The organism is Nostoc sp. (assembly GCF_036916655.1).
In the GTDB taxonomy this organism is placed as follows: Bacteria; Cyanobacteriota; Cyanobacteriia; order Cyanobacteriales; family Nostocaceae; genus Nostoc.
Genome location: NZ_JBALFY010000040.1, coordinates 1 through 49,558, shown reverse-complemented (window position 1 = coordinate 49,558; position 49,558 = coordinate 1). Strand labels below are relative to the sequence as shown.

Annotated in this window: 43 protein-coding genes and 1 other RNA gene; 19 read left to right on the top strand and 25 right to left on the bottom strand. The window is 41.7% G+C overall.

Annotation, left to right across the window (positions count from 1 at the left end; genetic code table 11):
* Window positions 1–36: 36 nt before the first annotated feature.
* The 8 genes from V7L31_RS11340 to V7L31_RS11305 all read right to left on the bottom strand — a co-directional run bounded on the left by V7L31_RS11340 (window position 37) and on the right by V7L31_RS11305 (window position 7,281).
* On the bottom strand, window positions 37–171 hold the full coding sequence (locus V7L31_RS11340; protein ID WP_334696307.1) for a hypothetical protein: 135 nt from the start codon (window positions 169–171) through the stop codon (window positions 37–39).
* 460 nt (window positions 172–631) lie between these two features.
* Window positions 632–1,636, bottom strand: a complete 1,005-nt coding sequence (locus V7L31_RS11335; protein ID WP_334696310.1) for a FecCD family ABC transporter permease — start codon at window positions 1,634–1,636, stop codon at window positions 632–634.
* 351 nt (window positions 1,637–1,987) lie between these two features.
* Window positions 1,988–2,611 (bottom strand): 4Fe-4S single cluster domain-containing protein, encoded by a 624-nt coding sequence (locus V7L31_RS11330; protein WP_334696306.1) that lies wholly within the window; start codon window positions 2,609–2,611, stop codon window positions 1,988–1,990.
* Between the two features lie 208 nt (window positions 2,612–2,819).
* A complete protein-coding gene (locus tag V7L31_RS11325) occupies window positions 2,820–3,176 on the bottom strand; it encodes a hypothetical protein (RefSeq protein ID WP_334696305.1) in 357 nt (118 codons plus the stop codon).
* Window positions 3,166–4,356, bottom strand: a complete 1,191-nt coding sequence (locus V7L31_RS11320; protein ID WP_334696304.1) for a hypothetical protein — start codon at window positions 4,354–4,356, stop codon at window positions 3,166–3,168. The genes V7L31_RS11325 and V7L31_RS11320 overlap by 11 nt, the downstream gene beginning before the upstream one ends.
* On the bottom strand, window positions 4,357–4,611 hold the full coding sequence (locus V7L31_RS11315; protein WP_334696303.1) for a DUF262 domain-containing protein: 255 nt from the start codon (window positions 4,609–4,611) through the stop codon (window positions 4,357–4,359).
* Window positions 4,612–4,734: 123 nt separating this feature from the next.
* Window positions 4,735–5,352, bottom strand: coding sequence for a Uma2 family endonuclease (locus V7L31_RS11310; protein WP_334696302.1), 618 nt, complete (start codon window positions 5,350–5,352; stop codon window positions 4,735–4,737).
* Between the two features lie 171 nt (window positions 5,353–5,523).
* Entirely contained in the window at window positions 5,524–7,281 is a 1,758-nt protein-coding gene (locus V7L31_RS11305; protein WP_334696301.1) for an ABC transporter ATP-binding protein, read from the bottom strand.
* 632 nt (window positions 7,282–7,913) lie between these two features.
* Here V7L31_RS11305 and V7L31_RS11300 point away from each other — a divergent pair.
* The gene (locus V7L31_RS11300) at window positions 7,914–8,801 is read left to right on the top strand and encodes a hypothetical protein (RefSeq protein WP_334696300.1); all 888 of its coding nucleotides are present in this window, start codon (window positions 7,914–7,916) and stop codon (window positions 8,799–8,801) included.
* Between the two features lie 14 nt (window positions 8,802–8,815).
* Here the strand turns inward: V7L31_RS11300 and V7L31_RS11295 are convergent, their stop codons facing one another.
* The 3 genes from V7L31_RS11295 to V7L31_RS11285 all read right to left on the bottom strand — a co-directional run bounded on the left by V7L31_RS11295 (window position 8,816) and on the right by V7L31_RS11285 (window position 10,957).
* The gene (locus V7L31_RS11295) at window positions 8,816–9,130 is read right to left on the bottom strand and encodes a hypothetical protein (RefSeq protein WP_334696299.1); all 315 of its coding nucleotides are present in this window, start codon (window positions 9,128–9,130) and stop codon (window positions 8,816–8,818) included.
* Between the two features lie 107 nt (window positions 9,131–9,237).
* Window positions 9,238–10,368, bottom strand: a complete 1,131-nt coding sequence (locus tag V7L31_RS11290) for an aldo/keto reductase (protein WP_334696298.1) — start codon at window positions 10,366–10,368, stop codon at window positions 9,238–9,240.
* Between the two features lie 91 nt (window positions 10,369–10,459).
* Window positions 10,460–10,957 (bottom strand): bifunctional nuclease family protein, encoded by a 498-nt coding sequence (locus V7L31_RS11285; RefSeq protein WP_012406891.1) that lies wholly within the window; start codon window positions 10,955–10,957, stop codon window positions 10,460–10,462.
* A 340-nt stretch (window positions 10,958–11,297) separates the two neighbouring features.
* On the opposite strand from V7L31_RS11285, the gene V7L31_RS11280 reads away from it, so the two are divergent.
* Window positions 11,298–11,978, top strand: coding sequence for a riboflavin synthase (locus tag V7L31_RS11280; RefSeq protein ID WP_334696297.1), 681 nt, complete (start codon window positions 11,298–11,300; stop codon window positions 11,976–11,978).
* Between the two features lie 63 nt (window positions 11,979–12,041).
* On the opposite strand, the gene V7L31_RS11275 is transcribed toward V7L31_RS11280, so the two are convergent.
* Together V7L31_RS11275 and V7L31_RS11270 are read right to left on the bottom strand one after the other, a co-directional pair.
* Window positions 12,042–13,595, bottom strand: coding sequence for a M23 family metallopeptidase (locus tag V7L31_RS11275; protein WP_334696296.1), 1,554 nt, complete (start codon window positions 13,593–13,595; stop codon window positions 12,042–12,044).
* 90 nt (window positions 13,596–13,685) lie between these two features.
* Window positions 13,686–14,504, bottom strand: a complete 819-nt coding sequence (locus V7L31_RS11270) for a biotin--[acetyl-CoA-carboxylase] ligase (RefSeq protein WP_334696295.1) — start codon at window positions 14,502–14,504, stop codon at window positions 13,686–13,688.
* 60 nt (window positions 14,505–14,564) lie between these two features.
* Between V7L31_RS11270 and pgeF the strand changes: the two genes are divergently transcribed.
* On the top strand, window positions 14,565–15,350 hold the full coding sequence (pgeF, locus tag V7L31_RS11265; RefSeq protein WP_334696294.1) for a peptidoglycan editing factor PgeF: 786 nt from the start codon (window positions 14,565–14,567) through the stop codon (window positions 15,348–15,350).
* 142 nt (window positions 15,351–15,492) lie between these two features.
* On the opposite strand, the gene V7L31_RS11260 is transcribed toward pgeF, so the two are convergent.
* The gene (locus tag V7L31_RS11260) at window positions 15,493–15,882 is read right to left on the bottom strand and encodes a DUF120 domain-containing protein (RefSeq protein WP_334696293.1); all 390 of its coding nucleotides are present in this window, start codon (window positions 15,880–15,882) and stop codon (window positions 15,493–15,495) included.
* 390 nt (window positions 15,883–16,272) lie between these two features.
* Between V7L31_RS11260 and V7L31_RS11255 the strand changes: the two genes are divergently transcribed.
* Window positions 16,273–17,277, top strand: coding sequence for an ABC transporter substrate-binding protein (locus tag V7L31_RS11255; RefSeq protein ID WP_334696292.1), 1,005 nt, complete (start codon window positions 16,273–16,275; stop codon window positions 17,275–17,277).
* A gap of 116 nt (window positions 17,278–17,393) precedes the next feature.
* On the opposite strand, the gene V7L31_RS11250 is transcribed toward V7L31_RS11255, so the two are convergent.
* From V7L31_RS11250 to V7L31_RS11240, 3 genes are all read right to left on the bottom strand, one after another.
* A complete protein-coding gene (locus V7L31_RS11250; RefSeq protein ID WP_334696309.1) occupies window positions 17,394–17,882 on the bottom strand; it encodes an MFS transporter in 489 nt (162 codons plus the stop codon).
* 368 nt (window positions 17,883–18,250) lie between these two features.
* A complete protein-coding gene (locus tag V7L31_RS11245; protein WP_334696291.1) occupies window positions 18,251–18,928 on the bottom strand; it encodes a DUF4142 domain-containing protein in 678 nt (225 codons plus the stop codon).
* A 134-nt stretch (window positions 18,929–19,062) separates the two neighbouring features.
* Window positions 19,063–19,227 (bottom strand): twin-arginine translocation signal domain-containing protein, encoded by a 165-nt coding sequence (locus tag V7L31_RS11240; RefSeq protein WP_334696290.1) that lies wholly within the window; start codon window positions 19,225–19,227, stop codon window positions 19,063–19,065.
* A gap of 83 nt (window positions 19,228–19,310) precedes the next feature.
* Between V7L31_RS11240 and V7L31_RS11235 the strand changes: the two genes are divergently transcribed.
* Both V7L31_RS11235 and V7L31_RS11230 read left to right on the top strand, forming a co-directional pair.
* A complete protein-coding gene (locus tag V7L31_RS11235) occupies window positions 19,311–19,526 on the top strand; it encodes a hypothetical protein (protein WP_334696289.1) in 216 nt (71 codons plus the stop codon).
* 88 nt (window positions 19,527–19,614) lie between these two features.
* Entirely contained in the window at window positions 19,615–19,986 is a 372-nt protein-coding gene (locus V7L31_RS11230; RefSeq protein WP_334696288.1) for a hypothetical protein, read from the top strand.
* A 397-nt stretch (window positions 19,987–20,383) separates the two neighbouring features.
* On the opposite strand, the gene V7L31_RS11225 is transcribed toward V7L31_RS11230, so the two are convergent.
* From V7L31_RS11225 to V7L31_RS11210, 4 genes are all read right to left on the bottom strand, one after another.
* A complete protein-coding gene (locus V7L31_RS11225; RefSeq protein WP_334696287.1) occupies window positions 20,384–21,313 on the bottom strand; it encodes a cation diffusion facilitator family transporter in 930 nt (309 codons plus the stop codon).
* 127 nt (window positions 21,314–21,440) lie between these two features.
* The gene (locus V7L31_RS11220) at window positions 21,441–22,085 is read right to left on the bottom strand and encodes a TetR/AcrR family transcriptional regulator (protein WP_334696286.1); all 645 of its coding nucleotides are present in this window, start codon (window positions 22,083–22,085) and stop codon (window positions 21,441–21,443) included.
* A 114-nt stretch (window positions 22,086–22,199) separates the two neighbouring features.
* Window positions 22,200–22,703 (bottom strand): GNAT family N-acetyltransferase, encoded by a 504-nt coding sequence (locus V7L31_RS11215; protein ID WP_334696285.1) that lies wholly within the window; start codon window positions 22,701–22,703, stop codon window positions 22,200–22,202.
* Window positions 22,704–22,742: 39 nt separating this feature from the next.
* A complete protein-coding gene (locus V7L31_RS11210) occupies window positions 22,743–23,453 on the bottom strand; it encodes a DJ-1/PfpI family protein (RefSeq protein ID WP_334696284.1) in 711 nt (236 codons plus the stop codon).
* Between the two features lie 323 nt (window positions 23,454–23,776).
* Between V7L31_RS11210 and V7L31_RS11205 the strand changes: the two genes are divergently transcribed.
* On the top strand, window positions 23,777–24,256 hold the full coding sequence (locus tag V7L31_RS11205; protein WP_334696283.1) for a beta-lactamase hydrolase domain-containing protein: 480 nt from the start codon (window positions 23,777–23,779) through the stop codon (window positions 24,254–24,256).
* Window positions 24,257–24,519: 263 nt separating this feature from the next.
* Here V7L31_RS11205 and V7L31_RS11200 read toward each other — a convergent pair whose 3' ends face one another.
* On the bottom strand, window positions 24,520–24,843 hold the full coding sequence (locus V7L31_RS11200) for a hypothetical protein (RefSeq protein ID WP_334696282.1): 324 nt from the start codon (window positions 24,841–24,843) through the stop codon (window positions 24,520–24,522).
* A gap of 572 nt (window positions 24,844–25,415) precedes the next feature.
* On the opposite strand from V7L31_RS11200, the gene V7L31_RS11195 reads away from it, so the two are divergent.
* The 9 genes from V7L31_RS11195 to V7L31_RS11155 all read left to right on the top strand — a co-directional run bounded on the left by V7L31_RS11195 (window position 25,416) and on the right by V7L31_RS11155 (window position 39,416).
* Complete coding sequence (locus V7L31_RS11195; RefSeq protein WP_334696281.1) at window positions 25,416–25,568, top strand: lmo0937 family membrane protein; 153 nt, start codon at window positions 25,416–25,418, stop codon at window positions 25,566–25,568.
* 655 nt (window positions 25,569–26,223) lie between these two features.
* The gene (locus V7L31_RS11190; RefSeq protein ID WP_334696280.1) at window positions 26,224–26,745 is read left to right on the top strand and encodes a pentapeptide repeat-containing protein; all 522 of its coding nucleotides are present in this window, start codon (window positions 26,224–26,226) and stop codon (window positions 26,743–26,745) included.
* Window positions 26,742–27,908: a 5-(carboxyamino)imidazole ribonucleotide synthase gene (locus V7L31_RS11185; RefSeq protein ID WP_334696308.1), complete on the top strand. Its 1,167-nt coding sequence runs from the start codon at window positions 26,742–26,744 to the stop codon at window positions 27,906–27,908. The genes V7L31_RS11190 and V7L31_RS11185 overlap by 4 nt, the downstream gene beginning before the upstream one ends.
* Before the next feature lie 60 nt (window positions 27,909–27,968).
* Window positions 27,969–28,152, top strand: a non-coding RNA gene (gene ssrS / locus V7L31_RS11180) — 6S RNA.
* Between the two features lie 576 nt (window positions 28,153–28,728).
* Window positions 28,729–34,125 (top strand): trifunctional serine/threonine-protein kinase/ATP-binding protein/sensor histidine kinase, encoded by a 5,397-nt coding sequence (locus V7L31_RS11175; RefSeq protein ID WP_334696279.1) that lies wholly within the window; start codon window positions 28,729–28,731, stop codon window positions 34,123–34,125.
* A gap of 166 nt (window positions 34,126–34,291) precedes the next feature.
* A complete protein-coding gene (locus V7L31_RS11170) occupies window positions 34,292–35,557 on the top strand; it encodes a M16 family metallopeptidase (RefSeq protein ID WP_334696278.1) in 1,266 nt (421 codons plus the stop codon).
* A 94-nt stretch (window positions 35,558–35,651) separates the two neighbouring features.
* Window positions 35,652–36,920 (top strand): M16 family metallopeptidase, encoded by a 1,269-nt coding sequence (locus V7L31_RS11165; RefSeq protein WP_334696277.1) that lies wholly within the window; start codon window positions 35,652–35,654, stop codon window positions 36,918–36,920.
* Window positions 36,921–37,371: 451 nt separating this feature from the next.
* On the top strand, window positions 37,372–38,361 hold the full coding sequence (locus tag V7L31_RS11160) for a peptidoglycan-binding domain-containing protein (protein WP_334696276.1): 990 nt from the start codon (window positions 37,372–37,374) through the stop codon (window positions 38,359–38,361).
* Between the two features lie 701 nt (window positions 38,362–39,062).
* Window positions 39,063–39,416: a phage holin family protein gene (locus tag V7L31_RS11155; RefSeq protein ID WP_179067811.1), complete on the top strand. Its 354-nt coding sequence runs from the start codon at window positions 39,063–39,065 to the stop codon at window positions 39,414–39,416.
* A 5-nt stretch (window positions 39,417–39,421) separates the two neighbouring features.
* On the opposite strand, the gene V7L31_RS11150 is transcribed toward V7L31_RS11155, so the two are convergent.
* The 3 genes from V7L31_RS11150 to argS all read right to left on the bottom strand — a co-directional run bounded on the left by V7L31_RS11150 (window position 39,422) and on the right by argS (window position 42,367).
* On the bottom strand, window positions 39,422–39,892 hold the full coding sequence (locus V7L31_RS11150; protein ID WP_334696275.1) for a cobalamin biosynthesis protein: 471 nt from the start codon (window positions 39,890–39,892) through the stop codon (window positions 39,422–39,424).
* Between the two features lie 37 nt (window positions 39,893–39,929).
* A complete protein-coding gene (locus V7L31_RS11145) occupies window positions 39,930–40,493 on the bottom strand; it encodes a Uma2 family endonuclease (protein ID WP_334696274.1) in 564 nt (187 codons plus the stop codon).
* A 119-nt stretch (window positions 40,494–40,612) separates the two neighbouring features.
* Entirely contained in the window at window positions 40,613–42,367 is a 1,755-nt protein-coding gene (argS, locus tag V7L31_RS11140) for an arginine--tRNA ligase (RefSeq protein WP_334696273.1), read from the bottom strand.
* Window positions 42,368–43,572: 1,205 nt separating this feature from the next.
* Here argS and V7L31_RS11135 point away from each other — a divergent pair.
* The 3 genes from V7L31_RS11135 (at window position 43,573) to V7L31_RS11125 (ending at window position 48,931) form a co-directional block, all read left to right on the top strand.
* On the top strand, window positions 43,573–44,403 hold the full coding sequence (locus V7L31_RS11135; RefSeq protein WP_334696272.1) for a phytoene/squalene synthase family protein: 831 nt from the start codon (window positions 43,573–43,575) through the stop codon (window positions 44,401–44,403).
* A 973-nt stretch (window positions 44,404–45,376) separates the two neighbouring features.
* Complete coding sequence (locus V7L31_RS11130; protein ID WP_334696271.1) at window positions 45,377–46,972, top strand: serine/threonine-protein kinase; 1,596 nt, start codon at window positions 45,377–45,379, stop codon at window positions 46,970–46,972.
* 1,224 nt (window positions 46,973–48,196) lie between these two features.
* A complete protein-coding gene (locus V7L31_RS11125; RefSeq protein WP_334696270.1) occupies window positions 48,197–48,931 on the top strand; it encodes an FHA domain-containing protein in 735 nt (244 codons plus the stop codon).
* Window positions 48,932–49,558: the final 627 nt, after the last annotated feature.

Sequence of the window (49,558 nt, the reverse complement as noted above, 5' to 3'; positions counted from 1 at the left end):
TTTGCGGGTTAAAGAAAATAAGTATCGCTAAAATGCTTATGTAATATAGGTTTCAGCCTTAGCGTACAATTTTCCCGTTTTGGCACGGTGATGCCCGTCTCGCAGATATTTTGCTAAAAAGGGTCTTTCGAGAATATAACTGGTTGCCTGATTTTGAGGTACAATTTCCAATACTTTTTTAACGAAATTCGGGAAGTCTTCGATAAATACACTGCATGTTATAGAAGCTGACAATAGAAATCATATTCCAATTATTGTGACTTCAACCTCTAGCACAGGTACTCACGAGCAAATTCCAGATGTAGAGTTTGAAGAATATTTACTTAAACCTTTCGATCTCGATCAAATTGTTTCCCTCATTCAGAATAAAGAGAGAGGTGAAAGAAAATTTTTCTCACGATGTACTAGTTTGACAGTAGTACAGAGCAATACGCTTGGGTTAAGGGCGAATGGCAAAAATTTTGGGTTTTCAAAACGCGATAAATCGCCCTCTCTATAAGTTTTGATCGCTAAGTTCAGTAATAATTGTAATGCAATTACGATCGAGAAATTGAGTCGTACCGGGAGTGATGACAGCACCGACTTTATAAATTTTCTCACCGACTTACTTATACCAGCAATTTTTATTAGCTCAAAATTTATTAAAGTCAGCAGAACGACGATAAAGTAACCAGATAAACAGCGGTGAACCCAACAAGGCAGTGACGGAACCTACTGGTAGTTCTACTGCTCCTAGCCTAGAAAGTAAATCTGCAAAAGTCAGTAACCATGCACCTGCAAGGGCAGAAAGTGGTAAAACAAAGCGATGATCTGTACCAACGATGAGGCGGACACCGTGAGGAACAACAAGACCAACAAATCCAATCAAGCCACTGATGCTGACTGCACCTGCGGCTAATAGAGTGGCGACACCACCAATTAACAAGCGCGATCGCGTTAACGAAACCCCCAAACCGACAGCCAAATCATCTCCTAAAGCCAGCACATTTACCGATCGCGCCAGCAGACATCCCCCGATCAATGCAACGATGATGTAAGGGCCAGCCGTAGCAATTTCTTGCCAACCACGCCCATTCAGGCTACCAACTAGCCAACTGAGTGCAATTTGAATTTGACCGTCTTCAGCTAAAAGCAACAATGTACTTTGTACAGCACCAAATAAAGAACTGATCGCCACTCCGCCTAAAATCAACCGCTCAACAGAAATACCCGACCCCGCACGACCGAGCAAAATAACGATCGCAGAAGTCAAAATTGCTCCCATCCACGCTGCTAGAGGAATTGCGATCGGGAATATGTGCCACACAATCATCAGAATCACAATTAATCCTGCACCCGCTGAAATGCCCAAAATAAATGGATCGGCAAGACTGTTGCGTAGCATTCCTTGTAGCAATGCTCCTGACATTCCCAAAGCTGCACCAACAATCAGAGCAACAGTAATGCGCGGGAGACGTAAATCCCAGAGAATAGTCTGTTTAACCGGATCGCCTTTGCGGAGAATGGCTTGCCAAAGTTCTGACATATTTAAGGGTACTGCCCCTTGAGAAAGCGATAGCCCTAGCGTTACCACCAGTGCTATGCCAAGGAGTAAAACAGCCCAAAATACGCGATGTTTAGTAAAAATTGTCTCAATTAGTCTAGTCAAATTTAGATGTGTATTTTTTTTAATATAATTCGTCTCAGACATAGATGCATTTGGAATGAGAGATTGGACAAGGAGAGAAGGGAGTTAAAATTTGAACTTTGACCCTCAGAAGGTCAAAGTCGAGCCTCAGAAGGTCAAATTTGAACCTCAGAGGCTCAATTTTTAAGTTTTAACTTTTTGCCCCACACCACAATACAGTTCAGTTAAGCCTCTCTTTCTTCTCTTGCCCTGCATCCAACTCTTACGAGACGCTGCGCGTAGCTTGCTTCTCCGTAGGAGTATGCGGTTCGTTAAAAAAAGGATTTTAGCCTTAACTTAATAGTATTGCCCCATGCCCAACTACGTCAGTCCCAGCCCACCTTGATAACCAGTGACAATGCGGCCACCATCCTTGAGGATGTGGATTTCTATCTGGTCGCTAGCCCAAGTAATTTGGTCTTGGAAAGCTGGGTTTAACACCCGAACTTTTTGATTGCTAGAAGAGACTGGAGAGTCGGGAGAATTAATTGCTAGAGATTGCACAAAAGGCCCGTCAATCAGGATATCGAGTTGTTCTAACAATGCTTGTGAACCTGGTGGCGCGGATTGAGACTGTAACTGCTTAAGAGTGAATCCAGTAAAAGACATGACATTTAAGCCAGCAGCTTTTACCTTCTGAGCTAAAGATGCCAGTGCAGTAGCTTGCCAAAACGGTTCTCCACCAGAGAACGTTACACCTGTGTTGCGGGAATTGCTGAGAATATTTTCGGCAAGGGTATCAACAGCAATCAATTGGTTAGCCTCAAATGACCAGGAGTTAGTATTAAAGCAGCCAGGACACTCACGAAGACAACCTTGCACCCAGACGACTGCACGACAACCAGGGCCATTAACTTCTGACTGATCGACGTAACCCATAATGTTGAGATAGCCTGGGGGAATTTCGATGAGTGCTAACGATGGGTCAGTTGGCTTAGTTTCCATCTCTTTAACTCCTTTTAGCCATTGCCTGTTAACCGTTAACTATAGCTAATCTCCAATTATATAACCGTGAAAATTTGACTATTTAGTTAAGTAGCACCATAGTGCTTTTATCTAAGTTGATGGGTAAAGGGCGATCACTAACTATCTAGTTAGTAAAGTAAATTTTACTTGAACTGCTTGTAGACCAGTATACTTTGGTAGAAAATACTTAAGTAAACCGTCGAAAAAACTCTAGAAAACCTTCGGGCTTAACTTCTTCTACACTTGCTCCAATACGTTGATAATATCTGTTGTCATACATAACAGGGCTTGTTCCTGCTTTGATACAAAATACCACCACGTCTTTACCGTAATAATTCACTATTTTAATATTTCTACCAATATTATCTTTAACAGCTTGATCAATTGGCTGAGGCTGTATTTTTTGTATCAATAATCTAAAAAAACTATCAATATTTCCTGTAAATCTTGTAGCTTCATGACCTATTCCAGTAATGTGAAAATTTTGGTATTTATTGCTAATAATATTGTATAAATTTTCTATTTTACTTGCATCATTTCTCATTATCAGCGACTCCAATACATACATATCCTATTGCTCCAGGAGAGTGATTTGCCATAGCGGTGAGAGTCTTTATTATTTTACTAAAACTTTTTTCATCAAACTCTCCTCTTCCATCTAATCTTGTAAATCCTTGCTTAAAGTCAAAAAGAGTTTGCTCTGTTCGAGATTGTGTAAGTAAAGTTTCAAACTCAGTCAACCAACTATCAGTAGCAGGGTCTACCTGTTCCTTTATCTTAAAAGTATCTCGAATAATCCCCTTCACTCCACCTATATTATTGCTTTTATTTTTCGTACTCCAGTTTCCACCAGTAGTTATATTAATGTGTTGCCCAATATTCTTTAGCTTATCGGACAATTCTTGATAGTTTTTTACTTCCATATTCTCTTTGAACATTAATTCATAAATACTTAGGAAAATTATTTGAAAGTAGCGAGGTATAATTTGAAGTGGTTGTGAGAATATTAATTCACTAAATTTACATTGAGATATTTCTAATAATTTGCGAATTTGATCATATACTTTAATAAAGCGCCTTCTAATAATGTCAGGATTAACTTTTTGAAGTGCTGCTTCTATTTCCTTTTGTCTGGGACTTTCTTTTAAACCATAAAATTCGTCTAGTACTTCCGAACTACTCCTTGGTATTTCTGGTAATGCCATATAAGCAACCAGATCAGCTACTATTTCTTCATCTTTTGATTCTCTAACCATTTCTTTAGTCAGAACACCATTTTTTACCCAAAAAATTTCATCAACTTTAATTCCATATTCAAGATTTTTATTAGTTATACTTATTAACTTCATATCATTTAAAAGCAAAGTATCTGAAGCAGAAGTATCAGTTCGGATTTCACTAGATATCTTTCGTACAAGGTCAGGAAAAAATGCAGTTGCTCCAGATGCTCTTAACTCTTGCCTAGATAAGTATTTGCCATTAGAATTAATTCTTCTAAATATTTCGTCTATTCTTTCTTCATCATTAAAAGAGTAAACAGAAAGAGGCATTACATAACTTGCTATTCCTTCAGATAGACTTCTTTCTAATACAGGTGTTTTCTGATTTACAAAACCCTGATCAAGACGAGATTTTGATTCTACCATTGTAGCCAAATCAAAAAATTTGCTGTAGACATCAAATTCACCTTCAATAAAAGCAGTAATTGCATTCAATCTTTGCATTCAATCTATTATTTCATAAGCTATATTTTCTTTAACTTGAGCTAGTAATATTATAGGCACTGGAAACCCATGTAAAATTGAATCGATAAATGCCCTTTTCTCTTCAATAGTCCAGACAAGCTTTCTCTGATATTTACGATTTACATAAAATTGATTGTTAACATAAAAATTATATATTCTTTGAATAGGCTCACTCCTAATTGCAAGCTCTTTTTGGAGAGAAGAAACAGGAGGCTTAATTGGTAAATTAGACATAATGCGAATAGTAAGATTTAATTGAGTATATAATAACTAAATTAAATGGGCTATTAGAATAACAATTAATTTACATTTATTTTACAAGCTACGCATCGCTCAATTCAAGCAAGCGATCGCACCTTACCCCAATCCCTCAACATCAGCATTTTCCCCTTCTGACTCAACAGGCTCAAACTTAACTTTGTTGTATAAATCTTGTAGAGAAATCTCAAAGGGTACGGTTACAAGTGCGATCGCTTCATCTTCTTCATCATATTCACGAAGCGTCCATTGTTTTTTCCCAGTTTTGGAAAATTGATCTATATGAATCCGAGTTTGGTCAATTAATAGGTATTCTTGGAAGGTAGAAATAGTCCGGTAAGCCTGAAATTTATCTTCGCGGTCATACCCTTTGGTAGATTTTGATAAAACCTCAACAATAATCTGCGGATTCAGAATTATATCCTTTCGGTTGTTAAAAAACTCTGGTTCACCCGCCAGAATCATCACATCTGGATAGGTATAGGTACGGTTTTGGGTTATCCACAGACGAACATCACCCATGAAAACTCGGTAGTTCTGCTTTTTAAAAGCAAAATTCAACTCAGTACTTAAGTTGAGTGCTATTTGATTATGATTTATTGTTCCACCCGCCATAGGAATTATTTGCCCGTCAATGTATTCACTTTTGTAGTCAGCAACTTCTTCTAGCTCTAAATATTCCTCTGGGGTATAGTATCGCTGTTGTGTTATTTGCATAGTTTTATCAGGTAACAATGTTTAACGATACGGAGCATTTAGTGACCCATGTTTACCAAACAGTTTAACGTGGTTGAATAGAATTGCGATGTGCTTTCTACAAAGTGAACGTAGGCGCAGCCCGCCATAGGCATCGCTATCTAAATTCACAAAGTCTTTTAACTTTTTTTCCTATTGATAACCGGCTGCTTGTAAGAGAAACAATTTGGCATAACGTCCTCCTAGCTTTAACAAATCTTCGTGAGTTCCCTGTTCTATAACTTCGCCGTTTTCTATAACTAGGATTTTGTCAGCCATTCGTACCGTTGAGAAGCGATGGGAAATCAAAAGTACCATCTGATTTTTAGTAACAGTGCGAAAATGATTGAAAATCTCAAACTCAGCTTGGGCATCTATTGCTGATGTTGGTTCATCTAACACCAAGATATCTGCTTGCGATCGCATAAATGCACGAGACAGTGCAATTTTCTGCCACTGTCCCCCCGAAAGTTCCTGTCCTCCCTTAAACCAACGACCAAGTTGAGTCTGAAAATTTTGGGGTAATTGGTCGATAAAAGATTCGGCCATGCCTTTTTCAGCAGCACTTTGCCAACGGGTTTTGTTGTCGAGATGTTCGACATCGCCCACGCCAATATTCTCACCCACTGTGAACTGGTAGCGGACAAAGTTCTGAAAAATCACACCAATGCGACGCCGCAACACATGCACATCCCATTCCTGCAAGTCCAAGCCATCTAACAAAATTCGCCCAGAGTCAGGGGTGTAGAGTCGGGTAAGTAGTTTGATTAAGGTAGTCTTACCAGAACCATTTTCACCGACAATAGCCAGTTTCTCTCTAGGTTTCAAATGCAGCGAAATGTTTCTCAATGCTGGCTTGGAACTTCCCGGATAAGTAAATGATACGTTCTCGAAACGGATACCATCTTGGGAATCTAAACCAATGGTTGCTTTACCCCAAGACTTTGGTACTTCTTCTTCAAGGAAATCATAGAGATTTGATAGATATAGGTTGTCCTCATACATCCCGCCAATAGAAGTAAGAGCATTGGAAAAAGTAGATTGTCCTTGGCGAAAAACGGTAAGATACATGGTCATATCTCCCAAGGAAATCTTACCTAGCACTGTTTCCAGCACAATCCAAGCATAAGCTAGGTAAAAAGCACCAGTACTGATTAAACTCAGGAGATACCCCCACAATCCTCGCCGCAGAGTCAAATCACGATCTTCGCCATAGAGTTGTTCAAATAGGCTGCGATAACGTCCTAGCAACATCTCTCCCAACTGATAGAGTTTGACTTCTGTGACAAAATCTTCTCTTGCTAGAAGATTTTCTAAGTAGTGCTGTTGACGAGTTTCTGCCGCACGCCAACTAAACAAGCGAAAGCCTTCTCCAGCAAACTTTGTTTCGGCAATAAATACAGGCATAGCTGCCAAAATCAGCACTACTACCGCCCAACCTGAGAAATTTACTAGCAAAATCCCGTAGGTAATCAGGGAAAGGGCATTTTGCACTAACCCAAAGGTGCGGTTTACTAAAGAAAGAGGACGAACTGATGCTTCTCGTCGGGCATTGGTCAGTTTGTCATAAAACTCTGAGTCTTCAAACTGCCTAAGATCCAGTGTCAGCGCCTTTTCTAAGATGAGTATATTTACTCGCTGACCCATTAGCGCCCGCAATAACGATTGACAAATGATGATTCCCCTCTGACTGCCTGCTAGTAAAATTACAGCGATCGCTTCTAATCCTACATAAGATAGGGAAGGATAAATATTGACAAAACCATTGCTTTGTGAATGAACTTGAGAGGCAAATACCACTGCATCAACAATTAATTTACTGATGTAGGATATTGCCGCCGGTAAAAGACCAGCCATTAAAGTTAAACTAGCCAGAAGAATAGTAAGCGATCGGCTAGTAGTCCATACCAAGTTTACAGCCCGTCCACTATAACGGAAAACCGTCAGCGATTGGCGTAGGATATTTCTTTTTTTTTAATCTTCATCTTTATTGCCGCGAGATACCCCAGCTTGGGCGGATCTTCCTAACTCTATTAAATCTTTATTAATTTTACATTTTTCTAAGAATGTTCGCTGAAAACCCCGAAGTTAAAACCTAAAAACTAGTTTTGTAGGGTGTGTTATGCCGTAGGCTAACGCGCTATGGTGTTAAATTTTGTACCCTTTTAGGTCTTAAAAATTCATACAAAATATATTATGCCAGTAGTTCTAATCAAGCGGACTACGAACAGCTTTACCACCCCTATTAAGTACATGCGTGTAAATCATCGTGATTAGTTTACACAGTTCGGTTTAATTGTGCCTACCTACTTAGACAAATTTTGTAGATAGTTCAATCAAGCAAAGATGCACTGAAGATTATCAAGATCCTCCTGAAATAACTGGCATAAAGTAATTTCCTGGTACGCATCTAGAATTATGAGGTCTTTTAAGAATTTATGGTAAAAATACGACGAGCCATCAAACGAACCGTTAAACAAATCACTGATCCCCCAAAACTGGACAAGCATATCCTAAGCTCTTACTCTATGCTCCGATGGTGTATGGGTATTCTTAGCCTTATATTTCCATTGCTGCTCGTGGTCGGTGGGCTTGTCAAGTTATTTTGGCTTTCATCTCCGCTAGAAATGCAGCACTCCCTTAGCGCTTATTATCATGCCGGAGTTAATGCCGATACCATGTGTACAGCGTTTGCTGGAGTCTACCGAAATCTCTTTGTGGGTATTCTTGTTGCGCTCAGCCTTTGCCTGATTATCTACACAGGTTTCGGCAAATTGGAGAACTGGTTGCTCAACGTTTCCGGCATAAGTCTTGCTTGTGTTGCCTTCTTCCCGATGGACTGGCCCGAAAAGGAGATGCTGTCAAAGTGTGGAAACGAGGTTTTCGACGGTAGTAAATTACTGAACCTTGATATTAAGTTCTTGGGGCAGGATATTAGGCTCCATTTCATAGCAGCTTCTATCTTTTTCCTGATGCTCATCTTGGTCAGCATCTTCACAGCGATGGACAGCGTTGATGTCATAGAAGATGAAGAGAAACAGACGTTTTGGAGAAACATCTTTAACTATGCTAGGTGGGTTATGCCGTTCTCACTGCTGCTTGTTTCAGTAGTGTGTTTTTTTACAAAGACAGATTACACAGTCTTGTGGTTAGAGTGGATAGGCATCTGGGCATTCTCCATCTACTGGCTGCTCAAGAGCTGTGAGATTATGCAAACGAAGGTCGATGAGGATATGATCAAGGGCATAGTGCAACGGAAGGGAGTTCCATCTTCGCCAACGGACAACCTCAAGGGCAGAGTGCAAGGGAAGGTAGCTCCATCTTCGCTAACGGACAACCTCAAGGGCAGAGTGCAAGGGAAGGTAGCTCTATCTTCGCCAAAGGACAACCCCAGCAAAGCCCGTGGTTTAGTCAGGGTTGATCCTAGTTAAAAATACTTGAAAATTTAGTGCAATCGTCGATCTTGTAGGGTGCGTTCCCCACGACAACTTTTAATTACTCCAATGATAAATTCCAGGGGACGCACCAGGATTTTGTGGACTTTAAGCAAGTGCGATCGCAGTCTAACAACGCCCATGCATACCGACTGTCGAGAAGGTATCTGTTGGAATTCAAAGGTTATCTGCGGCGGGTGATGGGCATCGTTATACGTCGTATACATATAGCTCCAGAGGGTGCAATTGCACAGGTAGGCTGGGTTGACAACAGGAAACCCAGCATTACTTTTCTCTGGCAGTACTAACCAGAAGCCAGATTGCACGCGATCGCGAGGCTAAAATGAGAGGGCGATCGCTTCCTTTCACCAGCCCTCAGACGAGGAGATTCTCAAATGCCATTAGCTGAACTCAGTCTTTAGACCGGAGAGTGTCAACCCCACAATCTCCTACCTGCTTTGCCACTTAATCTTTCGTGAGTATCTGACAACAAAGCTGGAATATCTAACTTTTCTGGACACCGAGGTAAACAATCACCGCATTCTGTACACCGATTGCCTTTCATTCCAGGGAACCAATGACCGGCATTTTCAAACATTCCGTAACGATATTGACCATAGTCTTTCATGTCGTATGCTACTGCAAGATTACGTAACCGTAATACCTCTGGAATATTGATGTTTTCTGGACAGGGCAAACAAGCATAACACTGGCTGCACTTATCAGTTTCCAAAGCAACTTTTTGGTGATTTTCTAAACGCAAAAAAGTAGAAATTTCTGCTGATATTAACTCTCCATCACGGTCAGCAACTTGCAAAGGTTCTATTAATTCTTCTGGATTGGCTGGCCCTATACTCAAAGTAGTAATACGGTGGTTAGAAAGTAAGAATCGATAGTTTATTTCTAAGGGTGAATACGGATAACAGAGGTCTTTTAAAGTCTGAGGTGGCGTGTAGAGCCGTCCTCCCTTATCAGCAGGGGAAATAATGAAAATACCCATATCCTTCTCGGCAGCTAGTTGAATCGCTGGTGCGTGCCGTTGAAAAAAATAGTAATAATGCAGATTGACAAATTCAAATAAATCTGTATTTATTGCAGTCTGAATTACCTCTAATGACCCGTGGGTAGAAAAACCAACGTGTCGCACTTGTCCATCGGCAATAGCTTCCTCAACGGCCTGCATACAGCCATTTTTGGCTTGCACCCACTCCAAATGTTGCCAAGTGTTTAAACCATGAACGCTTAAGCAATCTACATAATCTAGCTGTAATCGTTCTAGGGATTCGTCGATGCACCGACGCATGGAGTCACCATCTGCTGTAGCTGAGATTTTGGTAGTGATGTAAAGCCTCGTTCGGGGTACTGATAACCCAGCTTTTAGCGCCCTACCAAGATACTCCTCGCTTTTACCATAACCTCTAGCGGTTTCTAGATGATTAATTCCTAACGCTAAGGCTTTTTCGATGGTTTGGTGAGCATTTTCAAAAGAAGCCAGGTAACGCATTGTTCCCAGAGAAAAAACCGAGAGGCGCAGATCCGTTTTTCCAAAGCGTCGGTATTGCATTTTTAACAAAGTTAGGAGTCATTCAATTTTAGATTTTAGATTTTAGATTTTTCCTTCAATCTAAAATCTAAAATTCCAAATCTAAAATTGCCTAGCTGTCGCCATTACCAAAGCGCTTGATCAAGTCTTCAGGACGGAGATTGGAAATAAATTCACGGAAGGCTTGCTGTTCAGCTTCATCTGCATCACGATCAACAGGGATAGAAGCATCGGCAATGACTTCTTCCATTACCCAAATGGGGGTATTTGTACGGAGGGCAATAGCGATCGCATCGCTAGGACGCGCGTCAATTTCTTTTTTAACTTCACCTTGCTGGACAATTAAAGCTGCATAAAATGTATCCTTTTGCAGGGAATGAATAATTACCTTTTCTAGAGTCATGTTCCAAGTCTCTAGAAGATTCACAATCAGGTCGTGGGTTAAGGGTCTGGGAGGCTTCTGATTCTCCAGTGCGCCCATAATGGCCCTAGCCTGTTCCTGACCGATGTAAATTGGCAAAGCCCGCCGATCTGAAGAATCTTTCAAAAGTACGATCGGGCTGCGGGTTATGGCATCTAATGCTATGCCAGCAACTTTCATTTCAATCATTGGCTAGGCCTCTACAATGCTTTGAGAGCCTTGGACGCTGTGTAACAAATAGTACCCCTTTTTCGGCGGTTTGGCGACAGTAATAAACATAAGCATTCGTTCTCTATAATTGCTTCTATTAAACTCCGAACTTGTGGTGAAAACCAGAGTAAGTCAAACTGATCTTCTTAGACAATAACCTTCTTACCCAAGTATGCCTCGTGAAGGATGCTAATGTGTTAATATCCCTATACGAAAAAAAGTCAGAAAATATACTTGAATGTGAGAGATTTCTGTGACAATTATCAATTGACTTCAGCCAAAATTAGGCAATAAATAGAGTTAGTTTGACAAAAAAGCCGTGTTTACAGGATTAATCCAGGCATTAGGAACGATGGAACCCTTAGGGGGCGATTCTTGGCAAATTACTTGTGTGAGCCAGTCGGGTGAAGTAATTATGCAAGATTTGGCTTATGGTGACAGTGTTGCTGTCGATGGTGTTTGCTTGACAGTAGAAAAAGTTTTAAAGAATGGGTTTATCGCCACTGCTTCACCAGAAACGCTACGCCGCACGACGTTGGGAGGTGAGCAAACGCAACAGAGATATGTCAATTTAGAAGCATCGCTCAGGGTAGGCAGCAAAGTTGGCGGTCATTTCGTGATGGGTCATGTAGACGGTATCGGTCGATTGCTAGTGGCAGAACAAACGGCTAGTTCTTGGGAAATGACCTTTATTGCATCCGAGGCGATCGCACGTTACATTGTCCCCAAAGGTAGCATCGCCGTCAATGGCATCAGCCTCACAGTTGCCGCTTATGAGCCAGAACTCTCTCAATTCAAGGTCGCGGTAATTCCCCTCACATACAGCGAGACAAATCTCCGCTATTTGCTTCCTGGGAATTTGGTGAATCTAGAAGGAGATATTCTTGGCAAATACGTCGAAAAATTCCTTTACTCTGGCAACCCAAACACCACTGTCCATGATGAAAATAGTATGGATGGCATTACACCCGCATTCTTAGCAGAACACGGGTATCTCTGACATTTTGGATTTTGGATTTTGGATTTTAGATTAATTTAAAATCTAAAATCCAAAATTTCCAATCTAGCTACCTGGTTGCTGACTAACCTGGGCAGTCTGTAAGCCTCGCACTAACTGGCTGAGGGCGCTTTGTAATTCCACGCCTGGGTCAGTAGCAACCCACCCATCTTGTGTTAGGTGACGGACTTCAAAGTGCAAGTGAGGCCCTGTAGAAGCTCCGGTGCTGCCAACTAGCCCGATGACAGTTCCAGGCTGTACCCATTGACCAGGTTTCACAAGGATTTCTGACATATGGCCGTAGAGAGTTTGTTCGGCGGATTTGTGATTTAGGATAACAGTTAAACCATAACCGCCCATCCAATCAGCAGTTTCTACTTGACCAGCCGCCGCCGCCAAAACTGGTGTTCCTGTGGGCGCACCCAAGTCTGTACCAGCGTGAAAGCGTTGGGTTCCTGTAATTGGATGAACTCGCCAACCAAACAAAGAAGTAATGGGAGCGGGAATAGACAAGGGATACATCATTCCCGTACCACTATAGGCGACTCGCCCCATAGAGGGGATTTGTGGCAATACTGATGCCAGTGAGAAGTCGTAAGCTACGTTGCTGGGGCGGGGTGCAATATTACCATCTGCCATTGGTGGAGGTAAAGTACCACCACTCGGCGCAATGGGAGTTGCACTAACTGTTGTGGGGCTGAACTCGGCAGGACTCGGGATAAACCGATTCGGGCGAAATGCGCTCTTGGTGTCACCAGTAGAACCACTTTCAGTAGCACGCCATCGGCTAGTGTTACCAGTACTTGCAATTTGCCGCACGGGTGAAACTACTGGTAATTGGGCGTTTTCACTTCTTCTGAGCCAAGTAGGTGCTGCTTTACCATTAGAATCAGCTACACTCCTTTCGGGTGCTTTGGCGCAAACGCCGCCTAATACGCTTTGCCCTGAAGGTAAAATGGCTCGGCAGCCACTAGAGCGCTCTGTGAGAATTACGGAGTTTGGTGCTTGATAAGTACCTGTAGCACCACTGTCATAACTATTAGGATCGATATAGGCGTTATTATAATCCTTGGTTTTCCCCGCAGTTGCATTGACAGGGCTGTTTGAGTTATTTGGTTGAGCAACTTCTGGAAGTTTTTCAGGTAAAGAGCGGGCGGGGGTATTGGGTTTTTCTTGCCTTACCCTTGCAGGAGTAACCTGGGAGGCTTCTACTTTGGGCTTTGACTGTCTAGTAATTACAACAGGTTCAGCAGCTTCGATTTTGGGTGTAGACTGCCTAACTGGCTCTTTTAATTGAGCAACCTCTGGTTTGCCTAGTCTCTGTCTAAGTCTGGCTCGCCGTTGAGAAAATTCTGGTTGTTCTTGAGTGGCTTCCGGTACAACAGCCTGTTTTTTGACTGGATTTATAACTGCTGTTGGTTGAGAACTTTCAACAGTGGGAACGATGTTGTCTATTTGTGTTTCCGTTTGGGCAAACACAAAGCCGCCGCTGAGGAGGCTGAGGCTACTCAGCCAACAGAGGCTCTGGGCTGGTAGTGTTGAGGCAAAACGTTTTTTTGTCAGACCTTGCTGCCATAAGTAATGCAAACTATCAGGGGCAGAATTTTTGCGCTGCGTCATTTGTTCTCTCAGTTGTGTGTAATTAGCCTAAAGAGATGATGCTAGTGGTTTGTCTTGCCCAAAGAGCGAAATTTTGAACAAACCTCAAATTTAAATGGAAGATTTATGGTACCCCAAACTGATTGTACCGGGTTCAATATAAATTTCCGGTGTAATTAGTTCCTTTGTATCATGTGTTTCTAAATCAACTCGTAAATTTCCTTGAGATGTCACTCCAACTACTGTACCTGAAAGATTATTGACGTACACACGATCGCCCATGTTTGTAAGCAAATCTAGATAGCGAGACAAGATTATGCTTACTCCTTCTTGTTCTAGGCACTCCATACCGGATTCTATTCCCAGCAGGACTTTAGAGGTTAACATTTCCAGACAAGAGATTGGTCTGAAATTTTGGGATGCTTGCCACGATTCCAGATTGATTCCAGTTTCGGGTACTGGGTTTATCCAGTTAATACCAACACCAATTACTGCTTGGGTGATTTGTCCTTTGTTTACTTTGGTTTCTGTCAAAATGCCGCCGAGTTTGCGACCATTTAGCACTAAATCGTTAGGCCATTTTATCCCAACGTCTATGCCGAGTTGGCGCAATTGAGACGCAATTCCCCAAGCAGTAGCGAAAGTTAGCTGATAGCTGTCAGTAGCTTCTATTTTGTGGTCGAAAGAAATCGCCACGGAAACATATAATCCGCCAACCGGAGAAATCCACTGACGGCCCCATTGTCCCCGCCCAGCAGATTGTACAGTTGCGATTACTACTGTTCCTGAAATAGCCCCTTGGCTGAGTAAGTCCCAGAGGGTTTGATTGGTTGAGGAGACGCTTTCAAAAAAGTGAAGGGAAAATGGTAAATATGTATGCTTACGCCCTGCTTGCAAGGCTAATTCCAAGTTTTGCAGATTAAATCCCACAGTAGTTAACCCAAATTCCGTTGTTCAAGTTAGCATTGATTTGTTTAGGTTTGGTTCAAGATGCACACTTGGCACTGGCGCAATTGGGAAGGACTGCCTTATCTAACTTGTAGTCTTTTGGAACGTTGGCATCACGGCTTTTTTACCCAGCAGTTTTGGCCGCGATCGCCACAAGTTATCACAGAAGTATTGCAACCAGAGGCATCAGTCTATCGCTTAAAGCAGGTTCATGGCAATACTGTTCTCACCCCTCAAGAGGTTGAAAGCTTTTTAAGCTCTGCTGAGGAGGATTTAGCATCGGCTGATGGTTTAATGAGTGAGCAGCCTCTACAAGCTGTTTGGGTCGCTAGCGCAGATTGTACACCCGTGTTGATTGGGGATGTGCAATCTGGACGGGTGGCAGCATTACACGCGGGCTGGCGGGGAACTGCGAAGAAGATTGTGCCCCAAGCGATCGCTCGATTACAATCTCAAGGCAGTAAACTCGATGATTTACGCATTGCGATGGGGCCAGCGATCGCTGGTGAGGTTTACCAAGTCTCGATTGAAGTGGCTGCCGAAATTGGGGCTAGTATTATATCACATAATAGCGAAGAAAAAATTCTCACTGCATTATACGAGCTACCAAATTCACCTTTACTAGAAGACCCCGATCCCGGAAAGGTAAAGCTAGATGTGCGGCGGGTGAATACTTTACAGCTGGAAAATTTGGGAATTAGTGCAGAACAAATTGCGATCGCACCTTATTGTACTTTCCAAACACCAGAGCATTTCTTTTCTTACCGCCGGGAGAAAGAGAAAAAAGTTCAGTGGTCAGGGATTGTTAGTGGCAAAACGAGTCAGTAGCATTCAAATGGGTTTTGGCTGATAGAGCGATCGCTTTATCAGCTTGGATTCAATACGATTCAATATATAAATTTGCCATGTTGCGGATCAAAAATACGGTCGCGTAATGGATTAACGCTTCATCTCCAAACAGATTTTTAATTCAGATAAATCTGACATCGTGAATCTCAACTTCAATCAAATCGTTATCTTTAAGGTTATATAGCTCTCGAAGTTTCACATCGCAAGCTATTTCAATAATTGTTCTCGGATGATCTCCATTTTCGGTATTATTTTTATCTGTTCTTAAGATAAAAGCATCTCTGCCAAATATTTTACAGGGAACAATGCTCACAGAAACAGTGCCTCCATATTCTTCCTTTTCCAGACGAATTACATTCGTTGGCAGATAGTAAGGTCGATCTAAATGAATATTTAAAGTTCCAGGGAAGAATTTCATTCCCGTTTTTCTCAAGTAATATTCCTGGAGTTTCTCAATCCAGTAAGAAAAGTTTCCAAAACCACTGACAACCTTCCCTTTTAAGATTTTCATATATCCTGATTTTTGTAAATAGGCTGGTATTTATCTTGTGGGGTGGGCATCCTCGCCATACAGACTGGGCGGGCGAGACGCCCACCCCACAAGAGTTAATTGGATATTTTTTGATTTGGAATTCCCTTAGAGATTGTTTTAAAAGTCTAAGTATTAATTTTTGATATCATGTCCGGCTAATCACAAGTGATTACTGCATCTGTGCAAAAATCGGAAAAACCTCTTTCCCCCTGCTCCCTGCCCCCTGCGCTCTAAATAATAAGTCTTTAACCATGATTATGATTCCGCCTTGCGGTACTAGTGTCTTGCTTTTTGCTAGTAGCTATGTCAATATTAGTTGCCAACATCCGTAAGTCAATCGACTTGCCGTAGATTAGTAGTGCAACTTATATGAGCATTAAACGCCGTCACTTACTAGGAATGGGCATATCAACAGCAGCCGTGGCAGCCTGTGGAAAGATTGCCAATGCCCCATCAACAACGCCTAGTGTAGCTCCTGTGGCGGCGACAAGCAAAAGTGCAAGCAAGCTACGTCTAGGCTTTCAGCCACCCTATGTTGCAGTATTTGCGCTGCGGCAACAAAAATTCTTAGAGAAGGCATTTGCAGGACAATCAACCAGCTTTGAGTACCGTCGCCTACTCTCGCTCAAGCCAGTGACCGAAGCATTATCTGCTGGAGCTTTAGATTTAGGTTTAGGGGGTACACCTGTAGCTGCGATCGCTGCGGGTCAGCCTATCCGTGTCATCGCCTTAGTTGAACGCAGCCCAAAGACTCACGGATTGCTAGTTTTACCTAACTCACCCATCAAGAAGGTAACTGATTTAAAGGGTAAGAAAATCGGCAACCCATCGGGAAAAAGCTACTTTTTTGCAGTACAAGTACTAGAACGGGCTGGACTAAAAGACACTGATGTGCAATGGGTTCAGATAGAAAACGATGCAGGTAGAGCCGCATTACTTTCAGGTGCGATCGATGTATGGGGAACTTGGGACCCTTTTTATGCCAGTGCTGAAGTTGCTAAAGAAGTAGTTCCATTAGTAGATGGTGGCGACTATGTGTTGAACTATGTCGCTCTGTTTGGGCGCACAGAGTACATAGAACAAAACCCAGAGACAATACAGCGGTTTCTTCAAGCCTATAAGCAAGCGCTAACCTGGGTTCAAGATAACCGTCAGGCGGCGGTGGATATCCTAGTTAAAGAGAATAAGCTTTCACCAGAGGCCGCAGCTTTGACTTTGGGTCGTCGTAACTTACTGTTTGAGCCGCCTAATCAGGAATACCGCCAAGAACTTGTCACACAATCGCAACTACTGGCTCGTCTGGGACTGATCAAACAACAGCCGAACTGGGATAAAGCAATTGATACAGCGATCGCTAAAACCGTCGCCTCTTGAGTAGCTTCGTTAGCGAATCGTGCAGAATTGAAGAAGAATTCAGAAGTCAGCTGCAATCACTGCGGCTCGATCGCGATCGGAATTACATATAACCTTGCTGCTACCCATCGTGCTGCTTAGGATTGGTGAGCATAAATCATGTGAGAAATAACTGGAAGTTCTTTGCCTTGATGAAAGGCAAAAACCCTTTCGCGAATCTCTCGATCTGCTACCGTAAAGCGTTCATACTGGCGTAAATGATCTACCCAAGACTCGACAATAAATGTCTCTAAGTACCGATTCGGCACAGATGTATCATGAAAGATACCCCAGCGAATCGCACCATCTCGTAACCGCACTACTCGCAGGGCATGAATTGCCGCAATGAATTCCTCTGCTTGATCTGGGTTAATACAATATTCAAGTGTGACTAAAACAGGCCCTTCTTCTGGTTGCAATTCAATTACTACTAGCGGTTCAGCTCGTCGTAATGCTGGAGCTAAATCAAGTTTTCCTGATAGCAACGGGTAACGCCACGCGGTGAAAGTTCCTCCAATTAAGCCAAGGGCAGCAACGAATAAGGCACTTGGCGTTCCCCAATGTTCTGCCGCCGCACCCCAAACAATACTACCAATTGCTAGACAATTGAGGCAATCCAGCGATCGCGAAACAAAGATTTACGGAGCGGACTCCAAGCAGAGGTTGTCATAACTGCGGTATGCACATATTTACTTCAGCATTTTGGGAGTGGGCCACGAGTGGTATCTAATCTGCTTGTTGTGAATCACACAATCTGCAAAATGATCGATTTCTAAAGCGAACTGATTCTTCGGCTTTTAGCTTAAGTTGACACCAACGGCGAGACATCCACCCCACAATAAGAAGTAGTTGAGTATTTTTTATGCAGTCTTCACGCTACGCGTATTTTGCTTCTTTGCAGTAGTACGCACAGCAGACGCAAAGGAAAAGAAAATATGCTTTGAACTGTATTGTTTCACGGGGTAGTGGTTGGAGTTGGGGTGCTAGTTGGAGTTGGGGTGCTAGTTGAACTTCCAGAATTAGCAATGGCACGAACCTGTTGCAGATGTTGTTGGAGGGTTGGTAGCGCTTGAGCCGCAAATGCTTTCACATCTGGATCTTGTCCTTTTTGAGCTTCATTCTGAAATGCGGAGACATCTTTTTCATGACCTTGAAGCATCTCATTTATATATAGGCGATCGAATTTAGCACCAGAAAGTGCGGATAAGCGTCGCAAGGCTTGCTGATTTGTCGTACCGATAGCAGTTGGCAGCGTGACACTTTTTTGAATCGCTAACTGTTTGAGTTGATTATTTACCTGGGTATGATCTTGAACCATACGCTGTCCAAACTGTTTTACTGCATCACTGGTTCCACGTTGTGATGCCAGTTGTCCTAGTTGAACTTCCGCTAAACCATCTTGAGCGGCATTAGTCACGAACTTTCTGTCTAAAGAACTGAGTTTATTTTGCCGTGATGTAGTTGGTGAGGTAGTTGGGTATGGAGTTGGTGATGCAGTCTCAGTACTTTGTACAGGTACAGCAGATGGAACTTCAGATGTACTCTGGTCATGGGGAGTAGTTGGTGTACAACCAGTCGCCAGAGATAAGGCGATCGCTACTAAACCAGTAGAGAGTATTTTGAAGTTGGACATAATCAATGTTCTCCTTAGATTTAACTTGATACTTTCTTGCTCTTATTGAATTTTTCCAATGTGATATCCCCCAAGACAATCACAGATACTTGTTCTCTGGTGCGTCCGAGGTTGCGATATAACATTTCGCCATGTCAAGTTGGAGTAGCCAAACTTTGGGCTAACAGTTGAGTATTTTCATCAACAGTTTTTGTTTGAGCGAGAATCGGTTGCAAAAATCCTTCCGAAACTGCAAATCCTGCTGCCACTAATCCCAAAGCAGAAGCAGTTTTTAATAAGCTGCGTCTACTGATTTCCATAATTGTCTCCTATCAAGTAACAACAGGAATGAGCCGTATACTATCACGGCAATCTGACATAGAGACTCTAACTAAGGTGTGTTTTGAAATATACTCCGCAAGATACATTAATAATGCAAGTTGATGCATTCACAATGCAAGTTGATGCATTCACAATGCAAGTTGATGCATTCACAATGCAAGTTGATGCATTCACAATGCAAGCCGATGCATTCACAATGCAAGTTGATGCATTCACAATGCAAGTCGATGCATTCACAATGCCAATCGATGAATTGCAAAAACTTACTCTTTTTTAAGATTGCCCAATTTAAAATTTTGTCTTACTGATAGATTTATTAGTCGCAATGGGTACATTAAATATACATTAAACTACTGTATACATCTATGACTATCCAAGACACAACACGCCGTTTACGTCCTCAAACTATTAGTCAAGATATTGACTCATTCCACGGCTTGCAAACGGTCAGCACCTACAACACAACTCGTGCTGATGCCTCAACTGCAAACTTACAGGAAGTTTATCAGACGATGTTGATTTCTCAGCAAGCCGAAACTGAGAAACTAGCTTTATACCGTGCGGCTGCTGATGCTGCCCGATTAGCAGAGTGGGAATTTCATAATGCTGTATTAGCGATGAAAGAAGTTGTACGCGGGCAATATGGCTCAGATAGCGATCAAGCTCAAGCAGTAGGACTGAAGAAAAAATCAGATCGCAAGCGTCCTTCGCGTAAAAAAACAGTTGCGATCGCGTAACCACCTGCTATAAGCGATCGCAAGTTAATTGATGAGAGATGCGATCGGTAACAATGCAATTAATCTCTTATCAAACAGAATTCAGGAGTCATATCATGTTCTGTAAATCACTTACGATATGTCATTGCGAATGCAACGAAGTGGAATGAAGCAATCGCAAAGGTTTGGGATTGCTGCGCTCCGCTCTCTACGAGACGCTACGCGAACGCAATGACATAAGCATCAAGTCGAACATGATATCAGGAGTCAGAATAAGCTAAACCTTAGCTATCCGCCAACAGCAATCTTTTTTGTATGACTGGCAGATAGCAACGCAAAAAGCAAGTCTTGTCTGCGACACGCTACGCGAACAAGCGTCTTGATTCTGAATTCTGAATTCTGGATTCTGCATTCTTCTTCAATTTATATCTTGCATTTGCTGATTGCTCGGACGCTCCAACTCCAAATCGTCCCAAGAAACTGGATCTTCTACAGGTTCTAGGTGAGTTGTAACATGAGTTGAAGGCAGCACCCCAAGAATAGCAAGCTCAATTGCCTCGCATAAATCATGCCCTTGTTGCACTGTCCAAGATCCAGGCACAAGAACATGAAAGGAAACAAAGCGGCGGGTTCCAGCAGTACGGGTTCGCAAGGCATGAAACTGGATATCTTGACGTTTGTACTCGTTAAGGATGCTCTTGATTGCGTCAATTTCTTTTTTAGGTAAAGCTGCATCCAGTAACGCGCTACTGGTTTCCCGCAGCAAACGAAATCCTGTCCAAGTAATATTTGCTGCTACTATTAGGGCGACAATTGGATCGAGTACGAGAGTGCCTGTTAGCTTGACGAGTAAGATTCCAACGATCACACCACCCGAAGTCACCACATCGGTAAACAAATGGTGAGCATCAGCCCTCAGTGTAATGGAACGCAACCGTCGCCCTGCTCGTAGCAAGATAAAGGCAACAACGCCGTTGATTGCGGTTGCAAATAGGGAGAGTGCCAACCCGAATCCCAACTGTGTTAATGGTTCTGGATGCAGCAAGCGTCCCCAAGCTTCAACAGCAATGCTAATGGCTGCCACTATAATCAACGCACCTTCTGCACCACTGGAGAAGTATTCGGCTTTAGAATGCCCAAAGGCGTGTTCGGCATCGGCTGGTTTCTCAGCATAGGTCAAGGCCCATAGAGCAACCAATGCAGCCAGGAGATTTACAATTGACTCAATAGCATCTGAAAGCAAACCTACTGACCCGGTTAGCTGGTAAGCGCCAAATTTTATGCCAATAGTGACGATTGCTGCTGCAATCGATAAGAAAGCGTAGGATCGGGCTGTTGAACTACTCATCTTGGTCACGGACGTAATTACAGTGATTCCAAGCTAAGAGTACCAAATTTTACTTGACTGGTCATCAGTCCTGAGTTTTCTACTGATTGGTATTTCAAGACGCGATAAATCGCGTCTCTACATTTGTCTAATTTGGCTCATGGCTGACATCTGCATTGACAACTGACAGAGGATTAGTACTGATACCGCGTACAAAAATATCTACACAGGTTTCGATATAGTCTTCACAGCTATAGTTGCCTTGATTGAATTTGACAGTGCGGCATAGCATTCCAGCTAACAGCATTCCTGTAAACATATCTACTGCCGGAAATGGATCGAGGTCTGCTCTGACAGTGCCTCGTTTCTGACTCGATTGCAGGTAAGCTACCAGTTTCTCCCCTAATGGCTTGGCAGCTTCTTGAATTACTTGTTTGGCTGCCTCAGGATGACGTTTGGCTTCTCCAATGAAGGTACGAATTAAGTCTTCCTGTGCCTCTAGCATCGTATTGTAAAGATAGGCATACTGTCTTAAATCAATTTTTAGATCCTGCGTCCAGGCTTCGGGATGTGCAAGGGCTTCTGTCTGGAGTGCCAAAGCATTTTTCATTACTGCTCCCAGAAGTTGTTCTTTGCTAGCAAAGTGGCGAAATAAAGTCACCTCATTCACACCAGCAACACGGGCTATTTCACGGGTAGTTGCTCCTTGAACACCTAAACTAGCAAATACCTGCAAGGCAGCTTCTATCAAACGTGTACGGGTAAGAGTTGATGAACGGATGGTTTTATGCATTGATGCTGGCAAGTACTTACTTCAATAATATGTTATGTAGAAAAAGCGGTTGTAACTTGGGAAAAAATAATCGTGATGCCAGCATTTTTAAAGCTATTGAAAATCTTTACTCTCTCAAATTGATTTCGGTGCAGGAGCTAATGTTTTACTCATTTTAGTAACTGGAACAACTATCCCACTTCTTAAATAATGAGGCGCTCTTTCAATGGCAGTAAATCCCAGTCGTAAATAAAACCCCTCAGCATAAAGGCTAGCAGTTGTAATTACTTTACTTACATCTTGCTTAGTTGCTTCTTCACAAAAATGTTTAACTAAAGCACGGCCAATCCCTTTTCCTTGATATTTAGGATGGACGTACAGCCCGATTAGTTCATCAACAATGAAACTAGCAAAACCTACAATAGCGTCTCCCTCGATCGCAACCCAGTAAGTTTCCGCTTTCATACTTTTCAAGATATTTGAACCATCAGCTTTGTTGCGGTAATTACGCCAAGCTAAAAGTTCTTTTTGGGTGTAAAAAGTTGCAGGCAGAGCTTTGATAGCAGCAATATGAATTGCACTCAGCACCCAGGCATCTGTTTCCTGGGCAGGTCGAAGAGAGATTTCGTTAGCGCTCATAGGTTCAGGACTGGCATTCAGATTATACCATTTTGGATCTTAGATAGTAGTTTGCAATTGAGTTACAACGCGCTGGACAATTTGTTTTCTGATTTCTTGAAGATTGTGACTCGCAGCAGTAACTTGAGCAAGTACAGCCGCAGGGGCAGTTTGGGGAGAACCACTGTTAAAGGGTGGTTGGGGATTGTATTCGATCGCTAGTTGAATTCCTTGGGCGATTGCTTCCCCAAACAACTCAGCAGCGATCGCTAACCCAAAATCAATGCCAGCTGTCACACCGCCGCCTGTAATCCGATTGCGATCGATGACAACTCTTTCTGTAACTGTCTCAACTCCCAACATCTCAAGCAAATCCAGCGATCGCCAGTGAGTAGTGGCGCGATAGCCTTGAAGTAACCCCGCCGCCGCTAGCAGCAAAGAACCAGTGCAGACAGCTGTAATGTAGCGGGCTTGTTTACCTTGGGTCTTGAGAAAGTTGAGAAACTTTTCATCTTCCATTTTGGCATTGATACCCGGGCCTCCTGGCACAAATAACACATCTAAGGCTGGGGCTTGAGCAAAGGTGGTGTCAGGTAAAAAGGTGAGGCCGCGCTCACTCCGAATTGGTTCGAGTGTTTCCGCTAGCAGATATAATTGCACTTTTGGCAATTTGGCAAAGACTTCATAGGGGCCCGTGAAATCTAACTGTGTCAAATTTGGGAACAATACTATTCCAATGGATAGAAAAGGAACTTGTTCTATGGCAGTCATTATTTATACCCTTGTTCACGAAAATCTTGATTCAGTTGCTCCCCCAACCTCCCCAATAGTATAGCTCCCGAAATATAATCTACGGTAATTTTATCGGGATAAAGTATAACAACATCTAATCACCAGTAAACCCATCGACAAACCGTATATTATGGATAAAGCAATAAAATAATCGGCTTCAAAAGACTAATTTTGAAGTAATCAAGCAATATCTTGTGATATTTAGCTAATTTTGCGGTGTTTATTTTGAATATCTTCTCAAGGCTTGCTCCCTTAGAGTATTAACCAAGCTGGAAGACATTAGAAAGTTAAAAGGAGTGAATGTGATCAACGCCATACAAATTAACGAAAACTTGACAACTACAGGACAAGTCATACCGAAACAGCTTGAGCAAGCTATTCAAGAAGGTTTTAAATCCGTTCTAAATTTGCGATCGCCTGATGAGCTAGGATTTTCTAAGGACGAGCAAAAAATAGCAGAAGCATTAGGGCTGTATTATCAAAATGTTCCACTCAAGGTGGATCTAAAAAATTTAAATGAAGAGGTGATTACCAAAATCCTCACGACACTCGAACAAATTCCTAAACCAGCCGTTGTGCATTGTGCTGCTGGGATGCGCTCAACTGGAATTGCGCTCTTAAGTATCGCTATCCAAGAAGGATTAACACCAGAAGAAACCCTAGCAAAAGCTAAGAGTCTGGGCTTTGGATTCTTTGAACACGCTGGTATTAGTCCCCGATTGAAACAATTATTTGTGGACTACGTTAACAAACACGCAAAGGTAGCTGTACCTGCTAGCTGATTTGAGGTGTTAGTAATTTCTAATTGTTATGTCCTAATAGACTAGACATTTGCTATACAAATCATTGAATTCTGAATTCTGAATCAAGATGCTCTCTACGAGACGATGCGCGTGGCTTGTTTATTTGCAGAGGTAGCAAGTTGCACAGAATTCAGAATTGAATTCTATTTTCTGACTCCTGAATTCTTTCTTGTTAAATTAAAAACTGCTCTTGCTGAAAGTAGACAAGAGCAGTTTTTAATCGCAAAGCCCAAAATAAAAATTTAGGCATCTTCAAGTTCAAATTGAGCTACCGTAACGGCGTTCAAAGCGAAAGCTAAAACTAAGGGCATCGGCGACTGAAACCAAAAAGTAAAGAGAATAGCTAAAATTGTGCCAATCACTGCGGACATTGACCACAATCGTTCTTCAAAAGTCAGTCCATTTTCAGCTTTAATCAATCTGAGAGCATGAACTGGAATCGGTTCTGGCATTACCCCACCCGGAGGGAAAGCCCAGAAGTTATTACGTCGCTCGACAAACAAATCTGTCCAGCCATTCTCTTGGCACCATGCCTCAATCCATTGAAGTGAGTAATGATTCATCATCGGGTTTGGGAGTTCGGTTTGTGGAAGTTGTGTACTTGGTGAATGTCAACTCTTAGAGATTCCTGAAGAACTAACTAATCGCTATAAAATTAACGCTAACTATCGAACTTTTAAGCTTTGTTAAGCAATTGAGACGAATATAACTACGCTCAAACCTTGCTTTCATTAATTAAAAGACTAACAGTTGATCGGGGCTATTGAATTTAAAAGACAACAAACTTTACTTGAAAAATTGAAAGTCAAGAATTGTAAATAACTCGGTAAGTATTACTGCTCAAAAAACTCTTTACATCTTGAAATTGAAATCTAAAAATGAAGAATTGTGAACAAATCAACAAACTTCACCAATAGCGTATCCTGACAAGCAAGCTACGCGTAGCAAGTCTTGTCTGCGACATCGTAGAGAAGCAACGTGACCTCAATTAGTTTTCAACCTGAGTTAAATTAGTTTTCTCTCTCAAGAGCGATGATTTAAAGTTATATACCTCTCTGAAGATAAATAGAATCAAAGTCAAGGTAGGAGTAAAGTATATGAGCAAATAAAAACTTACTTGAATCAGAGCAAATATTATATGTTGAGTATAATTTGGGGCATTGTTGTTGTACTGGTTGCTTTTTGGGCATTGGGACTGGCACTTCATATTGCTGGAAATTTAATTCATGCAGTGTTGCTTTTAGCCATTGCCCTTGCTATCTATAATTTTTTCAAAGCGCGTGATGTATGAAGAGGGCTGAGTTGCGTGAAACGGGCAGTTAGAAACCGCGTCTACACAAACAAAACCTTGATTTGCCTCGTTTTGCCTCGTTCCCAGTCTCCGACTGGGAATGCTCGCCTTTGAGGCTCCGCCTCTCGAACTCGCGGCAGAGCCGCTTTTGAGTTGCATTTCCCGACTCTGGCTGGAAACGAGGTTTTAAAAAGGAGCTTCAGCTTAACTGTTGGCTTCCATACCCGCCCGGAAATAAATTTCTTTGGCTTTTAGGCTTAAGTCTACTGAAGTAGACTGGAGATTTGTGGCGATATTTAGTCATCTTCAGATGACTTTAGCTATGAGACGGGAATTTCAATTCCTGGCGGATAAGCAAGCGGTTTCGCGTTAAGTTGACACCAATGCTGCCTGCCGTGCCCCTACACCTCGCGATATCGCGATATAATGTTGTACCGCATCTGAATGGGAACCGCGATACCGACTTATATTGAGTGCGATGCCTACGGCGGTAAACTACGCTCCATCAATGCTAATAATGAAAAGCCATGTCTACAAACTGCGACGCATCTAACCTTTTTGCGTTACAAAATATTAAGCTAGAGAAATACACATCTCCCAAATTCAGTAGCAAGATTGGATCAGTCTTGCTAACATTCAAATGCGGTAAGCTTAAATGCAGCGATTAGACACCAAATTGGCTCTCGATATCCTTCGGCAAGGGTTGGCGTTCCTTCTGGGAATTATCATCTGGTGTGTGGCTGATCCCGCACTGGCAGTAGATTGGACTCATCCACTGTCATTTAGTAATGCAGAGTTATCAAGACGTGATTTTTCTGGTGAAAGCTTGCAGGCTGCGGAGTTTTCTAACGCCAATATGGAACTGGCTAACTTTGCAAACGCTGACTTGCGGGGAGCAGTCATGAGCGCTTCGGTGATGACAAAAGCAAATCTCCACGGAGCCGATTTAACGAATGCAATGGTCGATCAGGTAAACTTGACTAAGGCAGATTTGAGCGATGCAGTTTTCAAAGAAGCTCTTTTGCTCCGCGCTATCTTTAATGATGTAAATATAGACGGTGCAGATTTTACAGATGCAATTTTGGATAGAGCGCAAATCAAAGAACTGTGCGGTAAAGCCAGTGGTGTGAATTCCAAAACAGGCGTGCAAACTCGTGATTCTCTAGGATGTCAATGAAACGTGTTGGTGTAATTGGTGGCGGACAACTTGCCTGGATGATGGCGGATGCAGCACAAAAGCTAGGTGTAGAATTAGTAGTACAAACTCCAAGCGTTCACGATCCGGCCGTGTCAATTGCTGAGGAAATCGTTTTCGCTCCGGTAGATGACGCCAGTGCTACAGAGATATTAGCTAAAAAATGCGATGTCATCACCTTTGAAAACGAATTTGTTAACCTGCAAGCTTTATCTTTTTTAGCACAGCAAGGCGTTTGTTTCCGCCCCAGATTAGAAGCTTTAGCTCCTCTTTTAGATAAATATCATCAGCGTTGCTATTTACGCGACTTGGGATTACCAGTTCCTCAATTTTTCGCCCTTGACGAGGTGGAAAATCTCAAATCCAAAATAGAATATCTAGGTTTTCCAGCAGTCCTCAAATCTCGCCGTCATGGTTATGATGGTCAAGGTACTTTCATCATTCAGGATTTTGCTACTTTAGAACAAAAGCTAAGTGATGAAAGCATAACAAAAACTTTCAATCAATCACTTTTCTTATTAGAAGAATTTGTCCCTTTTGAAAGAGAACTAGCAATAATTGCAGCTCGTTCTGTGGATGGGGAAATTGTCACGTATCCAGTGGTGGAAACCCAACAAGAACAACAAGTGTGTCGGCGGGTGATTGCGCCAGCCGAGATTACTCCCAATCAAGTAGCAGAAATCGAAGCGATCGCACATACTCTATTAAATAGCCTAGAAGTAGTGGGAATTTTTGGAATTGAGCTATTTATCCGTGCTGATGGCAAAATCCTGGTAAATGAAATTGCCCCTCGTACCCACAATTCTGGGCATTTTTCTCTTGACGCCTGCGAAACTTCTCAGTTTGAGCAGCATCTTCGAGCCGTTTGTGGTTTACCTTTGGGAAATCCAGCTTTGCAGTGCCCTGGTGCTGTAATGGTGAACCTACTGGGATATGAAAATTCTCACAGCGACTACCAAAGCCAGCGCCAACAAATAGCAGCAATTCCCCAAGCGCACGTTCACTGGTATGGGAAGACAGAATCACGTCCTGGGCGAAAGTTAGGACACGTCACCGTTTTGCTGGATAATCAAAATCAACAATCGGCAACTGCATACGCCAACGATATCGCCCACACCATAGAATCTATCTGGTATCCCAGGTAAATGAATCAGAAAGTTTCGATGTTGAACACACAACATCTTTTTGAAAGCTATAATGAATGAGTTGCACTACGACGTTGGTGACTGCCATCAAGTTTTTTGATCTATGCCTTTAATGACAAGGGAGTCAACTGTTCTCGTGGCAGTATACCGGGCATGTACCCGGAAACTTTAAACGAGGAATTTAGGTTCCCACCTGGATAAACCCAGGTCATAAACTTAGGTAAAACGGCGTCGCGGTGAACTTAAAATTATTAGCTCCCAAAGTCAATTAGAACTTGGGAGCTTTAATTATTTCAATCAGTTTCAAAGGGACTTCCAAATAAAAAACATCCCAAATTTTCTTGTGGGGTGGGCAACATGAGCGCCCTAAATCTGAGATGGGTGGGGACACCCATCCCACAAGATGGATAATTTATTTCTTGGAAGTCCCAAATAAGCAAGCTGATATTACAGCTATTTTCAGGTAAATAGACTACACGGTAGGGGCACAGCAATGCTGTGTCCTTACGACAGATGTGGTTCAAATACATCAAAACTGCTGTAAAAAGTTACAGGGAACGGGCAACAGGGAAATCCCCATAATTCAAATCAGGGAATTTGTATGAGGATGTATTCTTTTCTTGCACTACGAGTCCACTTAAAAAATATTTTTATTCCTTTCATAAATAAATTTAGGGCGCTGTTACCCTATTATTCGGGGCTAATTTTTTCTGTTCCCTGTTCCTGCCCCGTTGACGCAGCCTCTCGTAGAGAAGGAGCTTAGTAAATGTTGCCATATTTTTGGGAACCCTAGATATTGAGGTATTCAAAATTAAGCCCTATGGTCAGCATTCCCGGATATCACGTTAGCAAAGAACTCTATAACGGTTCTCGAACCTTAGTTTATCGCGCTAATCGAGAGACTGACCAAAAATCTGTAGTGGTTAAGCTGATGAAAACTGCTTATCCCAGCTTTAGCGAATTGGTACACTTTCGCAACCAGTTCACCATCGCCAAAAATCTGAATCTACCTGGAATCATCCAAACCTACAGCCTGGAAACCTATCAGAATGGCTATGTGTTAGTGATGGAAGACTTTGGGGGAATTTCCTTGAAAGAATGGGGAGTGGGGGGAAAAGTAGAATCTTTGATGGAGTTTTTACAAATTGCGATCGCTCTTTGTGATGCCTTAGATATTCTAATTCGTAATCGAATCATTCACAAAGATATTAAACCCGCCAATATTTTAATTAATCCCGAAACAAAAGAAGTTAAGTTAATTGACTTTAGTATTGCATCTCTGCTACCACGAGAAACTCAAATATTGATGAGTCTTAATGTGTTAGAAGGAACATTGGGCTATTTGTCCCCAGAGCAAACTGGACGGATGAATCGAGGGATTGACTACCGGACTGATTTTTATTCTTTGGGTGTAACTTTTTACGAACTATTATCAGGGCAATTACCATTTCAATCACAAGATCCGATGGAATTGGTACATTGTCATATTGCCAAACTTCCGCCACTTTTAGGGGAGAGGAAAGAGATTCCACAAGTGTTGTCAGACATTGTGATGAAACTGATGGCGAAAAATGCCGAAGACCGCTATCAGAGTGCATTTGGCCTGAAATATGATTTAGAAAATTGTTTGGTTCAACTGAAGGAGACGGGGAAGATTGTAAGTTTCCCAATTGCTCAACGGGATGTGTGCGATCGCTTTATTATCCCAGAAAAACTCTATGGTCGCGAGGATGAAGTTGAAATTCTGCTTAAAGCCTTTGACCGCGTTACCAATAATCAGACGGAATTAATGCTGGTGGCTGGTTTTTCTGGTATTGGTAAAACGGCAATTGTTAACGAAGTTCACAAACCCATTGTCCGGCAGCGGGGCTACTTCGTCAAAGGCAAATTTGACCAATTTAATCGAAATATTCCCTTTTCCGCTTTTGTGCAGGCATTTCGAGACTTAATGGGGCAATTGCTAAGTGAAAGTGATGTCCAATTGTCAACTTGGAAAAATAAAATTTTACAAGTGCTAGGCGATCAAGGGCAAGTCATTCTTGAGGTAATTCCCGAACTAGAACAAATTATTGGTCAACAACAACCTGCAACGGAACTTTCACAGAGTGCAGCCCAGAATCGCTTCAATTTACTCTTTCAAAAGTTCATTCAGGTATTCACCACAAAAGAACATCCATTAGTAATTTTCCTCGATGATTTGCAGTGGGCTGATTCGGCATCGCTCAAATTGATGCAGTTGTTGATGAGCGAGTCAGGAAGTGGCTCTTTACTTTTAATTGGCGCTTATCGAGACAATGAAGTATCTACCACGCATCAGTTAATGTTGACTTTAGCGGAGATTCGCAAAGCCAATGCGACAATTAACAGCATTACTTTAGCTCCGTTAAGTAAAGCTAGTTTAAATCAATTGGTGGTTGATACCTTGAGTTGTTCAGCTAAAACTGCCCAACCTCTAACGCAACTCGTCTATCAAAAAACTCAAGGAAATCCATTTTTTGCAACACACTTTCTCAAAATATTATATGAAGATGGACTGATTACTTTTAATTCCGAACAAGGGTACTGGCAATGCGATCTTGTTGCTGTCAAAGCACTTGCCCTTACCGATGATGTTGTAGAGTTCCTAGCGCTACAGTTGCAAAAGTTGCCAGCAGCAACGCAAAATGTGTTGAAATTAGCTGCGTGTATTGGCAACCAGTTTGATTTGCGAACTTTAGCAATTGTTTCTGAACAATCGGAAACCGAAACGGCAGCATCTTTGTGGAAAGCTTTACAAGAAGGGTTAGTTTTACCTACTACTGAAGTTTATAAATTCTTTCAATATAGTGGGCATGATTCTGACTCAAATCCATTAAATTGCAATGTCCAAGTCCCCATCTACAAATTTTTACATGACCGGGTACAACAAGCGGCTTACTCTCTGATTCCAGCTGACCAGAAACAATTTACCCATCTTAAAATTGGTCAATTACTCTTGCAAAATACCTCTGAGTCACAGCAAGAGGAGCGAATTTTTGAGATTGTTAGTCAGTTGAATCGAGGAATATTACTAATCACCCAACCGACTGAACGTCAACAATTAGCTCAGTTAAATCTGAATGCTGGTCGTAAAGCGAAAGAAGCTACAGCTTATAGTGCAGCAATTCATTACTTCTATTCTGGAATGGAGTTGTTGACAATTAATAGTTGGGAAGTTGCCTACGAATTGACTCGAAGCTTATACGAAGAAGCTGCCGAAGCGGCTTTTCTCAATAACGAATTTGACCAAATGGAATCTCTGATCCAGGTTGTCATTGAAAAAACAACCACCTTACTGGATAGGGTGAAAGTTTATGAAGTGCAACTCCAAGCCGATCAGGTGCGGAATCAATCATTCAAAGCGCTCGCAACTGGACGCGAACTTCTCGCTCAACTTGGGGTAACATTACCTGAATCAGTAACACCTCCAGACATTCAGCAATCTGTATTCAACACGCTCTCCACCTTAGCAGCCAGAAGTATTGAGGACTTAGTTGATTTACCATTGATGGATGATACTAAAGCTTTGGTTGCTTTGCGGATTATGGCTAGCATTGCTCCCGCCATCCACCAAACTGCCCCTTATCTGTTCCCAATTATTGCCTGTGAAGAGGTGAATGTATCTCTTAAATATGGCAATGCACCACTCTCAGCACCAGGATATGCAGATTTTGGAATTGTACTTAATATTTGTAACCAAATCGAGTCAGGCTACGAATTTGGCCAGCTAGCTTTAATGCTTGTGGATAGATTTAAAGCAAAATCGGTTCAAAGCATGACTATATTTAAAGTAGGTGCATTGAATCAATTTAATAAACAACATGTTCGCACCTCAATTAGTTTATTACAGGAATCACATAGTCTTGGATTAGAAACAGGCGATTTTTTTCATGTGCTGGCATCGATGATTTTCAAGTTATTCTATGTCTATTTAAGTGGCACAGAAGTTTTGGAAATTCTCTTAGCAGATATCAAAGCCTACAAGTCTAATTTTGCCCAAAATCAGCGCTTATTAAACTGGTCGAATATAATCTGTCAAAGCATTAACAATTTAACCGAATCTAGCGATAATCCAGAGCGCTTCACTGATGAAGATTATCAAGATGAACAACTCTTATCTGCGCTAATTAAAGAAAATGACGAATTAACACTCCATATATTTTTCCTAAGTAAATTAACACTCAGTTATTTGTTTGAGAATTTTCCGGCGGCAGTTGAGAATGCAAATCAGGGAGAGCAATACCTCAACGGTGGCGCAGGAATGCTATCTGTGCCTGTTTTCTACTATTACGATTCTCTGTCTCGGCTGGCTGTCTATCCAACGGCTGAACCATCTCAACAAGAACAATTACTCTTAAAGGTTGGCGAAAATCAGGAAAAATTGCAGTTTCGAGCCAAATTTGCACCGATGAATTTCCAGCACAAATTTGATTTGGTGGAAGCAGAACGGCATCGGGTTCTGGGCGAAAAAATAGCAGCAATAGAATTGTACGATCGCGCCATAACTCTAGCGAAAGAAAACAAATATATCCAAGAAGAAGCCTTGAGCAATGAGTTAGCTGCCAAGTTCTACCTCGAATGGGGTAAAGAAAAAATCGCCCAAGTTTATATGCAGGAAGCTTATTACTGCTATGCTCGTTGGGGCGCTAAAGCCAAAACTGACAACTTAGAAAAATGCTATCCTCAACTTCTTGCTCCCATCTTACTAGCGCAACTTAATCACTTTCAACTGAGTTCAACCGTCGATGGCTCATCATTTCCACATCAAACCATCCACACAAATCTTTCTAGCAGCAGCATTTCGGAAGCCCTCGATTTTGCCACCATCTTTAAAGTCTCACAAGCCCTCTCTAGTGAAATTCAATTAGAGCAATTGCTCACTACCCTCTTGCAAGTGGTGATGGAAAATGCTGGAGCGAAAAAAGCTGCCCTACTTGTACTCGAACAGGGCAACTTAGTGGTTAAAGCTGTAGCCACCATCAAAGAAGGAGTAACTCTAGTATCTGTACCATTGTCAAGCAGCCAAAACATTCCGATCGCATTGATAAACTATGTCAAACACAGCTTAAAAACTGTGGTGCTGGATGATGCAACAGCCAAAAACGATTTTCTTGCTGACCAATATTTCATGCAGCAACAACCCAAAAGTGTGTTGTGTACGCCGATTTTGCGTCATGGCCAATTAATCGGGTTACTATATCTGGAAAATAAGTTGACGATTGGCGCATTTACGAGCGATCGCACTGAAGTAATTCAACTGCTATGCGCTCAAGCTGCCATTTCTCTAGAAAATGCCCGTCTTTATCAAGAATCTCAAAATTATGCCCAAGAGTTAGAGCGATCGCTACAAGAACTTGAGCATACCCAATTACAAATGGTGCAAAATGAAAAAATGGCAACCTTGGGTAATTTGGTTGCTGGGGTGGCACATGAAATTAATAATCCCATTGGATTTCTCAAAGGCAGCCTTAACAATGCCAAAGAGTATACTCAAGACTTACTTGCTCATATCCAATGCTACCAACAACATTATCCCAATCCTGCGATCGCAGTTATTGAGCATAGCGAAGAAATTGACTTAGAATTCCTGACTGAGGATTTACCAAAGCTAGTAGGCTCGATGAAGGTAGCCTCAGAACGGATTGAAGACATTAGCATCAGTCTCCGCACCTTCTCCAGAGCCGATACAACCGAAAAAGTTGCTTGTAACCTCCATGAAGGGATTGAGAGTACCCTGTTGATTTTGAAGTATCGCCTCAAAGCTAACGAAAAACGTCCAGCAATTGAAGTCATCACCGAATACGGTAAATTACCACCAGTTAAGTGCTTTTTAGGACAGCTAAATCAAGTATTTATGAACATCCTCGCTAACGCCATCGATGCCTTAGATACTTCCTGCAAAGGGCTTTCTTTTGCCCAAGCCCAAGCCAATCATCATCAAATACTGATTCATACCGAAGTATCCAGCGAACAAAGCATGGTAGCAATTCGCATCAAAGATAACGGTCAGGGGATGCCAGAGGAGGTTAGATCGCGGATATTTGATCGCCTGTTTACAACCAAAGAAGTTGGGAAAGGAACAGGATTAGGATTAGCGATCGCTCGTCAAATTGTTGAAGAAACCCATAATGGACGGTTGAGTTGCAATTCTGTGCTTGGCGAAGGAACAGAATTTGTCATTGAGATTCCAGTGTTTTAACTAATTTGTGATTTTCCTCTCAACGCATAACGCGTCTAATTTTTCGGTAGTGCAGAGAACAGCGATCGCATAATTCTTCAAATCTGTATAATTTGATTCTAAATTAGGTATCGTTCAGAGTTAAGATGACACAATTGCCTCAAATTGTGGTTAAAACTACAAAAAATTGTTAAAACAACTAACTAATACCGTATTTCCAGCCTCAGTCTTCCGACTAGAGAGTGGTTTAACTTTTATTCATCAAGAAATTCCCACCACTCCCGTAGTTGTGGCGGATGTTTGGGTGCGTGCTGGAGCCAGCCTAGAGCCAAAACCGTGGTTTGGCATGGCGCACTTTTTAGAACACATGATTTTTAAAGGTACGGCGACGCTACCCCCTGGAATGTTCGATTCCAAAGTTGAAAACCGGGGTGGCGTGAGTAATGCGGCGACAAGCTATGATTATGCTCATTATTCAGTCACCACAGCCGCCCCTTATTTAAAAGATACTCTGCCCTACTTAGGAGAACTACTGCTCAATGCGGCAATTCCAGAAGATGAATTTAGCCGCGAACGCGATGTGGTGCTAGAGGAAATTCGCTCTTGTCAGGACGATTCCGACTGGATAGGATTTCAAGCTCTAATTCAAAGCATCTATCCGCATCACCCTTACGGACGTTCGGTGCTAGGTACTGAGCAAGAACTGATGCAGCAATCACCAGAAGCAATGCGCTGTTTTCATCACGCCCACTATCAGCCGGAAAACATGACGGTGGTAATTGCTGGAGGTATAGCCCAGCAACCAGCTTGGGAAATGGTAAATCATTCATTTGCTGATTTTGCCGAACGCTCAAATTGTCCGCAGTTTGAGAAAGTGGCAAAGCCAGTCATAGCAGGAATTCACCGTCAAGAATTGTGTTTACCACGCATAGAGCAAGCGCGCTTATTGATGGCGTGGCTAGTACCCGGAGTAGAAGATATCCGTACTGGCTATGGTTTAGATTTCTTGTCGGTGTTATTGGCAGAAGGGCGGACTTCGCGTTTAGTGCGTGATTTGCGCGAAGATTCGCAATTGGTACAGGGAATTTGCAGTAGTTTTTCTCTACAACGAGAATCAAGTTTATTTACAATTACTGCCTGGTTGGAACCAGAAAATCTGGAAGAAGTTGAGTCTTTAATTTGCGCTCATTTGGATGATTTGCAGACTAGAGGAATTAGCGAACAGGAACTTGCTCGTACACGTAGGTTGCTATGTAACGATTATGCATTTTCTACCGAAACACCAAATCAGCTGACAGGGCTTTATGGATATTACAATACCATCGCCCAAGCTGAATTAGCTGTGACATATCCCCAGCAGATTCAGTCTTTTGATGCCCAAGAATTGCAAAAATTAGCTAAACAGTATCTCTCGCCGGAGAATTACGCGGTTACTATACTTAAACCGTGTTAGTCATTAGTTATTAGTCATTAGTCATTAGCAAAAGACAAATGACCAATGACAAAGGACAAAGGACAAAGGACAAATGACAAAGGACAAATGATAAATGACAACCTTGCTGCAAAAATCGCCCATCCATCGCACCGTATTGAACAATGGAATTGTCGTGCTGGTGGCAGAAAATCCGGCTGCGGACATTATTGCAGCGCGAATCTTTGTGCGTGCTGGTAGTTGTAACGAAAACCGGGAGCAAGCAGGGTTGGCACATTTGCTCTCAGCAGTGATGACAAAGGGATGCGATGGACTTTCTAGCTTGGAAATTGCCGAAAAAGTCGAGTCTGTAGGGGCGAGTTTGAGTGCCGATGCTGGCACTGATTACTTTTTGCTATCTTTCAAGACGGTAACATCCGATTTTGCGGAAATTTTAACATTGGCAGGGCGGATTTTGCGATCGCCCACTTTTCCCGAAACTCAAGTGGAATTAGAACGGCGTTTAGCACTCCAAGATATTCGTTCCCAAAAAGAGCAACCGTTCAATGTCGCCTTTGAACAAATGCGGCAGGTAATGTACCAAAATCACCCATACTCTATGTCAGTACTGGGAGATGAATCTACCATGAGCCGCTTAACTCGTGCAGATTTAGTGGAGTATCACCAAACTTATTTCCGCCCAGATAATGTAGTAATTAGTATTGCTGGTAGAGTCACACCCACAGATGCAGCAGCGTTGGTGGAAGAAGTTTTTGCTGATTGGCAAGCGCCAGCCCAGGCACTACCAATACTAAATTTACCTGAAATTAAGATAGAACCGCAGGTAAGACTAAAGCCAATACAGACACAACAATCAATCGTGATGCTCGGTTATTTGGGAACATCGGTGAATTCTGTTGACTACGCCCCACTGAAATTGCTGTGTACCTACTTGGGAAATGGGCTTTCTAGCCGCTTGTTTGTCGAATTACGGGAAAAACGCGGTTTAGCTTACGAAGTATCCGCCTTTTACTCCACAAGGCTATTTCCAGCGTCTTTTGTGGTTTATATTGGTACAGCACCGGAGAATACCAGCATTGCTCTAGAAGGACTGCGTACAGAAGTAGATTTATTGTCTACCACCGAAGTATCCGAAAGCGCACTCCAAGCTGCTAAAAACAAGATTCTGGGGCAGTACGCCTTGGGTAAACAAACGAATGGGCAAATTGCTCAGATATACGGCTGGTATGAAATTTTGGGATTAGGAATTGATTTTGACACCAAATTTCAAGAATTGATTGCGGCGGTGAGTGCCAAGGATGCGATCGCCGCAGCTTGTAAGTATTTAAAAGAGCCTTACTTATCTTTAGTTGGTCAAGAAGAAGCAATTAATCGAGCGATCTAGGCCGACTCTAATCATTGGTGTCAACTTAACGTGAAAGTAAGTCTAGAACTAGCTTTTAGATTGCCTCGTTCCCAATCTCCGACTGGGAATGCTCGTCTTTGAGGCTCTGGCTCTCGAACTCGCGCCAGAGCCGCTTTTGAGTCGCATTTCTAGCTTCCGGCTGGAAACGAGATTTTAAAGGAGTTTCAGCTTAAGTTCGGTTAAGACAAGAGACGCGATGAATCGCGTCTTTATAATGATTTATCGGATCTTTGCGCTCAACAATTTCCATCAAAAAACCTTAATCGAACCGTATTGGACTCTAATTCTCTCCTTTTTGAGAATAATTAGAGAGAAAGCATATTGAATTATGTGCCGTAGCTACGCCCGTCGAAGACATCATAAACGATCAGCTGTTTTTTAGACCAAGCGGCTGTACCATTAGCATGAGAATATTCTGGGAGTAAATTCCATGCAAAGCAGCCTGACAGAAAGTATTTTGAGTTACTTAAAATTACTAGACCCAACTGTAAATCGCTTTAGAATGGAAAAACGGCAAAAGGGTTGGTGGCCAAAGAGGTCTAAATCTTTATTGGCCATTGAAATACTCTTGTTCTCTACTACGCCTCTATTGATTGCTTCAACGGCTGTAGTATCAATAGCAGCGCCACAAAAAATTGCTCAAGTAAATCCTGGAGATAGCATCAACCGCCCTATCCTCAAAATTGGTAGCCAAGGCGAACGCGTATCTGAACTTCAAGCAGCTCTAAAACTTTTGGGTTTTTACTCTGGTGCTGTAGATGGTACATATAGTGAGAATACAGCTAGTGCTGTTGCCCGATTTAAACAAGCTGCCGGCTTGAATCCAGATGGTATTGTTGATGCCAGCACTTGGCAACGACTTTTCCCAAAAGAACCGGCAGTAGCATCAACCGTCCCTTCATCCCAGCCAAGATTTAACTCAGCTACAAATTTTCCTGTTCCAACCCAGGCTAGCAACCTCACCAACGTTGCAAATCCCAACCCCCCAAAAAAAGCTGTAACACAAGTTGCAACTCGCCCTGAACCCAAACCTACTACCCCAAAAAAAGCTGTAACACAAGTTGCAACCAGCCCTGAGCCAAGACCTGCTACCCCAAGAAAAACTACAACTTCCAGCACAAAGAAAACACCAAATCGTACTACATCAACCACTCAAACTCAGTCAAATACAACTACGAAACGAACGCCTGGTATTCAATACACCTCAGAAGGATTGCCAATTTTGCGTATAGGATTACGTGGTTCTGAAGTTGTGAAGTTGCAACAACAACTGAAAAAGCTTGGTTTCTTGAAAGGTGATGCCGATGGAGACTTTGGGGTGACAACAGAGACAGCTGTGAAAGCTGCACAAACGCGCTATGGATTAGAATCTGACGGCGTAGTTGGTGGCTCTACCTGGGAGGTTCTTTTGCGGCGTTAACCCTATCCCTACTCTTCATACTTACACTTAGCGTTTTAGGGAACTCCAAGAAATAAATTATCCAAATATTGTGGGGTGGGCATCTTGCCCGCCATACAGACTGGGCTATCGTGTCGCCCACTCCACAAGAGTTAATTGCATATTTTTTTATTTGGAAGTCCCTTTCTCGCTCCTAGCCAGAGGTGCAGGTAAGACGCTAAGTGTATAAAACTGGATAATTTATTTCTTGTAAATCCCTAATTACTGAGATTTCTCGGATTAGAGAAACCTTTGTAGGGGTTTTGCGCTTCCCAACATTTTTTATGAATTTAATCCGGTACATCCTGCAATACGATAAAGATATACCGATTAGGAGTATCTCTGTATGACAGCACTGAAAAATTACCGAAGAAGAATTCAGAATTCAGGAGCCAGAATCCAAAATGGATTATGTGCGACTGGATGGAGAATCGAGGTTTAGAGCAAGCGATTTTAAACGCGCACGATCTTAAAATTCTTTCTTAGCGAAACCCCTGACTTGACAGAGTAGAGTATTCTGAATTCTGAATTCTGACTCCTGACTCCTTCTCATATTGCTTTTAGACTGATAAAACATGATGGCAACTTTAGGAGTCAAGCACAAGATACCTAATCGTGTTACAGATCACAGATGGCAATAGTGAAATTAATTAAACTTACTGCTAATTACTCTAAAAAAACTTATGCAACACTTTTTATTAACTTGGCTCGGTACTGCGGTGGCGTTATTGATTACTTCTAGAATTGTTGATGGTTTTATTGTCAATAATTTTGTTGTCGCTCTTGTTGCATCTGTGGTTATTGGTCTTGTTAATGCGTTTGTCAGGCCTATTTTGCGTCTTTTGACGTTTCCAATTACCTTACTCACTTTTGGTTTATTTACATTTGTGATCAACGCTTTAACACTTTGGCTGGCAAGTGCCCTAACTCCTGGTTATGGTTTTGAAATTAAAGGCTTTTTACCTGCTTTGTTAGGTTCAATTGTGCTAGCAATTGTTTCTAGCGTAATTAACTATTTTTTGAGAGTTGTTGACTAGAAAAATTAGTGAAGCTCTGTAATACTAGTAGTATTTAAAGCTTGGGCAACAGCTAGAGTTACCGCTCCTGGTTGCCCTTCTCGCTGGAAAATTTGTTTGGGAAGTAGGAACCTTACTCGCAACTCTTCCATGTTTGTAAAGGTAAAAATAGTCAACGATGTGAGTTGAGAAGCTGCAAGAATAGCAGCTGCCTCTGCTACGCTAGGTGTACCTACTTTGTGGTCAGTAATTGTGGCAGGGTTGGGGACACACACACAGCGAAGGATTTCCGCAGAAAAGGTCTTGAGAGGCAAGTTGCGGAGGTGGCAAAGTTCTACTAAGCCAACTTCTGAGGCTTTAGTGTCAATGGTAGCAATACCTGCGATCGCACTTGTAAAAAGTTGATTTTCTTGAAACACTTGCTCAATTGCCCAATCAATCAACTGCCATGATGTTCCCCGTTTACAACCGATTCCTACCCATAAAACCTGTTGCACTTGGCCTATTTCCTTATTCAATTGGTCAGAATTTGGTTTACTCCAACAGCCAACCAAATAAATCTCCCACCGTCAGCCTCAACTCACTTGCAAAATCTGGCACAGGAATTAAAGCATCTAGTTCATCTAACATGATTGGTTGTTGGTTGCGAATGTACACAAATATTGTTTGTTCTTCTGGATCGATCAGCCAACCCATTTGTGTTTCATAATTCAAGCAATGTAAAATATTTTTTGTAACTTTAGTTTGTCTTTGGTCAGGTGATAGAATCTCAATAGTCCAATCGGGAGCTGCTTGAAATAGGTTGGCAACTTGACCATTTTGATCGCGGGGAATTCTTTGCCAAGTAAACACAGAAACATCTGGTACTATTGACCTTCCGCCAAAAGTACACCGCAGTTCTGGAAAAACACGAGCAATTCGCTTGGGCTTCACTATTGAGTTGATAGTGCTAATCATTTCACCTCGAATTGTACTGTGCTTTCCCTGTGGCATAGGTTTTTGAATAATTTCACCATTGATATATTCACTAGCGGGCTTCGTTTCTGCTAACGTCAGAAATTCTGCCAAAGTTATATTTTTTGATGGTGTCCGTATCATAATCGCCTCCAGCCCAGCAATTCTAATAAAAGAACCGCAAAGGAAACAAAGAAGCTTTAACTTAACTCTTACTCTGCGTACCTTTGCGCTACCTCAGCGTAACTCTGCGTTAAAAAATATTACATCCTCTCCAATACCTGAATTCCCAACAGAGATAATCCCAACTTCAGAGTTCTAGCAGTCAAATCACATAAAACTAAGCGGGATGTTCTCTGTGGCTCCTCAGCTTGTAATATGGGACAACGATCATAGAATTGGTTAAACTTCTGACTCAGTTCAAACAAATACTCACATAAACGATTAGGCAGCAAGTCTTGCTCTACACTACTAATAACTTCATCTAGTTGAAGTAAGTATTTTGCTAGCGTTAATTCTGTTTCATGCTGTAACAAAACGGCATTATTTCCCAACTCTTTAAAGTTAATATCACCCTTGCGGCTAATCCCATGAATCCGCGCATAAACATACAGCATATAGGGCGCAGTATTACCTTTGAGATCCAGCATTTTGTCGTAGCTGAAGATGTAATTACTGGTGCGATTTTGGCTTAAGTCTGCATACTTAACTGCACTGATTCCAACTACCTTAGCAACTTCATTAATAAAGTCTTCCGTTTCTTGGCGTTCTTCTTTTTGTAATCTAGTTTTTAAGTCAGCATGGGAACGTGAAACAGCTTCATCTAATAAATCCCGTAACCGCACAGTATCCCCAGAACGAGTTTTGAATTTCTTCCCATCTTCTCCTAACACCAACCCAAAGGGAACATGCACTAATTCCACATCATCGGGAATCCATCCAGCTTTGCGTGCTACCTGAAAGAATTGGGCAAAATGGTTTCCTTGTCCAGCATCGGTTACATAAATTATCCGCTTTGCTTCATCTTGCTGAATTCGGTAGCGCAGGGATGCTAAATCAGTTGTGGCATAGTTATAGCCGCCATCTGATTTCTGCACAATTAAGGGCAAAGGTTCACCTTCTCTATTTGTAAAACCTTCCAGAAAAACGCATTTTGCCCCTTGATTTTCTACCAGTAACCCAGATTTATCTAAATCTTCCACAACGCCAGATAGTAAAGGGTTATAGAAAGATTCTCCACGTTCAATTAACTTGATATCCAGCAACTCATAAATTATCTGAAATTCCCGCCGTGACTGTTCGCATAGCAGCTTCCAAGCATGGAGTGTATCTTCTGCACCTGCTTGTAATCTGACAACTTCTTGACGTGCTGTCTCTTGAAAAGCTTCATCTGCATCAAACCGCAATTTGGCTTTGCGGTAAAAAGAGACTAAATCACCAATATCTAAAGCATTAGCAGTGGTAAGTGCGTCTGGGTAAACTTCCCGCAGATAGGCGATTAACATGCCAAACTGCGTACCCCAATCACCTACGTGATTTAACCGCAGTACATCGTGTCCTTGAAATTCTAAAATCCGGGCGATCGCATCACCGATAATTGTAGAACGCAAGTGTCCGACGTGCATTTCTTTCGCAATATTCGGACTGGAAAAATCGACAATTTCCCGCTTCGGCGTTTTTGCGGCTGGAACTCCCAGTCTGGGATCGGCTTGAATCCCATTGAGTTGCGCTTCTAAGTATACTGTTTTCAGTTTCAGATTGATAAATCCTGGCCCAGCGATTTCCGGCGGTTCACAGATTTCGGATACATCTAGTTTCTCAACAATTGCACCTGCGATCGCTCTTGGTTGCAATCCTAACTTTTTACTCAGGGATAAAGCCACATTCGCCTGATAATCACCAAATTTAGGATTGCTAGCAGGAACCAAAATTGGATCTACTCCAGCGAAGTCAGCGCCAAAAGCCGCAACTATTGCCTGCTCAACCCGATTTTTGAGTTTTTCTTGTGTAGAGTTCATATATAAATTTTATCTGTGAGAGGGGGAATGTAGCTCTAGAAAAGCTTGATTATTTCACTCTAAAGTATTCAGGGATTTTAACAACCCCTGATTGATGTTCGAGGGTTGTCATTAGTTATCAGCTATTTGGAGATGGGGAATAAAACAGGAGTCAGAATACAGAAAACTCTACCCATAAAAGGATAGAGTTTTCAGGCGAGAATATTTTAATTTTTTTCGCCCACCATTCCACTTGCTTTTAACCAATATTCAGACGCAACTCGAAAATACTAGCTACCGCGGACTCGCTCTAAGCGTTCGCGCAGCGTCTCTAAGAGTTGCCATACCGTTGGCGGAGCCTCTCTAAGAGTTGGCTTTACGCTGCGCTATCACCCACTCGTACAGAATGATACTGAATTTTGACTCTTGAATTCTGAATTCTGAATTCTTCTTATAAAGTTTAGGACTCCTATGTGATTTTAAAAAAAATCCGTACATCTGAAGAGTCTCGAAATCAAAGCTAGAACCAATCAAACAGCAACGGCTAATGGGAAAACCAAAGAATTGAGGCATAAAAACGCCAAACCCATATTTTAGCTGGTAAGCAAATATCTTCTTCAGGGTTTTTTCTGGGCAATTAGGAACAATCTAGTAAGTATACGGGAACTTCTGGTTCTGGGTTATGGTCACTTGATGTCACTCTCTAATTAGCATAGACCTAGCTAACCGCAGCCCTCTGTGTCCAATTTTACTTACCTTAGATTTTCGGCAAACCGCTATATGCATGAAAAAGTGCGTATAGATGCTGTTATCCGCTACCGACTTTTCCTGAATTGTCTTTATATATACAATAATTACATTTTTTTAGTCAGATTAACGCAGACTTCAAACACTTTCAAATCCCTAAAATGGATGTTTGCTCATAGAAAGTTTTCGCAATATTCAACCAAATATTACCATAATTCTTTATATCTATACTAAAAGTTTATGAAAGCGATATCAAACGACACCTCAAACACTTTTGCAACCAAAAACCTCTATACTAGACTAGACTTTGATCAATTTGAGAGTTTTGTTAATTGCAACACCAAAAACCATTAATTTTTAGATGAAATACTAGCCTATCTTATAGTCTATAGTTTTTAAGGTTTAGTCAAAACTATATCCAGTATCATCAAAAAACTGCAAACTTCATGTGGTGCAAAAATCAAGCGGGGAGTGAAAACATGAATTTACGTAGAGATGCATTGCAAATCCTCAAAGAAACTAGCCGAACTTTTTATATCCCAATTAGTCTTTTACCGCCAGGATTGCAAGAAGCAGTCGCATCAGCATATTTGTGTATGCGTGCCATTGATGAAATTGAAGATCATCCTGAATTAGATAACGCGACTAAAGCCAAGCTGTTAAGAACGATTAGTCTGACATTACAGGCAGGAGTTGATGGCTTTGCACTAGATGCTTTCTTTGCAGGATTTAGTGGGTATGAGAATTCATTAGAAGAAGTCACTTTGAGGGTTAGAGAATGGTCACTGCTAGCACCAGACACCATTGCACCTCGAATTTGGGATGCTACTGCTGCAATGGCAGACCGAATGGCTTATTGGGCAGAAAGAAACTGGAAAATTCACACTGAATCTGATTTAGATCGTTATACCTTTGGGGTTGCAGGTGCAGTGGGATTGTTACTTTCAGATTTATGGAATTGGTATGATGGAACACAAACAAACCGTACCCAAGCCATTGGGTTTGGTCGAGGTTTACAAGCAGTCAATATCCTACGTAACCATAATGAAGATTTGGGGCGTGGAGTAGAATTCTTCCCAGATGGTTGGAGTGCAGACAATATGCAGGAATATGCCCGGCGCAACCTAGCACTGGCAGAAACTTACATTCAAGACCTTCCTACGGGGCCCGCCTTAGATTTTTGCCAAATTCCCTTCACTTTAGCTAACGGCACTCTTGACGCTCTTGCTAATGGTAAAGAGAAACTTAGCCGCAGTGATGTTTTTGCACTTATCGAACAGCTGATTAGTGTGAACATGAAAGCAAGCTAAACCTCATCTATGTTGAAACCTAGAGTTTTTTAAAAGATACATTTATGTAGGTTGGGTGGAGTGAAACGCAACCCAACATTACCACCAGATTTTATGTTGGGTTACGCTATCGCTGCACCAACCTATAAAACTACGGTTCTCAAGGTAGACGAGGTTTAATAGTCTCTCAAGGACTAATGGAGACGATTCTAAATTGCCTCTAAAATTGGGCATCCAAAATACCACAGTGATTTTCTGTAGGGAAGCCAGTGCGATCTTGGGGTCTCCCCAAGTATAGCAACTGGTGTTGGACACTGCCCTCCAATACCTCTAAGTACTAATTAGGAGGCAAGAGGCAAAATAAGTTTCTCTTTCCCTTTAGCAGTACTTAGTCCTGAGTAAAGAAGTGAGATTCCCCACTCAGCACTATATCTGATTTAGAGTCCAGCATTCCGTACCTCATTTACTTGCAAAGTCCTGTATATACAATCACAGAGAAACTTAATAATCTATCGTAGGGATGATGACAGGTTAATGGATTTCGTAGTGATCACTTAAGTACTTAGGTGAGAGCTACAGCCACGCACTACAAATCGATCAAAATTACTGACATAGTCCACTAAATTAAAGCAAACTTTCTCAATTGCAAATTAAGTGGGTGGGAAAAAATCAAACTATGTGAAGAAAAATTAACTAGGCTAAAACTTTCTTCCCTCCTGCCTCCTGGCTTATCCCAACTAAAAATATTTACACTGACCTGCTTACGTTAGTGAATTGGGAGAGGTTGATATAAAGTAACATAAATATTATTTATCAGTTTAAGTATAATAAATCATCTGGTTCTAGCGATCGCTATACGTAATCTCAGCTAAACTTTAGCAACTCTTCAAAGGATTTACCGCAAAAATTACCTGGCAGAAGTTGATTAATATCTAAATAATTGGAAGGGAGTATAACATTCCCCGTGATTATTCGTGCAGCGAGTTGAGAGTGCATGAGCTACTGCTTAAGTCCGACCTGTCCCAATCCAGAAAATTTGGTATATAGCCAAAAGTGTCAGTCTTGTGGCTCGCAACTACTGTTGCGCGATCGCTATCAGGTGATCAAACCATTAGGTCAGGGTGGCTTTGGAGCAACCTTCTTAGCCAATGACCAAGGTTTACCAGGAGAACCGAGCTGCGTAATCAAACAATTACGCCCATCAGGAAGCGCCCCACACGTTTTACAGATGGCCAGAGAACTCTTTGAGCGAGAAGCCAAAACTCTAGGTAAGATTGGCAATCATCCCCAAGTACCAAGATTGTTAGACTATTTTGAAGATCATGAACAATTTTACTTAGTTCAAGAATATATCAGTGGTGATACCTTGCAAGAGGAGGTCAAACTTAACGGCATCTTGAGTGAAACAGGAGTCAAGCAATTTTTGAGCGAGATTTTGCCACTGTTGCAATACATCCACGAGCAAAAAGTGATTCACCGTGATATCAAGCCAGCCAACTTAATTCGCCGGACTCAAGATTCCCGAATGGTACTGATAGACTTTGGTGCCGTCAAAAATCAAATCAGCCAAAGTACGACAAGTCCATCAGGACAGACAGCATTAACTGCCTATGCTATTGGTACTCCTGGTTTTGCACCTCCAGAGCAAATGGCCATGCGTCCAGTCTACGCCAGTGATATTTATGCATTGGGGGTGACATGCATTTTTTTACTGACTAGCAAAACTCCTAAAGATTTAGATTACAATCCCAACACTGGCGAGATGATGTGGGAGCAGCTTGTGCAAGTGAGCGATCACCTGAGCAATGTATTGCGAAAAATGTTAGATGTATCTGTACGTAATCGCTATCAGTCAGCAGCAGATGTTCTCCGAGCATTGGAAATAGAACCATACTTAGATAGTTTAGCCAAGGGTTTACTGATTAAATCTGAAAGTGGATCTAGAGATCGAACACATAACCACGTGGAAAATTCTGCTGTTTTATGTAACAATCCTTCTGCTACCAGTACTGGAGTGGCACAAGTAGCGGCAGCAATTCGTGCTAGACGAGCCAAGACAGCGGAAGCAGGGGGATTACACCAGGGTTCTGGGATGGCTAAATCAACCACTTTCGCTAGCAACAGCAATAGTTCACAAGTTCAAAATTCAAAAGTTGAGCGTAAATTAGATACCCAAAGTTTGTTAACAGCCTATCTGAAGGGAAGGCGGGATTTTGCCTTACACAATTTAAGTTTGCTGAATCTGCAAGGTGTTGACTTATCCCAAACAAATTTCCATTCTGCTCAATTGCAAAAAACCAATCTCCAAGGGGCTAATCTCCACAATAGTGACTTTGGCAGAGCCAGTCTCACTCGAGCAAATCTTAAGGATGCTAATTTGACCAAAGCATACTTTAACCATGCTGATTTAGAAGGGGCAGACCTGCGAGGCGCAGACCTCAGTAATGCTTATCTCAGTAATGCTAACCTCCGAGGAGCTAATTTGTGTGGTGCTAATCTCACCAGCGCCAAGATTTCTGATGAGCAGCTAGCACTCGCAAAAACAAATTGGATGACCGTGCGCCCCAATGGAAAACGAGGCTTGTTGTGATTGGAAAGTTTAAACTTGGAAACCACTTGCTTGCTCTAGTAGCAAGAGTTAAGCAAAGTGGGATGATTTTTAGATTGGGTGACCGAACAAGCAAAAGTAAAAAGTAAAAAGGCAAAAGAAAGAAAAATAAAAATGGTCACAAGCCCCTAAATTTATTTATGGGGATTATCTTTTTACTTTTTAATTAATTTTGAATATTATATTCTAGACTATCTTTACAGATGAATGCTTTTGATTTAAACCGATTATTTCGATTGGTAAAATAGTCTCACTGCATTTTTAATGATCCATGAAATGGTATATCAATCCTATTTTATAAGAAGAATTCAGGAGTCAGAATTCAGTATGAATTCTATACGAGTGGGTAATGAATATTGGTTAAAACCTCGCCCCTAGTGGGCGAAAAAAAATTAAAATATTCTCGCCTTAAAACTCTATCCCTTTATGGGTAGAGTATTCTGAATTCTGTTAGCGTAGCGGGGCGTAGCCCATTCTGAATTCTGACTCCTGTTTTATTTGCTCTCAGTGAAACGTTCAGATCCCCGACTTCTGCAAGAAGCCAGGATATTTTTGTTCGTAACTTTTACACAAATTCTTATAGACGTAATTAAATGTAAAATTAAGCTTCTGTTTCTAGTTAGATATTTATCGAGCTATATAAGGTTTGCAAGAGCTAGAGCCGCTTCTTAACAGCTTTAATTTAATTAAGTCTTTCTACTTAGTTAAATTCTTATTGAAAATTATAAAATGCTTATTTTATAAGGATCACAAAGCTGATCTTTTCTTACTAGCTTGGAAAATTAGCCCTGATAATTCAGGTTAAAAACTCAGATTTATTCAGAATTGACCAAATAGATATAATGCTTAGATTTATCGATAGTCATTGCTCTCGCAAATGTTAAGAAAGATCCATTTTTATAGCAGAAATACGTAGATAATTAGCAATTCTTAATGAAATCTTTATGATTTCTATCTGTTACAAATAACAAATGATTATTTACAATAAACAATAAAGCATCATAATAATTTTTTAAGAATATTCCCATGCTTTTTATTATGGCTAGGAACAACAGGGAATCTCGCGCCTAAAAGTTGTAAAATAAAACGCTCTTAAGCCACTCAAGTTTTCAGATGGCAGCGGAAAGCGAAAAATCAATTATCCCTGATTGTAGGCTGAAACAGAATATTCACAACCGAAATCAGGTAATACAAGGTTTACGTATAATGACTGACTTTGCACAAATAGAAATAGAACGGCGATTAACTTTATATCAAGTATTCCTCAAGTTATATGAACACCACAGCAGCCTTTTAGATGAAATTCTTCAGCTAGAAAACCTATCTCAACCGTCGTTGACGAGAGTCAATGCGTGTTATGTACATGGTGTAGTGGATAGTGCTGCTGTTTATTTGATGACTAACTTGTGCGACAATCAGACTCAAAGTTTACGACAGCCACAAAGGATCTGGACGATAGGTCGTAACCGCACTAGTGGTATTTGCATTGCTGATAATCATTTGTCTCGTCGCCACGCTGCTATTCAACATATTGACGAGCAAGGCTTTTACTTAATTGATTTCAACAGTACCAATGGCTCGTTTGTAAATGGCGATCGCGCTGTCGATCCGATAAAGCTCAAAGATGGCGATCGCATCCGTCTAGGCAATATGACTTTTGATTTTTTTGTAAATTATACCTACCGCGTTTTGCCAACTGTAGCTATAGATTTATTGATGCAGCTTGTGCATCGGAAGGGTAATAATACAGTAGAAATGCTTACTTATTCCCAGAATAGACAAAAACCTCTAACTGAAAAACCAGATTCTAATTTAGAGACTTTCAGAAATTTCGGACTAGTTGAGAAGCAGGAAAATCGTTATGAAAACTTCAGTTCCGAACAGAAATCAGAAATTCTAGACCGCTTTTTTACCAGACAAATACCGTCTAATCTCAGCTAGCTAAACAATTGGATGTTCTCTGACAGCAATCCTGCTGTCAGACAAAGAGTTAAGGTGAAAATATAGAAAAAAAATTAAGAATGTGATTAAATATCATAGCAATCATTTTGGAGTAGCATCTTTAGCCCACAATAAAAAGAAAGCGATTCAGGAATTGAGTGAGCAAGTTATCCTCTATCCCGACATCAAGAGGATACTCAAGGTCTACCAGCAGTAGCAACAAGAGTAGTGGCGCACTCCGGTCATCTGGGCATAAAATGCTAAGGCGATATCTAACGACGGAAACTGCAACCCCTAACTGTTTTGCGTTTACGTAAAAAAACCCCCAGTGAGCGTTAGCCAACCAGGGGAGTTAGTTATCAGGGTGCATCTACCAATTAAATGTTCTCAGGTTGAACACCATACTCCGGATGAAATTGTACAAAGGTCAGTTATTTTTTTAAATAAAAAAACCCCAGTTGGTGTTAACCTACAGGGGAGTGAGTTATCAGGGTGCATCTACCAATAATCTCTTCTAGGGGCAGCTAGTATCTTCCGGAGAAAATGAACTAAATTAGGATTGATGGTGATGTCTAGGATCGGCTACACTTACGAAACCAGAAAGAACCTCAAGTGGGTGTTAGCCAA

Excerpts from the sequence above, each read along its gene's own strand:
- V7L31_RS11255 (WP_334696292.1), top strand. The coding sequence starts at position 16,273 with ATGAGCATTAAACGCCGTCACTTACTAGGAATGGGCATATCAACAGCA.
- argS (WP_334696273.1), bottom strand. The coding sequence starts at position 42,367 with ATGAACTCTACACAAGAAAAACTCAAAAATCGGGTTGAGCAGGCAATA.
- V7L31_RS11185 (WP_334696308.1), top strand. The coding sequence starts at position 26,742 with ATGAAACGTGTTGGTGTAATTGGTGGCGGACAACTTGCCTGGATGATG.
- V7L31_RS11130 (WP_334696271.1), top strand. The coding sequence starts at position 45,377 with ATGAGCTACTGCTTAAGTCCGACCTGTCCCAATCCAGAAAATTTGGTA.
- V7L31_RS11215 (WP_334696285.1), bottom strand. The coding sequence starts at position 22,703 with ATGAGCGCTAACGAAATCTCTCTTCGACCTGCCCAGGAAACAGATGCC.
- V7L31_RS11165 (WP_334696277.1), top strand. The coding sequence starts at position 35,652 with ATGACAACCTTGCTGCAAAAATCGCCCATCCATCGCACCGTATTGAAC.
- V7L31_RS11200 (WP_334696282.1), bottom strand. The coding sequence starts at position 24,843 with ATGATGAATCATTACTCACTTCAATGGATTGAGGCATGGTGCCAAGAG.
- V7L31_RS11220 (WP_334696286.1), bottom strand. The coding sequence starts at position 22,085 with ATGCATAAAACCATCCGTTCATCAACTCTTACCCGTACACGTTTGATA.
- V7L31_RS11135 (WP_334696272.1), top strand. The coding sequence starts at position 43,573 with ATGAATTTACGTAGAGATGCATTGCAAATCCTCAAAGAAACTAGCCGA.
- V7L31_RS11300 (WP_334696300.1), top strand. The coding sequence starts at position 7,914 with ATGGGTATTCTTAGCCTTATATTTCCATTGCTGCTCGTGGTCGGTGGG.
- V7L31_RS11240 (WP_334696290.1), bottom strand. The coding sequence starts at position 19,227 with ATGGAAATCAGTAGACGCAGCTTATTAAAAACTGCTTCTGCTTTGGGA.
- V7L31_RS11125 (WP_334696270.1), top strand. The coding sequence starts at position 48,197 with ATGACTGACTTTGCACAAATAGAAATAGAACGGCGATTAACTTTATAT.
- V7L31_RS11325 (WP_334696305.1), bottom strand. The coding sequence starts at position 3,176 with ATGAGAAATGATGCAAGTAAAATAGAAAATTTATACAATATTATTAGC.
- V7L31_RS11290 (WP_334696298.1), bottom strand. The coding sequence starts at position 10,368 with ATGCAATACCGACGCTTTGGAAAAACGGATCTGCGCCTCTCGGTTTTT.
- V7L31_RS11330 (WP_334696306.1), bottom strand. The coding sequence starts at position 2,611 with ATGGAAACTAAGCCAACTGACCCATCGTTAGCACTCATCGAAATTCCC.
- V7L31_RS11160 (WP_334696276.1), top strand. The coding sequence starts at position 37,372 with ATGCAAAGCAGCCTGACAGAAAGTATTTTGAGTTACTTAAAATTACTA.
- V7L31_RS11155 (WP_179067811.1), top strand. The coding sequence starts at position 39,063 with ATGCAACACTTTTTATTAACTTGGCTCGGTACTGCGGTGGCGTTATTG.
- V7L31_RS11285 (WP_012406891.1), bottom strand. The coding sequence starts at position 10,957 with ATGATTGAAATGAAAGTTGCTGGCATAGCATTAGATGCCATAACCCGC.
- V7L31_RS11190 (WP_334696280.1), top strand. The coding sequence starts at position 26,224 with ATGCAGCGATTAGACACCAAATTGGCTCTCGATATCCTTCGGCAAGGG.
- V7L31_RS11275 (WP_334696296.1), bottom strand. The coding sequence starts at position 13,595 with ATGACGCAGCGCAAAAATTCTGCCCCTGATAGTTTGCATTACTTATGG.
- pgeF (WP_334696294.1), top strand. The coding sequence starts at position 14,565 with ATGCACACTTGGCACTGGCGCAATTGGGAAGGACTGCCTTATCTAACT.
- V7L31_RS11210 (WP_334696284.1), bottom strand. The coding sequence starts at position 23,453 with ATGACTGCCATAGAACAAGTTCCTTTTCTATCCATTGGAATAGTATTG.
- V7L31_RS11320 (WP_334696304.1), bottom strand. The coding sequence starts at position 4,356 with ATGCAAAGATTGAATGCAATTACTGCTTTTATTGAAGGTGAATTTGAT.
- V7L31_RS11315 (WP_334696303.1), bottom strand. The coding sequence starts at position 4,611 with ATGTCTAATTTACCAATTAAGCCTCCTGTTTCTTCTCTCCAAAAAGAG.
- V7L31_RS11145 (WP_334696274.1), bottom strand. The coding sequence starts at position 40,493 with ATGATACGGACACCATCAAAAAATATAACTTTGGCAGAATTTCTGACG.
- V7L31_RS11230 (WP_334696288.1), top strand. The coding sequence starts at position 19,615 with ATGACTATCCAAGACACAACACGCCGTTTACGTCCTCAAACTATTAGT.
- V7L31_RS11195 (WP_334696281.1), top strand. The coding sequence starts at position 25,416 with ATGTTGAGTATAATTTGGGGCATTGTTGTTGTACTGGTTGCTTTTTGG.
- V7L31_RS11310 (WP_334696302.1), bottom strand. The coding sequence starts at position 5,352 with ATGCAAATAACACAACAGCGATACTATACCCCAGAGGAATATTTAGAG.
- V7L31_RS11175 (WP_334696279.1), top strand. The coding sequence starts at position 28,729 with ATGGTCAGCATTCCCGGATATCACGTTAGCAAAGAACTCTATAACGGT.
- V7L31_RS11245 (WP_334696291.1), bottom strand. The coding sequence starts at position 18,928 with ATGTCCAACTTCAAAATACTCTCTACTGGTTTAGTAGCGATCGCCTTA.
- V7L31_RS11260 (WP_334696293.1), bottom strand. The coding sequence starts at position 15,882 with ATGAAAATCTTAAAAGGGAAGGTTGTCAGTGGTTTTGGAAACTTTTCT.
- V7L31_RS11225 (WP_334696287.1), bottom strand. The coding sequence starts at position 21,313 with ATGAGTAGTTCAACAGCCCGATCCTACGCTTTCTTATCGATTGCAGCA.